This window comes from bacterium SCSIO 12643 (assembly GCA_024398135.1).
In the GTDB taxonomy this organism is placed as follows: domain Bacteria; phylum Bacteroidota; class Bacteroidia; order Flavobacteriales_G; family Salibacteraceae; genus CAJXZP01.
Map to the genome: position 1 here is coordinate 3,287,273 of CP073750.1, position 57,671 is coordinate 3,344,943.

Sequence of the window (57,671 nt, forward strand, 5' to 3'; positions counted from 1 at the left end):
GCAAAGTGATTTAATCCTACAAATGCTTCTCGTTTTTCAGTGGGAATTGGAGATTTAGGATTGGTCTTAAGCTCTTTATTCCAAATTTTTCTCGCTTGAATCAGGCTATCTACATAAGATAACCGGTCTTTAGTATTTGAACCGATAGAGGTCGAATCTGAGCAAGAAAAGCCCCAGATCAAAGCACTTAGAAAAACAATTGAACGTAAAATATTCATTCTGTATAGATGCATTTAAAGAATTGCAAAAATAGTGGATTTGCAAAGCCCCGTTTGCTTTGAATTCAAAACTAATTTGGTTACGTTTGGTGCGCATTCTTTGTAAAGAAATCAAGAGGTGATTGAAATAACAGAAAATCTGTGTAGAATGATTTCGAAATAAGAATTTAATATTGATTATGAAGGAATTAGTTTTAAAAGAGAGTCATATAGCAATGGGTGGAAAAATGATTGAATTCGCAGGATTCAATATGCCCGTTACATTTTCAGGATTAATTGAAGAACATAACACCGTACGAAATGGTGTTGGTGTTTTTGATGTTTCGCACATGGGGGAGTTTTTTGTACGTGGTCCAAAAGCTTTTGAGTTAGTACAAAAAATCACATCAAACAATGTGGCGACTCTTTTTGATGGAAAGGTTTTATATTCTACTATGCCAAATGGTAAAGGAGGAATCGTTGACGATCTTTTGGTTTACCGTGTAAACGAAGAAGAGTATTTGTTAGTGGTTAATGGCGCTAATGTGGATAAAGACTGGAGCTGGGTTAATGAGCAAAATACAATGGGTGCTGAACTATCTAACGAGAGTGATGACTATTGTTTATTTGCAGTTCAGGGACCTAAGGCTTCAGAAGCTATGCAAAGCTTAACAGAGATCAATTTGAAAGATATGGTTTACTATACTTTCGAAATTGGAACGTTTGCGGGAGTAGAAAATGTGATTGTTTCTGCTACAGGTTATACCGGTTCAGGAGGTTTTGAAATTTACGTGAAGAATGCAGACGCTAAAACCGTATTCGATGCGATTTTCAAAGCAGGAGAGCCGCAAGGAATTCAGCCAATCGGTTTAGGTGCAAGAGATACTTTAAGATTAGAAAAAGGTTTTTGTTTATATGGAAACGATATAGATGATACAACATCTCCTCTTGAAGCTGGTTTAGGATGGGTAACCAAATTTGTTGAAGGAAACGATTTTATAGATCGTGAGTTTTTGGCAAATCAAAAAGAAGAAGGGTTAACCAGAAGATTGGTAGGTTTTGAAATGGAAGAGAAGGGAATTCCTAGACATGGTTATGATATTTTAGATATGGATGGAAATAAGATTGGTCAGGTAACTTCAGGCACGCAATCACCATCATTAAATAAAGCAATTGGCATGGGGTATGTGAATGTACCACATCATAAAAAAGGAAGCGAGATTAGAATTCAAATTAGAAAGAAGTCTCCCAAAGCAGTTGTTGTAGGAATACCATTTTTGAAATAGTCTTATTCCAAATAAGAATAGATTTGAAAGTGCGTGTTTAAGTATTGTTGAAATTGTTGATATATGCCGTTAATAGAAGTTAGTTATACCCCTGAAAATTTTGAAGTTTACGATAGTAATGATAGTATCGTAGTGGTGAATGATATATTCAGAGCTACTTCGGCTATTTGTACTGCTTTCCATCATGGTGCGAAGTCTATCATTCCGGTAGATACCATTGAAAAAGCCAGAGAGCTCCAGAAACAAGGCTATTTAGCCGGAGCTGAAAGGAATGCGGAGAAGGTAGAAGGGTTTGACTTTGGTAATTCTCCATATGATTACATGGGTGACCAGATTAAGGGTAAAACGTTAGTATTAACAACAACCAACGGAACCCGTGCTATTGAAATGGCGAAAGGAGATTCTAAACTGATTGTAATAGGGTCGTTTTTGAATTTATCGGCATTGTCAAAATGGTTAGTAAAACAAAAGAAAAATGTAATGATTCTTTGTTCGGGATGGAAGGGAAGAATCAATCTGGAAGACTCTTTGTATGCTGGAGCACTGACTAACGAATTGATTAAGGATGGAATATATTCTTTGGAACATGATGTCGAAGATTCAGCTTTGATTGCAAAGCATATTTTTGAAATGGCACAAATGGACCCTGAGCGATTACTTAAAATTTCATCGCATAGAAGACGTTTGGCAAAGCTGAATCTAAAGGAAGATATTCGTTATTGTTTAACGTTAAATACCACAGATAAAATTCCGGTATTGGTTGGTGATGAATTGGTGGACCTGGAAACTACCGAGTTTTATTAAGTCCATTTGTAGTATAGGTAAACTACCGAGAATAGGATTAATAACCCTAACCCGATATAGCTAATATATTGGGTAAACCTGTTAGGTTTGAATGATTCGGGAATATGTTCGGATTGCATCACACGAATGTTTAAGTAACCAAGAATTGGTGCGGTAAGAAAAGATACACTTGTTGCAAAATCAACCAGGCTTTTCATGTTTTTTCCGAAATAGGAAATGGTAACGAATGAACCGATTATTAGAACACCCAACCAAATTCTATATGATTTCTTTTCTGATTGTTCCTGGGTTGAGATATTTCGTAGGTAATTAAAAGTCGGTGTTAGAACTCTGGAGATTCCATCTAAAACAGAAATGGTAGTGCTCAGCATAGTGGTAAAAGCAGCAATGGAAATAATAGGAGTAGACCACTCTCCAAGAGTTTGTGTGTAGGCATTGATAATTTGACTCGAAAAAACAACTGCACTAGATGACAATTCAATACCTGAATTGTGGAGCATAAATGTACCGAGTATCACGAAACAAAGAGCTAAAAATGCAGTCCCCCAATACCCAACTGAAAAGTCAAATAATCCGGTTTTTAAATCAGTAGGTTGACCGGATAATTTAGCGTTAGCTTCAGACCATACAGAGTACCATACGGAAATGTCAATGGGAGCTGGCATCCACCCAATAAATGCAATAAGGAAAAACACATGTTCCGTATTCATAAAATTGAATGAAGAAGTCAGGGAATTATGATTTCCAGAGGTAAATATGGAAGATATCGCAGCAGCAATAGTGGTCAATGCCAATATGACCATTACGATTTTCATAAATTTATTAAGAAGCTCTAAACGACCACTCATTAAAAGAGTAGAACAAAGAATGAGAACTCCAATAGACCAATATAAAATAGAACCATCACTACTTACTATATAAGCAGCCAGTCCAGCTGTTACCAGTGTTATGGCCGCTTGTATAATGAACATGGTTCCCAGGGTGATTAAAAAGAAAGCCCAAACCGCCCAATTTCCTAATTTTTTATAGCCATGTAAAAGACTTTTTCCGGTGGCTGATACATAACGAGGACCATATTGAAAAAAAGGGTATTTAAAGAAGTTGGCCAAAATCACAACAGAAATCATACTTAAACCAAAAGTTGCTCCAGCCCGGGTAGATTGTACCAGATGAGATACACCTATTGCAGCTCCGGCATATAATAATCCAGGTCCTAACTTTTGTATAAAGGAAGTATGTTTCGACATGTGATGAATGAAATACGATTATAATAAAAAAGCACTTCTCACGAAGTGCTTTTTGCAATGTTTATTTATCTTTTTCAGTATCACTCTTTTTAGGGTGGACGACTGAAATCTTGACATCATCATTTTTCTTATCAATTCCGACTTTGATCGTATCACCTTCTGTAAGATTGTTTTGAATAATCTCTTCAGCGATTGGATCTTCCAGAAACTTCTGTAACGCACGTTTCAATGGACGGGCACCGAACTGGGAATCATAACCTTTAGTCGCAATAAATTCTTTAGCTGCTTTGGTCAATTCAATCTTATATCCTAACTCGTGAATTCTATGGAACAATGATTTCAATTCAATATCAATGATCTTAAAGATATCTTCCTGATCTAATGTGTTGAATAATACGATGTCATCAATTCTATTTAAAAACTCCGGAGCAAATGCTTTCTTTAAAGCACGTTCGATGACTCCTTTTGATTCGGAATTGGCATTACTAACTTTTGCAGAAGTAGCGAATCCTACACCTTGTCCAAATTCTTTAAGTTCACGTGAACCAATATTTGAAGTCATGATGATGATCGTATTCTTAAAGTCTACCTTACGTCCTAAGCTGTCTGTAACTTGTCCGTCATCTAAGATTTGAAGTAGAATGTTATATACATCAGGGTGTGCTTTTTCGATCTCATCCAGGAGCACCACAGAGTAAGGTTTTCTACGTACCTTTTCAGTAAGTTGTCCACCTTCTTCATAACCCACATATCCTGGAGGCGCACCAACCAATCTGGAAACCGCAAATTTCTCCATGTATTCACTCATGTCAATTCGAATGAGATTGTCATGATTATCGAATAGATATCTGGATAATACTTTTGCTAATTGAGTTTTACCAACACCAGTAGGCCCAAGGAAAATAAAAGAGCCAATGGGTTTATTTGGATCTTTTAATCCAGCGCGATTACGTTGGATGGCTTTAACAACCTTCTCAATAGCTTCGTCTTGTCCTATCACACTTCCCTTAAGGTCATCTTTCATATGGACAAGTTTCTCGCCTTCTTTTTGCGCAATCCTTTGTGTAGGAATCCCGGAAATCATAGCGATGACTTCAGCGACACTATCTTCGGTAACCAGTTCACGGTGTTGACGCGTACGTTCTTCCCATTTTTTCTGCTCTACTTCCAACTGGTTGGTAAGATTTTTTTCTTCATCTCTTAAGCGCGCAGCTTCCTCATATTTTTGACGTTTAACAACGGTCAGTTTCTTTTCTTTAATTCCTTCAATTTGCTTTTCAATATTCAGAATTTCATCAGGAACCACAATATGAGTTATATGAACACGCGACCCAGCCTCATCCAATGCGTCAATAGCCTTATCCGGTAAGTGACGATCTGAGATATATCTGTCAGTTAACTTCACACAAGCTTCAATGGCCTCCGGTGAATATGTCACATTGTGATGATCCTCATACTTGGATTTCACATTCTCTAGAATCGTAATAGTTTCTTCTACAGAAGTAGGTTCAACAACTACTTTCTGGAATCTTCTTTCTAAAGCACCGTCTTTTTCAATATACTGTCTGTACTCATCCAAAGTTGTAGCTCCAATACATTGAATTTCTCCACGGGCTAGTGCAGGCTTAAACATGTTAGAAGCATCTAACGATCCGGAAGCACCTCCAGCACCTACAATGGTGTGAATTTCATCAATGAATAGGATAACATCATCAGATTTTTCCAATTCATTCATAACTGCTTTCATTCTTTCCTCGAACTGACCTCTGTATTTGGTTCCTGCTACGAGTGAAGCCAAATCCAAAGTAACAACACGTTTTCCAAAAAGAACTCTCGAAACTTTTTTCTGAATAATGCGTAAAGCCAATCCTTCAGCGATGGCAGATTTACCCACACCAGGCTCTCCAATTAAGATTGGATTATTTTTCTTTCTACGACTTAAGATTTGAGAAACACGTTCTATTTCTTTTTGTCGTCCAATGATAGGATCCAATTTATTCTCTTCGGCCATTTTGGTTAAATCTCTACCGAAGTTGTCTAGTACCGGAGTTTTAGACTTTGAATCACCTTTCGATTTTGATGATGAACTACCATATGAACCTCCAAATCCAGAAGGCTTTTCTCTTTCATCATCAGGGGTGCTGTCCGAAATGTCTGCTCTGGGAGCAGTTGGCTCATTATCAGCACCAGATAAAATATTTTCTAATTCGTTTTTCACAGTATCATAATTTATGTTAAACTGAGATAAGATACGACTCGCAACGTTGGTATGCTCTTTAAGAATAGAAAGTAGAAAATGTTCGGTTCCGATCATTCTACTCTTAAATAATTTGGCTTCCAAAAAGGTCAGTTTCAATGTTTTTTCTGCTTGTTTTACCAATGGGATATTGGCTTGAGCAGATTGCGAAATGGACTTGCTATTTGGTTTAATAGCATGTTCGATTAATTTTCTGAGCTCTTGAACGTCAACATTTAAGTTTTCTAAAACTTTAATTGCTACCCCTTGTCCTTCGCGAATAATACCCAGCATGAAATGTTCATTACCAATATAGTCATGGCCCAGCCTTAAAGCCTCTTCCCGGCTATAGGTTAAAACATCTTTGGCGCGTGGTGACAAGTTATTCTCCATATATCTTAAAAAGTCTTGAAATCTAATATAAAATCAAAAGTATGAATATACAACTAAAAATGTAATGTCATTCTTTTATGATAAAACATCAAAAATATCGGTTCATTGTAGCGATACAAGGAATTTTTGGGTCGTATTTATTAACAGATTTTTGTTAGTAATTCGGGGAGTTTTCAACAACGTTTTTTTGGGTCGGAATTGTATTTTCGGAAGTTGGCCATTTAAAATAGATGAGCCTTTTTAAGTGTTTGAAAAATAATAAATTATAATATGTCGGACGGAGAAAAGATTTTGAAAGTCAATATTGAAGAGGAAATGAAATCGGCTTACATTGATTACTCGATGTCGGTAATCGTTTCCAGAGCATTACCTGATGTACGGGATGGTATGAAGCCAGTGCATCGAAGAGTGCTTTATGGAATGCTCGATTTGGGAGTTTACTCTAACAAAGCTTATAAAAAATCTGCAAGGATTGTAGGGGAAGTACTTGGTAAATATCACCCACATGGTGATTCATCTGTTTATGATACAATGGTACGTATGGCACAACCCTGGTCACTTCGTTACCCGTTGGTAGATGGACAAGGTAACTTTGGTTCTGTAGATGGTGATAGTCCAGCAGCAATGAGGTATACGGAAGCAAGATTACGTAAGTTGTCTGAGGAAATGTTGGCAGATATTGAGAAGGATACTGTTGATTTTACATTAAACTTTGATGATTCGTTGCAAGAACCAACAGTATTGCCAGCATTGTTACCTAATTTGTTATTGAATGGAGCAAGTGGTATTGCAGTAGGTATGGCGACCAATATGCCTCCTCATAACCTGACAGAAATCGTTAATGGTACGTTGGCATATATCGATAATAAAGATATAACGTTTGATGAGTTATTGACGCATGTGAAAGCTCCTGATTTCCCAACAGGAGGAATTATTTATGGTTATGATGGTGTACGTCAGGCTTTCGAAACCGGCAAAGGAAGAATTGTTATTCGTGCAAAAGCGGAAATTGAAGAAACTTCAACAGGTAGAGAACGAATCGTAGTTACTGAAATTCCATTCCTGGTAAACAAAGCCGATATGATCTCCAAGACGGCTGAATTGGTAAACGATAAAAAGATTGAAGGGATTTCTGATATCCGTGATGAATCGGATAGATCAGGTATGCGTATCGTTTACGAATTGAAGCGTGAGGCCATTACCAATGTGGTATTAAATAATTTATATAAGCATACTGCATTGCAAACTTCTTTTTCAGTAAATAATGTGGCGTTGGTTCAAGGACGTCCATATTTATTGAATTTGAAAGAAATGATTGGTCATTATGTGGACCATAGAATGGATGTAGTAACGAGAAGAACGCAGTTTGAATTAAAGAAAGCTGAAGATCGTGCGCATATCCTGGAAGGTTTAATTATTGCTTCTGACAATATTGACGAGGTGATTAAAATCATCAGAGGTTCTAGTAATACGGAAGAGGCTAGAAATAAATTGATCGAGAGGTTCAAGTTAACGGAGATTCAGGCACGTGCGATTGTAGAAATGCGTCTACGTCAGTTAACCGGACTGGAGCAAGAGAAGTTAAGAGCGGAGTACGATGAATTGATGAAAACGATTGAGCGTTTGAAAGAGATTTTGGCAAACGAGTCTTTAAGATATGATATTATCAAAGAAGAGTTGACCAGAATCCGTGATAAGTATGGTGATGATCGTATGACGACCATTGAGTATAACTCAGCGGATTTCAGAATTGAGGATATGATTCCAAATGAAAAAGTGGTAATCACTATTTCTCATCTGGGATATATCAAAAGAACACCTTTGGCAGAATTCAAAACACAGGCAAGAGGAGGTAGAGGATCCAGAGGGTCAACGACTCGTAATGAGGACTTCCTTGAAGAAATGTTTGTAGCGAATACCCATAACTATCTATTGGTATTCACGCAAAAAGGAAAATGTTACTGGATGCGTGTATTCGAAATACCTGAGGGCGGAAAGACTTCGAAAGGTAGAGCGATCCAAAACATGATCAATATTGAAAATGATGATAAGATTTTAGCATATATTAATGTAGAAGATCTTAAAGATCAAGAATACATCAACAGTATGAATATTGTGATGTGTACCAAAAATGGGGTGATCAAGAAAACAAGCTTAGAAGCTTATTCAAGACCAAGAACCAACGGTATTATCGCGATTAACGTAAGAGAAGGTGATGAGTTACTTGAAGCAAAATTAACGACAGGTAATTCTCAAATTATTATGGCGCTTCATTCAGGTAGAGCAATTCGATTTGAAGAAAGCAAAGTAAGAACCATGGGAAGAGGTGCTTCTGGTGTGAGAGGTATCACGCTTACAGGTCCGGAGGACAGAGTGGTAGGAATGGTTTGCGTAGACGATGTGGAAACCAGTGTACTTGTGGTTTCTGAAAATGGCTATGGAAAGCGAACTGCAGTCGATGATTATAGAATCACAAACCGTGGTGGTAAGGGTGTTAAAACCATGCAGATTACGGATAAAACAGGTAAGCTGATTGCCATTAAGAATGTGACGGATGAGGATGATTTAATGATTATTAACAAAAAGGGAATCACTATTCGTATGGCCTTGAAAGCAATAAGAGTTATGGGACGTGCGACACAAGGGGTTCGTTTGATTAATCTAGGTAGTGGAGATTCCATTGCTGCAGTGGCTAAAGTTCCTCATGATGAAAGTGAGGATGAATTAGATGAAGCAGTAGAAGGAGATAATGTAACAAATGAAAATGCCAATGGCACGGATAATGCTAGTGAGGCAGAGAATAATGATTAATATTGCATCCCAATTTAATAGGATTAAATAAAAACAAGAAAAATGAAGAAGATAGTTTTAGCGTTGATGATGGTTTCTGTTTCTGGAATGTTATTGGCGCAAAATGCTAAGGTGACTACTGCGAGTAATCATTGGAAGTATAAGCAATTGAGAAAAGCTAAAATAGCTATTGATGAGGCTTCTGTACACCCAAAAACACAAGGTAAAGCGAAAACTTTAGTGTATAAAGGGAAAATCTATTATGATATTGCTATAGATACTACGGGACAGTTTGATGATTTAAAGAAAGATGCAATCTTTATTGCAGCTGAATCGTTTGAGGAAGCAAAAAAGAACGCGGATGCGAGAACTGATATGCAAGAGTTGAACAAGTATTTAAACTTTTTTGTTTACAATGCGATTTATGATCAGGCGGTAGGGTATTATAACAATAAGGAGTATGTAAGTGCTTCTAAGTATTTTGGAAAGTGTGCTGAAATTCGTGCACAAGGTGAGATTCTAGATACGATCGCTTATTATTATGCGGCTAACGCTGCGGCTGCAGGAGAAGATCATGATGCTTCTATTGCTTATTATGATAAGATTAAAGATTCTGGTTACGAAGAAGGTGGTGTTTACGGAAAAATTGCAAATCAATACAAAGCAAAAGGTGACACTGCTAAAGCAATCGAAGTAATAGGTCAGGGTAGAGCTAAATATCCGGATAATCAATCGTTATTAATTACTGAGTTTAACCTTTATGTTGAAAAAGGAGAGACAGAAAAAGCGATTGGTAATATTGATAAGGCGATTGAAGCAAATCCAACAAAGGCCCCTTATTATTACGTTAGAGGTAAGTTGAAAGAGAGTTTAGGAGATGTGAAAGGTGCTGAAGAAGATTACAAAAAGACTTTGGAAATAGAGCCGGAGCATTTGGATGCAAATCACGATTTAGGCGCGTTGTATGTAAACGAATCAATTTCAGTTGTAGACGAAATGAATGCTTTACCATACAATGAAACTGATAAATATGAGGCTAAAAAGAAAGAGTTAGATGCTATTTATGCAAAAGCGCTACCTTACTTAAAGAAAGCTTATGAATTAGATCCATCTGATACAGAAGTTCAGGGTATTTTAAAGAAGTTATATTTACGTTCAAAAGACATGGACAGTTACAATAAACTTCAAAAAGAAATTGAAGCTGCTGGTGGAGCACAATAAAAAGAGAAAAGAATAAAATAAAAAAGGCCGCTCATCGAGCGGCCTTTTTTATTTTATATCACTTGATTATTTAGAATCTACCAATTTTAATTCAACTCGTCTGTTTGCTCTTCTTCCTAATCCTGTTTCATTATCTGCAATAGGTTCGTTTTCTCCTTTACCCATATAGCTAATTCTAGATTTGTCGATATAATTAGAGATGAAATAATCGTAAACTGATTTAGCACGTTTTTCCGAAAGCTTTTGGTTGGCTGCTGAGGTTCCTACATTATCCGTATGTCCAACAATTTCAATATTCTTAGTTGGATTTTCGTTTAGATATTCCAAAATAAGTTCCAGGTCTTTATATGACTTTGGTAATAAACGGTCGCTTGCAGATGCGAATTGAATATTTTCAATGACCAAAGTAGAATCCTTTTCGATTTTATAGATGTAGTTTTCCTGCTCATTGGTGATCGTTGTATCAATATAATTTTCAGCAAGAATAGAATCTTGCTCCACAGAATATTCTTCTAGCCGTACTAAAGAAACCTTATCAACAAAGTAATAAGCTTCATGATGCCAAAAATTGAGACTCCACCAATTCTTTTTCTTTAATCGATCCTTAAAATGAGTGGTGGAGAAATTACCAATAGATAGATACTTTTCGCCTCCTTTGGCACGATATACACCACTTACTTTAATCCATTGAACAGAATCCGGCTGAACAATGCCTTTATAGTCTTTTAATTCAATTTGCGGTGGGTTAGTGAAAATATAAAAGTCTGAGGTATAAGAAGGTTTTTTAGGATAAATAGAGGCTCCAAATTGCTTGGCATAATAATTAGAATGGTCACTCCAGCTGATCCACATTTCGAAATAGTACTTTTGGCCGTAAACCAGTTTTTCAGAAAGTTTTATCTGAACAAATTCTCTATAATCGGAGTAGATTCGTAATCCAATATACGAAGAGCCGTCTTTAGGCTTGGGAAGATTCCAATCGTCACTTCCTCTGGGACGTTTTGTTGAAGGTCCATTTATAACATAGAAATCCACCGTATTGACAAAGCGCCAAGGTTTATGGGTGTGTCTTCTTCCTTTTTTATAATCGAAATTTCCGTTAGGAACTAAGTTCTGGGCAAAAACATTTGTGCTGGAAATAGCTGATATTAAACATACTGTAAATACGATTGAAGAGTATTTCATTTGTATCAAAATCTATTAGATAAGAACACCCAATGATACCAAAAATTGTTACCTAATAAAAAAAATTATGGTAAGGATTGTAACGACTAAATGTTGAAATAATTTAGTGGTAAATTAAGTTCACGATTTAATCAGTATTTTCAGGTTCCGCTTGATAAATAGCCCCAACTGCAATAAAATATTGAGAAATGAAATAAGTAAGTACCGGGAAGCTTTCAAAGTTAAAAACCGATTGTGTAAAGTTTTGAAGTGTAAGTAACATTGTGGTAATGGAATAGAGAACAATTCCCGTTAAAACCAAATAATAGCTTTTTTCATTCACATGATCCTGTCTTTTTAAGCCCTGAGAAACCAAAATCCATAGTAAGATCTGATACAAGATGGCAGGATATTGCCAGGTTTGAAGGTCTTCAATTACGAATATTGAGATCGGAAATACGATGATCAACAGACTTAAAAACAGATTGATCATTGTAATAGATTTAAAATCAAAAATGGAAAGGAATGACCTGCTGGTATGCTGAAATCCCTGAGCATAACTATAGATGGCTAATAACGAGAATGTAAATGTTCCAATGATAAACCATTGACTTGTGTGAACTCTTAGCAAGAATGAAATATCGCTGAGAATGGAAAATATAAGTCCCAGAATAATCCCTTTTTTCAAGCCTTTTGGTAGTTTTTTGCTATTGACACCAAAGTAGTAAATCAAAATAGACAGAGCGATTGGTTTAGAGATAAATTCGGTCCAATCGTATGCTGTAAAATGAAAGATGTATATGAATAACACTAAAAGAAAATATAGGCTACTGGTTAGTGTCAATCGTTTATTCAGCGACATATTTACTTGATTTGGTGTGCAATTTATATTGATGAAAGAATGTGGTTATAATTGGCATAAAGCCATATACCCTACGAATTGTAAATGTGAATTGTTTCGTACAAACATTTTATTCTGTGATTTCCGTTTTCTTATTGAGCATGGCATTGATCATCCAGCCGGGTAGGGGTTGCTTTGGCTCTCTTTTGAGGAGGTTTATATTTAAATTTAACCATTTTATTATTGGAACTTTGTGTGTTTCTACAAATTCTATGAGTGTCCCATCCGGATCTTCGATATAACCCCAATAGCCAGCTGCTTTTCCCATGTCAAATGATCCATTACTAAGCACTCTAAATGGATAACCTTTATCCTTACACTCTTGTACCAGAAGGTCAAGGTTCCGTACATCAAAAGCGAGATGGATGAATCCAATATCACCCCAATATCTATTTTCGAAGATCTTTTTTCTTGGGGTATCCGCTTCTAAACATTGAATTAACTCAATTTGACTTTTACCGAGGAGATTACTGAAACCACCTTGTCTTTTATTGTAATACGATAATAGAACCCGTCTATAGTTTCCAATACCATCCTTAAGATCATACAGATCAGGGAACACCCCGCTTTTATCGTAAATGATTTGATCATATTCCAGGATATCAGTATAAAATGCTAAAGCTTTATCCATGTCAGAAACTCCAATAACACAACCGAATGGACCTCCAGTATCGAATCCGGTTTTAGAATACCATGAATTGTATTCTTTGATTTTTAGCATATTGCTATTTTGATCTTCGATATAGAAACTTTTCATGCCATCAGGCTCCTCATGAATGGCGGATAGTAGCGTAATCCCTTTTTTATTTAGCTTCTCATAACTCTTCTCAATGTTGTTGGATTTGACCAGGGCTGCATTAATACCAATGTCTCCAATAATAACAGGTGATTTTGGAGCCATTGGAGTTCTATCGGTGTATTGCCATAGTTCATAGCCACTGCCTCCAAGCGGATTCATGGCCAATATGGCTCTTTTTTTATGTGGCGAACCACCCATATATGGAGCCATAAATGTGGCTTCATTTTGATCTTCAAATACGATCACATTGGACCCTAAAGTTGAAGCATACCATTCATATGCATTGTATGCATCGTCAGTGCCAACTCCAATTTGTTGAATACCGTAAATGAGTTTTTTTTTCATTCTACTCGATTTAGGAAATACCATTTCCTGTGCTGAAAATCATAATTGGGCAGCGTTATATTTTACTGGAAATGAAACGAATTGGGGAGGATTGGCCTCATCTTTAGGTAAATGTCACTCAACTATAATATTTCAATAATTTTCATTTAACCGAAGCTAATTTATTGAATAATGATGTGGGATGTTATAGAAAAGTTAAATGGTTTTGAACAACGGATGACTCATAAACTTTTTAAATAATTCCGACTAAATTATTGCTTCTTTATATCAAATAACATCAAAATACAGCGGTTTTAAATAGCAATATAATTAGGGTCAATGACTATCTTTGGAAGTCTAATTTTTTAATTGAAGAATTTGGCCAGTCAAAAGAAATTCGGTTTTTTCGGAGGGGTATTTACACCATCTATTCTTACGATCCTAGGGGTAATCATGTACATGAGGTTAGGCTGGGTGGTAGGACATGCTGGCTTAACCGGTTCCATCGTTATTATTCTAATTGCCCATGTGATATCCATAGCTACCGGATTGAGTATTTCATCTATTGCAACGAATAAGAAAGTCGGTGCAGGTGGTGTATATTATGTGTTGTCCAGAAGTTTAGGCCTTCCAATGGGTGGTGCCATAGGGTATACCTTATTTGTCGCTACATCATTTAGTATTGCGCTTTATCTTATCGGTTTTGCCGAGAACTTTAATCCTGTTTTAGGGATGGGATCAACAATCAATGATTTTAGGGTTTCCGGAACATTGGCGTTGTTGTTACTTACTATTCTGGTTTATATCAGTACTTCTGTAGCCATTAAATCACAATACTTAATTCTTGGGGCGATTACTTTATCACTGGTCAGTGTTTTCTTAGGAGATTTAAGTGGGGTTGAAGTAGCTGGCAATATTACAGGGCCAGAACAAGAAGTTTCGTTTGCATTGTTGTTTGGAATATTCTTCCCGGCAGTTACGGGTTTTACCGCTGGAATTGCAATGAGTGGAGATTTGGAAAACCCAAAAAGAGATATTCCAATTGGTACCATGTTGGCCATTGGTGTAGGGCTTATTATTTACATTGGACTGGCAGTATTCTTGAGTTTGGGAGTAGATGAAAATCTATTGCAATCCAATTATAATATATTAATGGATATTGCATTGTTTGCTCCATTGGTAATTGCAGGGATTTGGGGAGCGACATTGTCTTCTGCTTTGGGAGGATTACTTGGGGGGCCAAGGATTTTCCAGGCAATGAGTATCGATAATATTACGCCTTATTCTAAGATGTTTGCGCATGGTTCTGGGAAATCAAATGAACCACGAAATGCATTGATCTTAACCATTATTATCGCGGAAATAGGTGTGCTTATTGGGGAGCTAGATGCCATAGCCAGATTGGTGTCCATGTTTTACCTGATGGGGTATAACTTTATTAATCTTTCTTTTTTCCTTGAGAGTTGGGCCAATAGCGACTTCTCTCCTAAATTCAAGGTAAGTAGATGGGTAGGTGCTATAGGTTTTATTGCCACTTTTACGGTAATGTTTCAAATTGATCCATTAGCTATGGTGTTGGCGTATATGGTATTGTTTGGAACCTATTTTTTCCTGAAGCGAAAAGAAATGAGTTTAAATTCCGGAGATATTTGGGGGAGTGTTTGGTCCTCCGTGGTAAAAGCCGGACTTAAACGAATGGACGGTATTGAAGAGAATCAAAATTATTGGAGACCTAATATCTTGTTATTCTCCGGGGGGACGGATAAAAGACCTCATTTGATTGAAATATCCAAAGATCTTGGTGGACGTTCTGGAATGATTTCAAACTTTGATTTGATAGAAAGTCCTGATGCAAAAGTATTGTTTCCTAAAAAGGATAAAGGTGTGAAAAACGCAGATATCCGAGCAGATGGGATTTTTACAAGAAGGCAGGAAGTTAAAGATATTTATACGGGAATTGAAACGATTGCCAGTGTATATGGATTTTCGGGTATCGAGCCGAATACGATATTAATGGGATGGGCAAGGAATACAGAGTTTCCTAGTCAGTTTGCAAGTTTGACGCAGTCCTTAATTGATTTGGATTACAACGTTCTATATTTAGATTATGATGAAAAGAGAGGGTTTGGCAAATATGAAACGATAGATTTATGGTGGAGAGGAATCAGTAATAATGTGATTCTGACCATCCGATTGGTGAAATTTGTTCTCTCTTCTCAAAGATGGGCAAATGCCAATGTTCGGGTTATTTTGGTAAATGATGATAAAACCGAGCGTAGACAAATTCAGGAAAGTATTACTTCAATCTTAGCTGAATTCAGACTGCAAGCGGAGATTAAAATCATTAATAATAGTGTAGAAAAACTATCGATTTTTGATTTGATGAAACACTATTCGCAGTATGCAGACTTAGTGTTTTTAGGCGTTCCTGATCGTATTGATGATGTAGAAACGTATGTGTCTAAAACCAATAACCTGTTGGATAATATCGGAACAACTTTAATGGTACGAGCATCATCTCAGTTTTCTGAGATAAGCCTTGGATTTAAACCAAAGGCTAGAAAACAGGTAGGTGAGATTAAGTTATTTACATTAAAGAAAATTGATCTTCCTTTTGAGGCCAGTGTTAACCGATATTTTCAAAACCTGGAAGAGCGGTTATTTAAAAGCAACCAGATATTTACACAAGGTGGAGTTTCAGTAATTATTGGAGCCTATGTCCATATATTTGAGAAGTATCATTCTATATTCAATACTTTCTTTGAAAGAATAGAAGAGAAGAAAAGCGCTACGGTTTTTAAAGAACAATTTCTGATTTTACATCAGGAAACCATGGGTACTTTGAATGAATTCCTGGAGGGGCAAACCGATCATTTGGCGGCACTATTAGATGATGAAATTGATAAATGGGCCAACAGAAGACAGGGAATTTTTTCTAATAATCCGGAAAATTTTAAGCGAATATTGTCCGAAGAAGAACTTGTTGGCCATAGAAGAGATGGTTCGGAGGCGAAGTGGGTGAAGTTTGAGAAGAGATGGGTACATCGTATTTTCGGAAGAGCATCTTTGACCATTGATTGGAGAGATCTTTTAATGTATTATGAGGCAACAACCAATTTGGTTGATATTAAGAAAATGCTTCATGATCTGGGAATGATTGAAGCATTGAATATCAAAGCGCTTCGCGAACGTACAATGATTGTAATTGAGGAATTATTGGATAATATAATTCTGGAACCCGAGAAAAGAACCGTTCTGGTTAATAATGCAAAAAAACAAGTGAGTACAGGTTTGATGGATCAAATAGAATTTATCAAGCAAAAACCTGAGCAGCTTCTGAGTACAGCGAATTACAGAGATCGGGAAATGATTTTGAAACTGGTGGAGTTAGTGAAACGAATGGATGCTAACGCCATTATTGAAGATTTAGACGAAGATCTTAATGTCGCGCAAATGCGAAAAGCCAGGAATCAAATTCTGGACTTTTCGACATTTTGGAGTCGCAATCAAAAGTTGTTTGGTAATTTATTCCAGACCTGGGTGGTGACCACCAGATTGCATGTTGAGTTGGTGTTTTTAAAAGAGAAGGTAGCCAGAGATGCAAGAATGGAGGTGTTTGGGATTTTTAAAAGAGTATCAAAACATCTGGATCAACTACTGGTAAACTCTGATGAAGCAAAGGAGAATACAAGAATATCCAACTTTGATGAAAATGAACTATTGAGTCATAATCCATCGGAGTTTTTGAGTCGTGTACATGAGGAAATGCGTGATAGTATTGCGAATTTACCCGAATCTATTGATTTAATTAATGAAGATTCCATTCTCAATTTCGAAGATTTTCAGGAAGAGGATGTAGAACAGGTTACGATTGATTTGCAAAAGATTGCAGATTACTATCTGGAACTGGACTTTATTGAACCATTGAACAGACGAGTTACACATTCATATAATGTGGTTACAACCAAGTTTGAAGAAATGGGAAATAGAATTTCCTATATCAATCAATTATCTGAAAGTAGCGCTCAAGAATCGGTAAAGCAAGCTGCTCAATTGAAAGAAAAACTCGCAGCAGATATATTGGAACTCAATCAACTTATTGATAATACCGAAATAGAATTTGTATCCATGTTGGAAAAACAGTTCTCGGAATTATCCTCAAAATTGAGTGTATCAGAGTTATTAACGACTTCGAATAGTTTAAGTCGATTTGTTCATATAAAACATGGATATCAAGGTATTTTTAAACGAATTGAGACGGTTAAAGCGTATACCTCAAAATTGTTATCCAACTCTATTTTTGAAATTAAGAGAAAACAACATCAGTTAAGATTAGCTGAGTTTAATGAGCGAAATAAAACGTTGGTAAATAAGCGAAAAATGTTTAGAAATTTCGTTGAAGCCAATGCGATGAACGAGACTGTTGCGACAAATTTACCGACTTATTATCGTCATTTGTTTTCTGGTAAGCAGGTGTTTAATAAACAATCTGCAATAGATCGTGATTTTGAAATTGATCAGGCTGTTGCTGCTTTAAATAAAGGCGAGACCGGAGGAGTACTGGTGATTAGTGAACCGCTGGCAGGTAAATCGCATTTTGTAGAGACTATGTTGCATCAAATTAACCCGATGCGAATTGTTAGGGTATTGCCTCCTCCACAAGGAATTAATGAGAACTCTGAATTGTTAACTGCATTTCAAAAGTCAACAGGACTTGAAGGCAATTTCTTTAATATCATGAGTTCGTTGCCAGAAGGAACCGTTTTTACCTTTAATAAACTTGAGTTGTGGTGGCTCAGAAAAAATAATGGAGGAAAGTTTATTGATCAGTTGGTTTGGTTGATTGAACGATATGGGGAAAGACACAGATTCATTTTGACTATGAATATCTATGCGTATGATATTATTCGTCAGGTAACCAATTTGGATTCTGTATTGGCTGCGACTATTATATTACCACCAGCAAATAATAGAGCACTGAGTGAATTGATGCTGAACAGACATCAATTAGCTGGAGTTGATATTCTATTTGAAAATAAACCGGATAAGAAACCAACGCATAGAGAATTACTGAAGCATTTTGAAAAGTTTGCAAATGGTGCGAATGGAAATATAGGTGTGGCTATGTTGAGGTGGTTAGCAAGCATTAAACGATATGAGGATGATACGGTGTATGTGTCTGCGTATAAAGAGCAGAAATTACCTTCTTTATTTCCAATAACCTGGGGTGTTTTGCTCACGCATATTGTATTGCATGAAAAGTTGCATTTAAATAATATTCTGGAAATATTTGAACTTCAGGATAAAGCGACTGTACATAGAGTTGTTAAAGAATTATTGTATACGAAATTGATTAAAGAGGATTCGAAGAATACGTATATGATTGAACCATTGGTTTTAAAGTGGGTGATAGAACAGTTGAAAACCCAAAACTATTTGAATAAATACGAATGACAGATTTAGAGCAAATAAAAATAAATGCGTTCCAAATAGAAATTGTATTTGTAGTAGGATTGGCTTTGTTGCTGACTTATTTGGTCATTCGTTTGATCAAAAGGTATCTATTTGTTTTGGTTAAATCTGAGTATTGGATTCAGAAAATTGAGGACTCCTGGCCAAGACTTGAATTGATTATTTGGTTTCTGATTGGGCTTATTTTACTCGTTTATATGCTCAATAATAGTTTTCTCATAACATTGGTGTTACTGGGTGTGATTTTCCTTGTGGGGGGGAGGTATTGGCGTGACGTTTTAAATGGGGTGATTATTAAGTTTGAGAACCGAATAGCTAAAGGTGATTTCCTGTCTAATGACCAATATGCCGGAGTTATTGTTGATTTGGGATATCGAGGGTTACAAATTCGTATGGATAAGGGTGAGATAGGGTATATTCCATATCGAGGTTTAAGCGATTATAAGGTACGTAAACTTGAAAGGGATTTAAAGAGTGAAATGTGTGCTATCGCAGTGAAGTTTAAACCTGAAATATCTGTAGATGCAGCGATTCAGAAATTGAAAGTTGAAATACTTCAAATTCCATATACGATGCTTACAAAACCAGTGAAAATTGAAGTGACAGATTTGGATGACTCCGGAATAAACCTTAGAGCCATTGTGTATACGCAGAATTCAGAAAGTGGTAAACTGGTAGAAGTAGCGTTATTTCAGAATTTAAGAGCGCAGAAGCTTTTGATAGATTAAACCTTACTTAACTTCATTGTTATAGTAGACTTTGTAAAAATTCATTTCTTTTTCGTGGTCATACCCTTGTTCAATAAACTTATGCGTTGAATCCGGATTGTTTACCGCAATTTTAATTTGGATATTGGTGTCTAGTTTGATTTCGTTTTTAATCTTCTTTTTCTGCTTTTCCACGACCGGTAATGAAACAGGGAAGGCATCAGGAATGGCCACACCATGCTGTGATTCATACATAGATTTGTATTGGTCAAATTCCTGCTTTTTTTCGTCATCTACCAGAATTTCATCCTTGAATTCTTCAATGTCAATATTTTCATTTCGCTCCAGATATTTAACAGACTTGTTTAAGAAGTTGATTTCTTCCGTTTTGTTCTCGGTGGATTGGATAACTTCATTGGCAAAGCCTTTACAAAGGTTTACATACTCTTTGGTATGGAATACTTCATCTTCAGTTGGACGAATTCCTAAAAACTCATTAATCCAGTATTCCGTATCATAATTGTTGCTATCTACCGAAAATACACTATAACCATTTTCTTCATGGATATTGAAGACAAAGCACCCTTTATCTAGTTTCTTAATGTCGATTCCTTTTTGTTCTAATAACTCAAGATTAGAATCTTCCTGGCCAATTTGTAAAAAGGAAGTTTTATTCTCAGATTTAAAAATACCCACTGCCGAAACCATTTTATCCTGATATAATATATCATCAAAATAAGCTACAAATAAGTCTCCTGTTTTGATATGCGGATGCTGACTTTGTTCATGAAGATGCTTTAGAATTTTTACAGAATTGATGTATAAAGAATTTGGGTCTTCAAAAATATCCTTACAAATTCCGTTCAATTCATTGTATGACAAATCAATTTCATGGGTAAATTGATTAGACTCCTGCAAATTCATAAAGGGTTTTACGAAATAATCTAAAATCATTAAACTCAATCCATCCGTAAGTTGAAAAGGGCTTTGCGAAATGAAAAAATCTTCTTCGTTGTGTTTGTTTCCAACACGATGAATAACCAGTTCTTTAATATCTACAGTAGAAAAATCTAACATATTTATACTTCCTTGATTTGAGCTGTCAAATGTAATGTTATTGGTTTTGGGTTTCCATGAAATTTGTAACTAAATATACCCAATTTGCCTCTTCACGATTCAAAATAGATTCATGACCTGATTTTCCGAAAGTTGCAAGTTCTTTATAACCATCTAAATGATCAAATATACTTTTGGTTTCTTCCCAGGATACACGATTATCCAATTGACCATGGATTAAAAGAGTAGGGCATTTGATATTTTTTGCATAGTCTTTTGGATTATGGGAAAAAGCATCAAAATCATTGATGTAGCCACCCCAAAATGTAAGTAGATGTGCAGAAGGAAATGAAGGAACCTCCATAAGCTTAAAACGAGATTTAGCGGCTCCTAACATTGAAGCAAATGGACTTTGAAGCATAATAGCATCAGGGGTAGTTTTCAAATCTGAAACGGCTCTCATAATTGCAGCAGCACCCATAGAAGCACCATATAAGAAAACTTTTTGATCAGGATATTGAGTTTCGCACCAGTTGGTAACTCTTTGAACATCCTCAGCTTCGAAATAACCAATACTACAAACATAACCTTCTGAGTTTCCGGCTGCCCTAAAATCAACAAGAATTACCGAATACCCCATACGGTAAAATGCCAGGGCTTCTTTCCATAAAGAAGATTTTGAAGCGCGGTACCCATGAAAAAGAGCCACAATACCTTTTGAGGGTTCCATGTCGAGTTTCCATATTTCAAGATCAAATGTTCCTGGAATCGTATCAATTTCTACAAAATCAAAATCAATTTTTGAGTTTGTAGGTTTAGAAGTAGGAATACCATAGATCAAAGCGTTGGCTTTTACACTAAAGGAAGAATCTTCCAAGTTTAAAATTCGATCATGTCTTTCTGATGTGAAATGAGTGAATTTTTCTGCGTGATTTCTGGCTATGATATTAAGAAATACAAAGGCTACAACCAAAACAACAAAGCATAGAATAAACGGCTTTTTTAGTTTTAACCAGATATTTTGTAAACTGAGTTTCACAAGATCAATACTACATAAAAAATGTAGAAAATAGATGATACAAAATACGAATAAAAAATCTGTGAAAGAATGGCTCAACCCTTTCAAAATAATGTTTCAAAAAATGTCTATTTTAAGTAATTGTTAACAATTATATATGTTAACGTGGGCTAATTCCTTGACAAATGGGGAAGTAAAAATTAAATTTGTCGGTTGAGCAATAAGAATGATTAATTTAAAACCTTTATAAAATCTATGATTATATAAATTATCCAATAACCTAATGTAACAAAATCGGGGCCCCTAGTTGGCAAAATTATCTTACATCTCAAATCTGTTTTGAGATGCGCTGTCGTGTCTGTGATATTCTGACAGCACCACGTTATCTTTTTAAAATAAAATCAAAAATAGAGTGTATGAAAAAATTTAAACTCTTAGGGGTTCTTATGGGACTTCTATTAACCGGTCAGTTTGCTTTTTCGCAAGCAGGATCGACATTTAGCAATCCTCAGGTAGTGAGTGCCTTGCCTTTTGTGGCTGTAGGTGATTCAACTTGTGGCTATGGTGATAATTATGATACGGGTGATATTTCGTGTACAGGAAATTATCTTGACGGTGATGAAAAGATTTACAGTTTCACACCTAGTTCTAATATCTCCAATTTTAACGTTGAGTTAACCAATATTGCAACTTCATGGTCAGGTATATTTATTACTGATGATTCTACAACTTCAGGAAACTGTTTAGGTAATGTAGGATCAAGTGGGACCTCCACCAGAGGAGTGTACGGTGTGTCTTTAACAGCAGGAACTACATATTATATTTTGGTATCTACTTGGGCAACACCACAATGTATTACTTCATATGACATTAATATGTACTCCATTTCATGTCCTGAACCAACAGCTTTAACTGTAACAGGTATTACAACTTCAACGGCTCAATTGGGTTGGACAGAAGCGGGTTCTGCAACATTATGGCAATATGAATATGATACTGCAGGGTTTACTCAAGGAACTGGTACTATTGATACGACTTCTTCAAACCCATATACAGCAACATCTCTTACTTCTGCAACAGATTATGAGTTTTATGTAAGAGCGGTTTGTGGTGCTGGTGATACGTCAGATTGGGCAGGTCCTTTTTCTTTTGTGACTTCTTGTAACCCTACTGTAGCACCAATGACAGAATCATTTGATGGAAATTCAACTCCAACATGTTGGTCTCAGACTGCTGTAACTGGAGGACCTTGGGTTTTCTCTGGTTCACCAGATTATGGTGCATCTTCAGCTACTGATCATACTGGAAATGGAGGGAGTTTTGCATGGATGGATCAATCTAGTTCGGATGAAGCTGTATCATTAATTATGAATGATGTTGATGTGAGTGCATTAACTACTGCTTATTTGAAGTTTTATTATTACGTGAATAATGTAGATAATAATGATACAAATGACTTGATTATTGAAGCATGGAATGGATCTGCTTGGGCGCAAGTTGATTCTCTTCATGTAAATAATGGTGGTTGGACGCCTTATTGGTATGATTTATCTTCATTCACTTATGGTTCTAACCTTGTTAAAATTAGATTTAGAGCTGAATCAGGTGGTGGTACAGGTGATTATTACCAGGATCAACTTTTAGATGATGTTTCTGTAATGGAAATGCCATCATGTTTTGAGCCTTCTGCTTTAACATTAGATAACATGACATATTCATCTGCGACAATGTCATGGACTGAAAATGGTTCTGCCACCTTATGGCAGTTTGAGTATGATACTGCTGGATTTACTCAGGGTACAGGGAACATGGATACAACATCTATGAACCCAGGAACAATTACTGGTTTAACACAATTGACTGATTATAACGTATATGTAAGAGCAATTTGTGGTGCCGGTGATACTTCGATTTGGGCAGGTCCAATTAGTTTCTCAACTCCACCTTCTTGTCCAGCTCCGGATACTTTAGAGGCTACGGATATTACATTAACAACTGCAAATTTAAACTGGTCAGAAATGGGATCAGCAACATTATGGCAGTATGAGTATGATACAACTGGATTTACTCAAGGTACAGGAACAATGGATACAACGTCAATGAATCCTGCATCAATTACAGGTTTAACTCCGGAAAAATTCTATCAATTCTATGTGCGTGCGATTTGTGGCGCAGGTGATACTTCTACCTGGACAGGACCGGTTTCTTTTTATACCGGATATTGTGTTCCAAATCCAAGTAGCGTTGATGGTGATGGGATAACAAATGTTTCTATGGATACAGTAAATAATACCACAGGTGCTGAACCAGGAAATTATGGAAACTATACCAACTTAATTGCAAATGCGCAACAACAAACTAACCTGGCGATTGATATTACGTTAGCTACTGGTTATACTTATAACATGTGGGCGTTTGTAGACTGGAATAATGATTTGGATTTTGATGACGCTGGTGAGCATGTTTATTTAGGTGAATCTACAAATGCAAACCCAACTGTTTACAGTGCAGTACTACCAATTCCAAGTACCGCTACTTTAGGTCAACATAGATTAAGATTAGGTGGTTCTGATAGTGGCCTTGGCTCAACTGCTCCATCTGATCCATGTTATACAGGATCTTATGCTTCGTTTGAGGATTATACATTAAATGTATTACCTCCTCCATCTTGTTTTGCTCCGGATTCTCTTGATGTTACTGCTGTAACTAATTCAACAGCAACATTAACTTGGACACAAATCGGATCTCCTGCATCATGGCAAATTGAATGGGATACAGCTGGTTTTACTCCTGGAACAGGAACTATCACTCCGGCTTCATCAAATCCATTTACATTGACTAACTTAGATGCAAATGAAAACTACGAGTTTTATGTAAGAGCAATTTGTGGCCCTGCAGATTCTTCTGTGTGGTCTGGTATGATGAGTTTCTCAACTGCAATCGATACTATTATGACTTTCCCATACATCAATGATTTAGAATCAGGTTTAGGATTGTATATGGGATTAAGAGACTCTGCACAGTCTTATGCTGGTGTAGATACTGTAGCTGATAATGCGAGTACTTATGGGGTATTATTAACTGGTAAGACATCAACTGGTTGGTCAGGTGGTAGTACATCTACTACTGAAACGCAAGCGTTTGTAAATAACTCTTCACATATCTCTGGTATTGATATGATTGTGGATGCAACTTCATTAACATCATTGGAATTACAGTATGATTTAAAACAAACATATACTTATGGAAATAAGTATTCATGGACTCGTGTTTTAGTAAATGGAACTCAAGTAGGTTTAAGTGTAAACCCAACTACTGATGATAATGATCCATTTGTGACTATGTCTGTTGATTTATCCTCTTATGCTGGAACATCATTTAGTCTTTCCATTGAGCACTCAGGTAAATATGATGTAGCAAATGGAACTGGTGGAAGAGGTGATGATGCTTATGTTGATAATGTAAAACTATTTGTACCTCTAACTGCAACTGCTGTGGTGGATAGTAATGTTACATGTAACGGAATGTCAAATGGTGGTGCCACTGTAACGGCTACTAATGGTGTGATGCCATATATTTACTTATGGAGTAACTCTGCAACTACAGCTTCAATTACTGGTGTAACTGCTGGTACTTATGATGTAACTGTATCTGATGCTGCAGGTGATAGTGTGATGACTTCTGTAACTATTACTGAGCCAGGACAAGTTGTTGTTTCTTTAGGAAACGACACCAGTATTTGTGTGAATGATTTACTGACTCTTGATGCAGGAGCTGGTTTCTCTTCATACTTATGGGATAACGGTGCAACTACGCAAACTAGAATTGTAAACAGTACAATGGCTGCTTCAAATGCTTATTCTGTTATAGTGACAGATGCAAATGGATGTAACGGTTACGATACAGTAAATGTGGATGTGAATGCACCAATGATGCCTAACTTAGGTAATGATACAACCATCTGTTACGATGCTACGTTAGTATTGGATGCAGGAGCTGGTTTCAACTCTTATTTATGGGATGATGCTTCTACATTACAAACTAGAGATGTAGTTGGAGCAACTGTAGGTTCTGCTGTTCATACAATGTATGTAGCAACAACTGATGCAAACATGTGTACAGGTACGGATACTATTATTGTAACTGTTGATGCTGAAATCACTGTAGATTTAGGAAACGATACAACGGTTTGTTCTGGAACTACATTTGACTTAGACGCTGGCGCAGGTTATGCTTCTTACTTATGGGATGATCTTTCTACTTTACAAACCAGAACTGTAGCTACTAATGCTGCTGGAGCAACTAATTATTCTGTAATAGTTACGACAACTGCTGGATGTATTGGAACAAGTACAATCGAAGTAACAGGTAGAGCTCCTGTTGTTGTTGATCTAGGTCCTGACACTACAATTGGCTGGTGGGGAGCTGATACAACTTATACGCTTGATGCTGGTGCTGGATTCGCTTCTTACTTATGGAGTGATAATGTAACTACAACTCAAACTTTTGTTGTGAATAAAGACAACATGGGATTAATTGGAGTTGTTGTAACTGATGCAAATGGATGTATTGGTACGGATACTGTAAGAGTTGACTTCTTATTAAGTGTTCCTTCTTTTGATGTGAGTACTTTGAAAATGTATCCAAACCCAGCTTCTGATCTAATCAATATTGAAATGTCTAACTTTAACAATGTAGACGAAGTAAACGTTAAGTTTATCAGTATTACAGGTGAAGTTGTATTAAGAAGACAAATCAATGTGAATGCTGGAGCATACCAGGAAACATTTGATGTTTCTCATTTAGCTACAGGAACATATTTTGTTCAATTCGAAGCTAAAGGTGAAGTGGTTACACGTAAGTTTGTTATTAAATAAGCTTAGAATAAATTGATAAAAAAAGAGCGGTTTCATTTGAAACCGCTCTTTTTTTATATGATAATTTCTGATTAATGGTGATGACCACCTGGACCATGTACGTGTCCATGTGCCAGTTCATCTTCTTCCGCTAATCTAATATCTATAACCTCGATATCGAAATGTAAATCCATATCAGCTAAAGGATGATTAAGATCTAAAGTCACATCCTCACCTTCAATTTTTGTTAAAGTAGCAATAGCCATACCTTCTTCGCTGGTTTCGATTTGAACCTGCATACCAATGGTCATTTCTTCATCACCCTGAAAACCTGACTTGGGAACTACCCTAATTAAAGATTCATCTCTTTTACCGTAAGCATGCTCTGGTGGAACTACAGCCTTGAATTTATCCCCTTTTTGCTTGCCTTCAAGTTCTTGTTCTAATCCGGGAATTAAATTTCCTATACCCTGAATGTATGCTAAAGGATCTCTACCTTCTGAACTATCGATAAGATTTCCATCTTTATCTGTTAAAGTGTAATGAATCATTACCACTTTGTTTTGTTCTATTCTCATGATTTAAAATTTGGGCTGCAAATGTAGTGATTTGAATCACAGGAAATGTGAACAAATTATTGATTCACATGAACATATTCTAAAATATTCATGAATTCATTAGGAAACATAGGATGAAGTGTCTTGTAATTTTCCTGATCATATATATAGGCCCATGCAAACTTTACAATTTCGATTTGATCGTTTTTTTTAGGAAGTGTAAGAAGAATCTGTTTAAGCTGGAATACAGAGATACAATGGTTTTTTATCAGTTGTTGGATCAAAGTAGTTTTAGCCTGTGTATGATGCTCTTTACGTATTTGATTAAGGTATTTTTCAAACTCAACGTCAGAGAGTAAATGAACACACCCATATCGACCTTGATAAGTATCATTCTGAGGTATAACCGGTCCAACATAGCCCGGTTTGTATTTCCCAATTTTCACTTTATGAAAATTGTAGATGAGAACCTGTTCATTTTTATAATAAATAACTTGAATATGGGTTTTATCATTTTTGATATATAACTCACCCTTGAGCGGCATGAGTTCACGATTTTGAAAAACTATTTTGTAATGGATACTGGATTTTGGCTGCCCGGGATATTGAACCTGAGACATGGGAATACGGTTAACCAAATGATCATCAATGTACAAGTAAAAGTTACCCAATTTATGGGTGAAAAAAACGACTTTGGATTCTTGAGAATGTCCGATATAACTGACAAAAATCATAAACCAAATTGTTAATAAAAGATGCTTGTTTCGTTGCAATATCATGTGAGAAGTTACTTTAGTTTGTAGGTCAAATTAGAAAAATACATCCATTTGGATGATAAAAATATAAGATGAGAAAAATAGCATTATTAGGCGCAGGAAGATCTTCAAGTTCATTGATTAAATATTTAGTGGATAACGCAGAAAGTCAAGATTTATTTATAACGATTGCGGATAGAGAGATTGGTCATATTTCAGATATAGTTGGTGATAGTGAAAGAGTGGAAGAAATAGTTTTTGATGTTTTTGATGATGCATCGAGAACCAAAATGGTGCAGGATTCTGATTTGATTATTTCTATGTTGCCAGCACGCTTTCATATTGTGGTTGCAAAAGACTGTGTGAAATATAAAAAGAACATGGTAACCGCTTCATATATTACAGAGGAAATGAAGGCATTGGATCAGGAGGCAAAAGATGCAGGAATCATTTTATTGAATGAAATGGGAGTTGATCCAGGAATTGATCATATGTCGGCTATGCGTGTAATAGATCAATTAAGAGATGCTGGTGCAAATTTTTTACAATTTGAGTCGTTCACAGGGGGGCTGGTTGCACCTGAGAGTGATAATAACCCGTGGGGATATAAGTTTACCTGGAACCCTAGAAACGTGGTCGTAGCCGGACAAGGTGGAGCTGTTAAGTTTATTCAGGAAGGTCGATATAAGTTCATTCCATACCATATGTTATTTAGACGAACTGAAATGATGGATGTGGAAGGTTATGGTTCATTTGAGGGTTATGCAAATAGAGATTCATTATCTTACAGAGGGTTATATGGGTTAGAAGATATTCCAACGATGTATCGTGGTACTTTAAGAAGACCCGGGTTTTGTAGAGCCTGGGACGTATTTGTGAAATTGGGACTGACAGATGATACATATGTTTTGGAAGATAGTGAGAACCTTACGCATAGATCTTTCGTAAATAAATATCTGGCATACAACCACAGTGATTCGGTTGAGTTGAAGTTGATGCATTATTTAAAAATCGATCAGGATTCTGATATTATGGATAAACTAAAATGGTTAGGTCTGTTTACTGAAGAAAAAGTCGGATTAAAAAATGCGACTCCAGCTCAGGTATTGCAACATATTTTGATGAAAAAATGGACTTTGGATCCGGACGATAAAGATATGATTGTGATGGTGCATAAGTTTGGTTATGAATTGGATGGCAAAAGAGAATTAATCACCTCATCGATGGTCTCTATAGGAGAAGATCAAACATATACTTCAATGGCTAAAACGGTAGGTCTCCCAGTTGGAATCGGGGCATTGATGGTATTGAATGGAACAATTAATAAAACAGGAGTTCAACTCCCTGTAACACCAGATATTTATAATCCTGTATTGGATGAATTAGAAAAATATGATATTACTTTTTCAGAATCAAAAGGAGCGTATATCGGGTATGTAAATTGATGGTTGACAGGCATGTTGAATTATAGTATCATTGCTCAATGCATTTGACTCGATATATAAAATATAAATTTATACTCTTAGGGGTTGGATTACTATCTATAGCTTCATGTACACATGATCCAGTGATAAAACCGGCTCCACCAAAAGAGGCTACACCATATAATTTAGAATTACCTCCGGGATTTCCACCAATGGAAATTCCGGCAGATAACCCGATGACCGTTGAAGGTGTTGAGTTGGGAAGAAAGCTATTTTATGATATTAGATTATCAGGAAATAATACACAATCATGTGCCGATTGCCATATTACGGAGTTCGGTTATTCTGACTCAGCCAGATTTAGTTTAGGTATAGATGGATTAAAAGGCAAAAGGAATGCAATGGCTGTGATTAATGTAGGTTACAACATTGCATCTTTCTGGGATGGACGTGCAAAAACTTTGGAAGAACAGGCACTGATGCCTGTAACAGATCCGCTGGAGATGCATGCGAATTGGCCTGATGTATTGGTAAAACTGAATGCGGATCAGGAATATCGTGACATGTTTAAAGTGGCGTTTAAAGTAGACGTTATTGACTCTTTAGATGTAGCTAAAGCAATTGCTCAATTTGAGCGTACCATGATCTCGGGAAATTCCAGATTCGATAAATACGTAAATGGAGCATTGTTACTAGAGCCAAATGAATTAAGAGGCTTTCAGGTTTTTGCAACTGAACGTGGAGATTGTTTCCATTGTCATGGAACCAGTTTACTTATGGGGTTTGCGTTTGAAAATAATGGATTACAGCAAACAATGGAAGATATTGGATATGGAAAAGTGACTGGTCTATCTACTGATGAAGGGAAGTTTAGACCACCAACTTTAAGAAACATTGCCTTGACCGCGCCATATATGCATGATAGTAGGTTTACTACGCTGGAAGAAGTAGTTGAATTTTACAATTCAGGAGTAAATCAAAGCTCTCCAAATATTTCGCCTTTAATGTTAAAGGCAAATCGACCAAATGGCAGTTTGAATTTGACCGCACAGGAAAAAGCAGATTTGGTGGCATTCTTAAAAACACTCACGGATGAAGACTTTATAAATAATAAAAGTTTTCAGGATCCGAATAAATAGAAATACGCATATTTCTGACATGATACTACCTTGAACTTTGTTATTTTATTATGACCTGGTATACGATGTACGTAATTAAACGTAAGATTAATCTGATCCTATTCTATATGATAGTGTTTTCATTTATGATATCATGTAAGCATGATCCGGTAATAACTGTAACACCAAAAGAGATTAAGAATCCAACGCCATATAATTTGGAATTACCCAAAGGATTTCCTCCAATGGATATCCCTGAAGACAATCCTTTGACCGTTGAAGGAGTAGAACTGGGAAGAAAACTATTTTATGATGAACGTTTATCCGGTAATAATACGCAATCATGTTCTAGTTGTCATATGCCGGAATATAGTTATGCAGACTCCAATGACTTTAGTTTGGGCATTGATGGATTAAAAGGGAAAAGAAGTGCAATGGCTATTGTGAATGTAGGATATAACATAGCTTCATTTTGGGACGGTAGAGCAAAAACACTCGAAGATCAGGCTTTGTTACCTGTGGTTGACCCATTAGAGATGAATGCAACGTGGCCAGATGTCCTGGAAAAATTGAATGCAGATCAGGAGTATCGAGATTTGTTTAAAATAGCTTTTAACGTAGATGTCATTGATTCTTTGGATGTGGCTAAAGCCATCGCACAGTTTGAACGTACTATGGTTTCTGGAAACTCCAAATTCGATAAATATGTAAACGGAGAATTGTTATTAGATCCTGATGAATCAAGAGGGTTTCAATTATTTAATTCAGAAGCGGGGGACTGTCGTCATTGCCACGGCACAGTTTTATTTATGGGGTTTGAGATGGTCAATAATGGATTGGATGAAGTTATATTGGATAATGGATATGGAAATGTGACAGGAGATCCATTAGATATTGGAAAGTTTAGACCTCCAACATTACGTAATATTGCTCTTACTGCACCATATATGCGCGATGGAAGATTTGAAACACTGGAAGAAGTCATTGAGTTCTATAATTCTGGAGTTCATCAAAACTCTCCCAATTTATCTATAGACATGAAAAAGAAAAATAGAACAGATAACGGAGGGAGTTTAATCTTGACCGCACAGCAAAAGGCAGATTTATTGGCTTTTCTAAAAACACTGACGGACGAGGAATTCCTAATGAATAAGAAGTTTCAGGACCCGGATAAATAATATTCCAAATGAAATTTCGCTAACAACTCTAAAATGACTGATATATTGTCAAATATGCTCTAATTGCCTCATTATTTAAAATGTTTGACAATTAGCTATAAATAAACCTCAAGCATAATTTTTAACATTGAACCTCATTACATTTTGAATTTAAGACCATTAGGTATGAATTCGAAATAATGAATAATTTCATAAGTGAGGAAAATGAATTTATTTAAAAAACAAATACACTGGTTTACTATTGTCTTTGTTTTCATATATGGATTTATTTTCCAGACATCTTCTGCCTTATCCCAATGCCATCAGGTCTATGATGGGTTTGGAATTTTACAAACAACCCCATATTTCATTGGTTGTAGTGGTTCAGATTACACCATTTTTGTTCAAACGGATATTCCACTAGGAAATTATACCATTAACTGGGGAGATGGAAGCCCAAATTCCACGGGCGCATCGTTAACTCCTCCGGCATTTGTTCAGCACACCTATACTGCTACTGTAGATACATTTAATATTTCTATTACGGATAATTCTACCGGATGTACCATCAATGGAGTAGTGGTACTAGAAGAGCCGGTGAATTCATCCATTCAAATTCCACTTGGAGGGGTTACTGTTGTTTGTGCACCTTCACCCATAGATTTTATTAATTCGTCTACAAACGTTTCTCCGACAACAACTTTTACATGGGATTTTGGAGATGGAACGCCACCATTGATTTTTGATCATACTAATGCTGGGCAAACGGTGACACATACGTATCAAAGAAATACGGTAAGTTGTGAGACTGTGGTTACCTTGACTGCGGAGAACTATTGCAGTTTTGGAAATCCAACTATTGCAAATTTTTCACCATTAATGGTGTACGATTTGGATACGGCTGTGATTAATGCATCTGCCACCTTACTTTGTTATCCGGATACGGTAGTGCATTTTACAAATGCAACCTTGAAAAACTGTTTACCTGAAGGTAATGTGCAACAGCGCTATGAATATTGGAACTTGGGAGACTATTGGGGCTTAGGGTATGACTCTATTATTCCATGGACTCCATTTGATCCACCAGCACAACCAGGTCACACCATTGCATTTCCTGGAATCGGTTCTTATTCCATTATGATGATTGATAGTAATATGTGTGGTCAGGATACCGCATATATTACGGTTACGATTATTCCACCTCCAGCAGCAGGATTGAGTATTACAAATGATTCTGCATGTGTAGGAGAAACAGTAACATTTACAAATAATTCTGGTTCAGGTTCCAACATATTCTTTTGGGATTTTGGTGATGGCAACGGGTTTAATCAATATAACGGGAATCCGACTTTTAATTTTAGTAATACCGGTAATACAACTGTTACAATGATTGCGGGAATTACAGGAACATCAGGTGTGTGTCAGGATACCACACAAACCAATATTTATATCAAGCCATCTCCTGTGGCGTCTTTTGGCTTAGATGCGAATCAAGCATGTGATTCCTTAACCGTAAATATTACAGATTCTACCTCGGGTGCCGTGGCATGGCAGTGGAATTTAGGTAATGGAAATTCCTCGACTTTAGCCAATCCACCAACACAATATTATAACGCTCCAGGTACGTATAATATTAATCTATTTGTAACTCATGCGAATGGATGTACAGATACTGAAACAAATTCAGTAAATGTATACGAATCTCCGGTAGCCAATTTTGTGGCGAATAGTGTATGCCAAAATGCAGTAGCTTCATTTACAGATTTGTCAACTCATGGAACTTCTGATCCGATTACTTCATGGTCTTGGGATTTTGGTGATGGAAATTCATCAATGAATCAAAACAGCACGAATATTTATAATACAACAGGTGGTTATCAAGTGACTTTGATAGTGGCTACGCCACATTGTGCGGATACTATTTCAGATTCTGTAACCGTAGAAACTACTCCCACTGCTGCATTTTTACTTTCGGATACGATAGGTTGTAGTCCATTGGTTACTAATACGACAAACAATTCCGTTGGAGCTACAATATATAACTGGGATTTTGGCAATGGGTATGGATCTAATGCTTTTCAGCCACTCATTACCTATTTAAACTCAGATACGGTGGATACGAATTATACATTAACCTTAATCGCTGAAACTAATTTTGGTTGTAAGGATACTGCACAAATGCAGGTAACTGTATATGGTGGGCCAGAAGCTGGTTTTACAAGTAACTCTATTCCGGAATGTGGGCCGGTTGAAGTGAATTTTACCAATACATCGAATGCTGCTGTGAGTTATTTATGGGATTTTGGAGATTCTACGGTAACCAGTAATTTGGAAAACCCGTCTCATATATTTGGTAATACGACTTTGTTTATTTCGAATTATAATGTGAATCTGGTTGCCACAAACGCACAGGGATGTACAGATACAGCGACACAGGTGGTTACTATTTATCCTGAACCTGATTTTCCATTTTCCACAATTCCTGATTCGGGATGTTCACCTCTGACTGTTACATTTCCTGCAATTATTGGTGCAGTAAGTTATCAATGGGATTTTGGTGATGGTACCACAGCTACGGGGCAGACACCTTCGCATACATTCTATAATAGCACAACAAATGATCAATTGTTTACCGTTCAATTAGTGGCTACATCACCGTTCGGATGCGTGGATACAACTACAGAAATTGTTACGGTATTTCCTGAACCAACGGCAATTTTTACGTTATCTGATACAATCGGTTGCGGTCCTTTAGATGTCATGTTTACCAATGGTTCTTTAAATGCTACAAGTTATTATTGGGATTTTGGAGATGGGGATACGTCTACTGCAAATACTGGGGTTTTGAATCATATATATTCAAATGTGACTTCTGGACAAGCCGTATATTCAGCAAGTCTAATTGCTTCAACCACGCATGGATGTCACGATACGACCCAACAAGATGTTACTGTACACCCTCCGGTTTTTGCAGGTTTTACAGCAGATACCGCAGGTTGTACACCATTAAGTACATCCTATTCAAATACGACTCAGGGAGCGGCAACCTATTTGTGGGATTTTGGAGATGGGGGAGTTTCCACAGCGATGAACCCGAATCATGTGTTTTATTCAGGAACAGTTACGGATACGACCTATAGTGTAACATTGGTGGCAACATCCTCATTTGGTTGCGTGGATACCATTCAAAATCCAATTACAGTATATCATAATGCTACTGCCGCTATTTCCTCAAGTGTATTATCTGGTTGTACACCTTTAGATGTGAATTTTAGCAATAATAGTTACGGGTTTGATAATATCTTTTTGGATTATGGCGATGGAAATATACTGAACTCAAATTTCACGAATCAACTTCATACTTATATCAACGCTACACCTAATCCAGTTGTTAATGTGGTTGAGATTATTGCAAGTACCATCCATGGTTGTAACGATACTGCTCAAACCAACATTACGGTTTATCCTTCCGTACAGGCAGACTTTTCCGGAGACTCGGTAGGATGTAGCCCATTAGTCATTAACTTCCAAAATAACAGTGTCGGAAGCTCAAGCTATCAGTGGGATTTTGGAAATGGTAATATGTCAAATAGTATTAGTCCAACGGAAACTTTTACTGCTACCGGACAAACACAATATTATACAACATCGTTATTGGCGACTTCTTCTTACGGATGTACCGATTCTATCGATTTAAACATTACTGTTCATCCTACAGCGGTGGCTTCATTTAGTTCCAATATGACGGCTGGTTGTACCCCATTAAATGTAGGGTTTACTAATTCTAGTTTGGATTATGATAACTTATTATGGGACTTTGGAGACGGAACCTCTTCAAACTCCATCCAGGGAACTGTGCCACATCTCTACGTAAATTCAACTTCTATATCCACCATATACAATGTGACTTTGGTCGCTTCTACATTACAAGGGTGTAATGATACGAGTACGGCTCAAGTTGAAGTTTATCCACCAGTCATAGCAGATGCGCAAATTGATTCAATAGGATGTAGTCCATTTTATGTTCAGTTTAATAACAATAGTATTGGAGCAAGTAATTATTTATGGGATTTAGGTAATGGAATTATTTCCACAAACCAAAATCCGGATGAAACCTACACGAATACGGGAAATACTCCGATTACAATTCCAATCACTTTAACAAGTACTTCGCCATATGGATGTACCGATGTGTATAACAATATGATTACGGTTTACCCGCAGCCAATTGCGAGTTTCTTAGCGACTCCTGCAGTTCAGGCATTCCCGTCTACTATGGTAAATATTACAAATACATCTGCGGGAAGCTGGACATATAACTGGGATTTGGGAAATGGTACACAAACTTCAAATATGAATCCTGGGACCATAGATTATCTGAATATTGGGGATTATACCATCACTTTGATTATCTCAAACCCATATTGTGCAGATACTGCGGAGCAATTGATTCAAATCTTACCACCACCACCAACTGCTGATTTTACTGGAGGACAGGATGGATGTGCACCGGTAACGGTTTCTTTTACAAATAACTCTATTTATGGAACAGATTATTTGTGGGACTTTGGGGATGGAAATACTTCTATTCAGGAGAATCCGGTGTATACCTATTTCTTTCCTGGAATTTATACGGTGAGTTTAAAAGTGACCGGAGTAAATGGAACAGATACACAAACTAAAGTGGATATTGTAGAAGTATTTCCAAATGCAATTGCCAATTTCGATTACCAGCCGATTAAAGTTTCTACAACTGGGGATAAAACTTTCTTTTACAACCAATCTGCAAATGCAACCATTTACAATTGGGATTTTGGTGATGGAAGTACATCTACTGAGGAAAATCCAATCTACCAGTATCAGGAAGTAGGGTCTTTCCCGATCACTTTAATAGCCAATAATCAATACAATTGTCCGGATACATTGGTACATGCAACATACATTTCGGTAGAAGCTACGGGAGATGTGACATTCCCGAATGCCTTTGTGCCGGACCCGTCCGGTCCGAATGGAGGTATGTATGATCCAGGGGTAATAGACAACAGTGTATTCTATCCAATTAGTCAAGGTGTGGATCAATATCATTTGGTGATTTACAACAGATGGGGAGAATTGGTCTTTGAAACTTTTGATATTAATCAAGGTTGGGATGGCTATTACCGTGGAGAGATGTCTGCACAGGATGTGTATGTATGGAAAGCAGATGTGATTTTGGTAAATGGAGAACAAAAGGTCTATTCAGGAGATGTAACATTATTACAATAAATGAAGTCGTTAAATAAAATATGGATTTTAATTGGAGTGCTGAGTGCTTTGAACACTATAGCTCAGGATGTCCAATATTCTCAATTTTATGCGTCTCCCTTATATTTAAATCCGGCATTAGCAGGAACATCTGATCAGCATAGAGTCGTGGGGAATTTTAGAGATCAATGGCCTGCGATACCGGGATCCTATATTTCATATTCAATTTCATATGATGTAAATATTGCTGAGGCGCATAGTGGATTGGGATTAACTGTACAAAGAGATCAGGCAGGCTCGGGAGCATTAAGTACAACAACTATTGGAGGGGTTTATGCCTATGAAATGAAGTTGAACCGTAAATTGGCATTTAGACCCGCAATAGGATTAGCTTATGGAAACAGAGCAGTGGACATGACCCGTTTGAAATTTGGCGATCAATTGTTGACCGGAAACGATATTTCTGTACAATCTAACCTGATTAATGACCGCGTAGGTTACATGGATATTTCAGCAGGAGGGCTTTTGTATGGAAATGAATTCTGGTTTGGATATTCAGTGTATCATATTAATCGTCCAAACAACTCTTTACTTGGAGATGAAAATTTCATTGATGCCCGCCATAATATTCATACCGGTTATAGATTACCGATGAGAAGAACCGTAAAGCGAGAAATCGTTCGTAGTATGACCATAGCGGCAAATTATAAAGCACAGGGTAAATGGGATCAGTTTGACGTGGGAATGTATTATTACATGAAACCATTTGTAATGGGGGTATGGTATAGAGGAATTCCGGGATTGAAGTCATATAAGAAGGGATATCAAAACAATGATGCCATCATCTTATTGGCAGGAATTCATTATAAGAATTTTAAGATGGCTTATTCATATGATATCACCATTAGCAAAATATGGAGTACTACCGGTGGATCGCATGAAATTAGTTTGATATATGAGTATATCAATCCTCGCAAAAAAAGAAAAGCCAGAAGAAGAAAACTGGCTTGTCCTAAATTCTAATTATTTTTTCTCTTCAGCTCTTTTGGATCTTTGCATCGGATTTTCTCCAACTGATTCGTATTTGTACTGTTTCTTGGCTTTATACAAATCAAATCTTGAAGGTTGAATTCTTGGCGGCCAATAATTATTGGAGCGATCCACATCTGCAGTTTCTAAATAAGGGTCTAATGTTATTCTTACCACTTCTTGATTGAACCAAAATAACTTAGTGGTCGTGGTCCCTTTTTTCCTCCAGATTTCAGCAGGAATTTTCACCACTTCCTTGCTTCCGTCAATAAACTCAAATTCTAAAATGATAGGCATCACTAAACCACCTACTAATTCGAAACTCAGACTATAGTAGTTTGTATTGGTATCTAATAAAGCAATCTCCTCATCAGATAATCTTTGCTTAAACTTTTCATAGTTTTCCAAATCAAAAATGTCATAGCTATAGATGTTGCGCTTATCGTAAAAATCTTTCATAGTAGAGTCTTGTTCCACGATAGAAGGTGCTAATTCAGCATTTCTAATCTGTCCAATACCTTTTTCTTTGGAAGCATCTTCCTGACGTTGATTCTCTTTGTCGATTTTTGGATCTTGTGTATTTACCTTATACCATTTTACATCAGATAAAGCGATATCCACATTGTCTATCGTATAATACCATCCTCTCCAGAACCAATCTAAATCAACTGCTGAAGCATCTTCCATTGTTCTAAAGAAATCGGCAGGAGTAGGGTGTTTAAAAGCCCATCTTTCCGCATAGGTCTTGAATGCATAATCAAATAATTCACGGCCCATGATAGTTTCTCTCAGAATATTTAAAGAAGTGGCAGTCTTGGCATATGCATTATTTCCGAATTGAATCAACGATTCGGAATTAGTCATAATCGGAACCATTTGACTTTGATCACTTCTCATGTAAGGAACAATATTTTGAGCAGGACCTCTTCTTGAAGGATAGTTTTTATCCCACTCTTGTTCGGTTAAGTATTGAACAAAAGTATTGAGACCTTCATCCATCCAGGTCCATTGACGCTCATCAGAATTGATAATCATTGGAAAGAAATTGTGACCTACTTCATGAATAATCACAGACTGCATACCGTGTTTTGTGCTTTCTGAATAGGTGCCATCCGGTTGAGGTCTACCACCATTGAAGCAGATCATTGGATATTCCATACCGATCCATTTTGAATGCACTGAGATAGCCACCGGATAGATATAATCTACGGTATATTTTGAATAGGTTTCGATAGTATGCGCAACAATTCGTGTAGAATATTGTTCCCATAACGGGTTTCCTTCTTTAGGGTAATAACTCATAGCCATTACCGTTTTACCACCGACTTTTACACCCATAGCATCCCAAATAAACTTTTTGGAGGAAGCGAATGCAAAATCTCGAACATTCTCAGCGTAGAATGTCCAGGTTTTGGTATCAGAAACATGTTCTTTTTCAGCTTTTTCAGCTTCTTCTTGCGTTACAATTAGAACTGGAGTATCTGATGTTTTAGCTTTTTCCAACCTTTTTCTCTGCGTACCGGTAAGAACTGAGGAGGCATTTTGCAATGATCCTGTGGCTGCTACCACGTGATCTTTTGGTGCCGTAATACTCACTTTATAATTTCCAAAAGTTAATGCAAATTCACCACCGCCAATGAATTGTTTATTTTGCCAACCTTCAACTTCATTATATACAGCCATTCTTGGATAGAACTGTGCAATCGTATACAGATAATTATCATTTTCTTTAAAATACTCATAACCACTTCTACCACCAATTTCCATACGGTTATTGATGTTGTACCACCATTTGATAGAAAAACTCATTTTGCTTCCTGGTTTTAAAGGTGTAGGAAGATCAATGCGCATCATAGTTTTATTGATGGTATATTTTAACTCTTTTCCATTGCTTGATTTGATTTCAGTTAAATTAAAACCACCATCAAAGTTATTTTGGAGTTTCTTCATGTCTTTAAAGCTCATGCCGTTTTCTCCTATTGTCTTTTGATTGATAAGTTTTGTATCCGAATCCTGAGCACGCATATTTTGATCCAATTGGATCCACAAATAGGTCAATTCATCTTTTGAATTATTATGATAGGTGATAACCTCTTCACCCGTGATTTTTTGATTTTTATCATCCAAAACCACTTTGATTACATAATCGGCTTGTTGCTGGAAATATTCTGACCCTGGGGCACCGGAAGCTGTTCTATACATATTGGGCCCGGGAAGTTCTTCCTTTAACTGTTTGAATTTATCAGAGCTATAAGGAGTAGAATTTTTAATTGCATTTTGGCCATGTACAGAGGTGTAAGCGACACAAAATAAAGTGATTACATAAATGATTTTTTTCATAAGCTGAATTTATCAGCTGACAAAGAAAAAATTATTAATGAAATACAATCATAAATAGATGTAATTTATGATTATAGTATGATAAAAGGTTCGAGGGCTTTGGTTTTAATCCTTGAGTATCCAGGTCGCATTATTTTTTTCGATACTTAATAGTTCTTTCCCAGTGATTTGAGGGGATTTGAATTCAATAATGTTTTGCTGTCCTTTAATGAGGTGATTTAGTAATTGAAAATGAACAGAAAAACTTGAAAACTCAGGTAAATCGGTAAATTCAAAAAATATAATGGTTCGATCCGGATTACTTTGTGTTGGAAGATATTGAGGAGATTTTATAACTATCCCATCAATAATTACTGATAATTTCTGACTTACGTATTCTTGAATCAATGCTTCGTTTTCTTTTGGTAAATTTTCCTGTCCTAAAAAGAATTTTTCAGGTTTAAGTTCAAGATTAATAGCTTTTTCTAAATCATCGGTAAAAACTTCAATTGAAAAAGTCACACGGTGTTCCTGAGGTTTATATTCGATTTCAGTATATGACACATGGTAAGGATGTGGTGCAAAGCCAGAAAACGCAAGGAAGATTAGTAATAAAAGTCCTCCAAATGTCATTTTTTGAGTATTTACACCATGGAATACCCGTTTATCAAGTTTTTGGTTGAAATCCCACATAATCGCTTTATTTTGTGGCCAAATTTATACGAATAAAACAAAATGTCCATGTTTAAAAAAATTGCTTTAATTGGTGCAGCTGCATTTTCAATGTTAGGAAATGTAGAAGCGCAAAATGCAGATACCGTTCGAAATGTTGAAGACGGTGGTTATTTATTTACAATTCAAAACAGTATAGAAGCTACTGATGTAAAAAATCAATATAGATCAGGAACTTGTTGGAGTTTTTCTGCGTTATCATTTTTTGAATCGGAGATAGAAAGAATGGGAAATGGTAGATATAATCTATCTGAAATGTTTGTGGTTTGGCATACGTATTCTGACAAAGCGAAAAAGACTGTTAGAATGTATGGGGAATTGAATTTTGGTCCAGGAGGAGCATTCCACGATGTGATTTATGTGATGAAACATTATGGGATGGTTCCGGATACAATCTACACTGGATTGAATTATGGTACTGAAAAACATATTCACGCTGAGATGGACCATGTGCTGAAAGCAATGGTTGATGCTGTTGTAGAAAATCCAAATAAGAAATTATCTACCGCATGGCATCCTGCAATCGAAGGAACGTTAGATGCATATTTGGGAGAGTTGCCTACAGAGTTTACCTATGAGGGAAAATCTTATACGCCACAAAGTTTTCTGGAAAAAACAGGCTTAAATCCTGATGATTATGTAGCTATTACCTCTTTTAATCACCATCCATATTATACAGAATTTCCAATTGCGGTAGCTGATAACTGGCTGTGGAAAGAGTTTTATAATTTACCATTAGATGAAATGATGGAGGTTATGGATAATGCTTTGAAAAATGATTATTCTATTGCCTGGGCTGCAGATGTAAGTGAGAAAGGATTCTCATTTAGAGATAGATTAGCTATTGTTCCGGAGGATATCAATAATATCGAAGTAAAGGGAAAGGATAACAAAAACTTTAGTGATGCAGGTGCGGAGAAAAAAGGATCTGCATTTGATGCTCCAGTAAAAGAATTGGTGATAACTCAAGAGAACAGACAAGAAGCTTACGACAATCAATCAACTACGGATGATCATGGTATGCATATTACTGGATTGGCAACAGATCAGTTTGGTACCAAGTATTACATCGTGAAAAACTCCTGGGGAACAAAGTACAGCGATGGTTACTTCTTTGCTTCTGATGCGTATGTAAGATATAAGACGATGAACATTTTGGTTCATAAAGATGCTATTCCTAAAGCGATTAAAAAGAAGCTGGGAATCAAATAAGATAGGCCTATCTTATTTAGGATCAAATATTGAAATAGATTGAAGAATAGTCGTGGGTAAGTCATTTTGATTTACCCACATTAATTTACTTAGCCTTAAAATTTAGAAAGATGAAAAAACTGGTTTTCATAGCGTTTGTAGGTGTTTTGGCTTTGATTCAAAATAATGCATTCGCGCAAAAGATTACATCTCCTCCTAGTGGTGATAATCAAAAAGCTTCGGTGACTCAGTATATGGGGTTTGTGGAAGTGACGATTACATATAATAGTCCTGATGTTCATGGTCCAAAAGGTGAAGATAGAACAGGAAAGATTTGGGGAGAGTTAGTTCCTTACGGAACAAAGAATTTACATTTTGGTTATAGCTCAGAAGAAAACCCTTCTCCTTGGAGAGCAGGAGCTAATGAAAATACCACAATCTCATTTTCTGAGGATGTATTGATTAATGGAAATAGATTAGAGGCAGGCACGTATGGTCTGTTTATGGAACCTGGAGAGAAAGAGTGGGTGATCATATTTTCGAAAAATTCTACTTCCTGGGGCGCATATTTTTACAAAAAGAGCGAAGATGCACTACGTATTACGGTTACTCCGAAGAAAACAGATTTTCATGAGTTTCTGACATATGAATTTACCGAAAGAAAGCTAGAATCTTGTAAAGCCTGGATGAAATGGGAGCATTTGGGTGTTAATTTCAAAGTTGAAATTCCAGACGTAACGGAGTTATACTTAAATAAAATGCGTCAGGAATTAAGGTCCGATGCTGGATTTCAATGGCAAAATTGGGTGACTGCCGCAAATTTCTGTGTTCAAAACAAAACAAACCTGGATGAAGCTTTGACCTGGGCAACGGTTGCTATTGAAGGTAAGTATGTCGGGGAAGTAAACTTTACAACACTTCAGACCAAAGGATTGGTGCTTTTGGCAATGGGAGATTATGAAAAAGCCAGTGCATATATTTTAAAGGCTGTAAAGCATCCAACTGCAAGTTCTGGTAAAGTACATCAGTTTGGAAGAGGATTGATCAAAAAAGGTTATAACGAATTAGCGATGGAGGTTTTTAAAGCGAACTATAAGAAGAACAATGGAGCCTGGCCAACTAATGTGGGTATGGCTAGAGGTTATTCAGCGTTAGGACAGTATTCGACTGCTGCTAAATATGTTAAGAAGGCTTTGAAGATAGTTCCGGATGAGGGTAATAAGCAGAATTTACAAAAAGCTTTGATATTGCTTAAAGAAGGAAAAGACATCAATTAATAGTTTATTAATGAATTGAAAAAGGCGCCTTAGGGCGCCTTTTTTGTTTTTGATAAAGAATATTTACCCTAAGATAGCGAGTTGAAAAAGTGATTTTAAATATTGGATCGTTGTTTTTAAATATTTGGTAATGATGGTTATTTTGAGCTTTTTGTTTTGTTGAAAATGATTTTTATGCTCAATCTATTTAATTAAATGGTCAATTTTAATTTGATTGACAAATTATTGATTTGTAATCTAAAATCTTGATCTACATTTGTTTTGATAAAAACACTACACCATGAAAATAAAGTATTTATTAACAGCAGTTATTCTCCCACTAACTATTACGTTATATGCTGGAGAAAAAGGGGAGGGTTCTTCTAATTCATATTCAGAAGAACGTGCTACAACATCTACGTTTGATGAGAGTGTTGGAGAGATGATTTCATTCTCAATACCACAAGAACATCCAGGAAGTGCTTATCTAATCAGAGCAGAAAAGCCTACAAATAATTGGTTATTTATCTACCATGATCGCTGGGGGTTAAGTCTTGAAGTAAAAGAAGAGGCGTATACCTTATGGAAAGATTTAGGTAATGTAAATGTGATGGCTATTGACTTATATGATGGAAAGGTTGCCAAAAGCAGTAGCCAGGCTATGCGTTTTTTAATGTCTAGTCAATACAATAGAAATGTATCTATTATAAAAGGAGCGATTGCTTATGTTGGAGAAGACGCAAAAATAGGTTCTTTGGGTTGGAGTGCTGGTGGCGCATGGTCTCTACAAACAGCAATTTATGCCGGAGATAAAGATGTTGCCTGTGTGGTATATTATGGTATGCCTGAGTATGATGTAGATAAATTGAAAAAAATTAAGACGGATGTCTTAGCTATTTTTGCTGACATGGATACTTGGATTACGCCAAATTTAGCGTCTCGTTTCCAAAGTCAAATGGAAGAAGCCGGTAAAGAATTGAGAGAGATTGAGTATAAAGGAACCGGAGGTTTTGCCAATAAAAACTCTGACAAATACAACTATGAGAATGCTAAAGATGCATATGCTCAGGTATTGACATACTTAAATTCAAGATATCAATAGAATACAAAAAGTTTAATTAGGTAATGCTCAATGTCGTTATGATGTTGGGCATTTTTTTTGAAATCTTAACCTTGTGTGATAACTTTACGTTTATTAGATAAAAGAAAGTTATGCGTTCTGCTTTATTGATAATCATTTTTGTGGGTATTCACTTTAGTTTTATGGATGTAAATCCAGAACAGAAAGCCTATAACCATATTCGAAATATTAAGAAAGGTGTCGTTCTGGTCAGATTGCATACGGATGATGCTGTCGTGGAACAAATGAGGAAGTTAAGTCAGCAGAAAACTTTAAAACGCAAGCTGGCTGAAATAGAGAAAAAGAATACGGAGATTTATAAGGCATTGAATACCGCTTATACGTTTGGAGAGATACGATTCTTCTATGCAAGAAATAGTAAAGATGTAAGAGAAGGAAATTTTGAGGGTATATTTTTAGGCGCAGATCTTACTATAGATTCGAGCATTACAATTCCTCAAAATGTTCCAATCTACATCTTAGATGTTGGAGACATCTATTTTGACGCAATCAGTGGACATATGGAAGGGGTAGTGGTGATGAATAATGAGTTCAAACCGTTGGAAAAACCTTTCCCTTTTTATGTGCGAAAAAGAAGTGGAATGGCGATCATCAAAAGAACAGATCTGGATATTGCTATGCTCCTGAATAAAAACTTTGAGGAGTTCTATTCGAGAGCAACATCACAACCTTCGCATTAAACCAGAGATTTATTTATTCCAAATCTTCCAGCTTTCTTCTGCCTGTTGATGTAACATTTCCAAACCATTTTGAACATTACATCCTTTATTTTCAGCTAAAGAAAGAAACTTCGTTTTTTCCGGATTATAAATCAAATCGTATACAAAGTGGTTCTCTGTTAAGAACTCATATGGAATGTCCGGAGCCTCATCTTCGTTAGGATACATACCTACAGGAGTGGTATTGATGATCAAATTGTATTGTTCAAAAATTCGTTTGGTCAACCCTTTGTAGGTTAAATCACCAACACGTGTATTTCTGGAGACTACCAGATAGGGAATACCCATAACTTCTAAAGCTCCTTTAATAGCAGAGGCACCACCACCTGTACCTAGTACGATAGCTGCTGCTCTTTTATACCCAATTTGGTCACGAAGAGACTTTCTAAAACCTAATAAATCAGTATTATAACCAATCAATTTGCCGCCTTCAACTTTAATGGTATTTACGGCTTTAGCTCTGGAAACCAATGGATCCATTTCATCCATAAATCGCATGACTCTTTTCTTGTACGGAATAGTGATATTTACACCAGCAAGATTGTGATCCTGAATGAGCTTTCTCAGGTCATTAATATCATCTAATTCGAAAGCTTTGTATGTTGCTTCAATGCCCTCTTTTTCAAATTTATCTGTAAAATACTTTGGAGAAAAAGTATGAGATAGTGATTGTCCTATTAAACCGTAATTTTTCATGATTTTGAAGATGAAATTCTTTCAAGTAAAAAAATGATCAGGAAGCCAAAAACAAAGAGCCCAATTGAAGCTCCAATTTGTGTTGGTTTTTCTGTAAGTCCTAGTAAAATATCGTTTTCAGTAAGAATTGAGAAGTCTGCATTAGGAAGTACGTTTTCTTGTACTAAAGGAACCACTTTTTCATTTGGCTCGCCTTCGTGTTTCACAAACACTTCAATTGTTTTTTTCCACGGCCAAACCTTATTTAAAGAACCAATTAAAAATCCGGTTAGCAGTGCTAAAGTTCGGTTTTGGTATTTTTCAAACATCCATTTTAGGATTCTGGAAAAACTAAGAAGCCCAACAACTCCCCCGATAGCAAAAATTCCTAAATCAATACCATTGGTTAAAATGATGGTGAAGTCCATGGCTTTTAGCGCGTCAAGAATTGTACTTACTTTACCAAGAATTAAATGGTAAGCACCCAAAAGGAGTAAAATAAAACTTCCGGAAATTCCCGGTAGTATCATGGCTACAAATGCCAGAACACCAGAAAGGAATAAATACCACATAGTATCTGGTCCCTGCGCTGGGGAGATCACTGTAATTAAAAATGAAATGACCGCACCAATGATTAATGCTAAACTTTTGCCTAAATCCCAATCCGAAACGCGACTACCAATAAGCCAAACGGAAGCTAAGATAAGTCCAAAGAAAAATGCCCAAACCAGTACTGGTTCGTGTTGAATCAGGTAATTAAAAATCTTAGCCAGTGATAAAATACTGATTGCAATACCCAAGACCAAAGACATTAGAAATTTTCCATTGATGGCGTTAAAGGCCGCAGCAAAACCTTCTTTACGAAGAGTTTGAATGACTCCAACGTTTAATGAAGTTAAGGTATTAATAAGTTCTTCATAAATACCCGCAATAAGTGCAATTGTTCCACCAGAAACTCCAGGCACAACATCAGCAGCTCCCATGGCTAATCCCTTTAAAGAAATTATAGCATAATCTTTAAGACTTCTCATAGACTAATTAAAATTGAATCACAAATTATCTGAAAATCACAAAACTAAATGAAATTAGCGTGAGCTACTATCTCATTTTTTCTGCAATTTCTTCAGGTAAAAAGTTGAAAAATGTATCGCCACGAAGTCCTAAGCGAAGTGTCTCTAAAGGTATAACTTCTTGAGGGGCAATATTCCCTAGATTAACATTGGCACCAAATTGATTGATAAACCAAACTTGTTGTGATTTTTGAGGTGCTTCCCAAAGTACATTGTCATTACCAATTTGCTCAGAGATATGGTTAATCATAGATTGTTTGGCTTTTCCTTTTTCATCGAAAATTCCAATCGTTCCACTTTCTCTTGCTTCAGCAATTACTTTCCATGCACCAGCTTCTAATTCGGTTTTCATTTTTCTAATCCAATCTTCTTCACTTAAAAGATCGGCATCAGTTTTTGAACCTACCTCGGATAGTACTGTATAATCCTTAGATAGTTCAGAAATGTAATTTAACTTTTGCTCTTCAGGGATATGAATACAACCATCAGATACCTCCGCACAATCCAGTTGCAGTTTATCTAATAATCTTCTGTAATCGTCAAACATATTACGTACAGCAAACGCTTCAAAAAGAGTTCCGCCCAGGTAACATTTGATGTTTGCCTCACGGTACATGGCCAATTTGATCGGTAAGTTTTTTGTAATATAAGATGTTCCGAATCCAAACTTCACTACATCAATTAAATCTCCACAAGATTCTATAAAATATTCGGTTTGTCTATTACTCAAACCCTTATCCATCATCATTGTGAGACCTTTCTCTCTCGGTTTTTCTGTCCTGTTTGGCAGAAAAGGTAATTCAAAATTCATTTTATTTATAATTTTCAATTAAATCCATAATACCATCAAAATTTCCCGCTTCTGGGAAGAAGTTGAATAGCTGACTTGATTGATCGGGGTTGATTTCTAGTGCGAGCATAAGAATAGATTCAGCATCCATTTCATGCCCCATTTGTAGCATTAATGCAGAGTATCTATAATAAAGAATAGATTCCTCAGGGTGTTTTGAGATTCCATTAACAAGTACCTGTAATGCATCTTGAAATTTATCATTTAATACTAAAGATTCTGTATAGTCCAAGTAGATACCTGTACTTTCAATTTCAGATTCATATACATTTTTGTACAGTCTTTCAGCTTCTTCATAATTTTCCAGATTAAACATCATATCCGCATGAAAGTATCTGTAATACATATTTTTCGGATTGAGTTTAACCGCCTTTTCAATATACATTAAGCCTTCTTCAGTACGATCCAAATTGGATAGTGCTACCGCAAATCCTAACCACCCATCTGCATATTCAGGACTTTGATCTACAGCTTTTTGGAAATAATCCATAGCCGTTTCATTTTGATCCAAAATAATATAGCAATGACCAATAAAATTATAAGTCACCGGATCTGTATAATTCTGTGTTATGGAATTCTTATATGCTTCAATGGCTTCTTTAAAACGCTCGATTTTCATTAGCGCATTTCCTAAATTGAAATGTGCCTCAGAAAAACCTTCGTTGATTAATGTGGCATACTCATAAGAGTTAATGGCCTCCTTAAAGTTTTCCAACGTCAAGTGTAAGTTCCCTAAAGAAAACCATGCAAAGTGCGAATATGGATGCGCATCAATAAAATCCTCAATGATTTTAATACCATCACTAATTTTCCCTCCCAATTCACAACTCAAGCTAAGTTCCATCAATGCGTCTTCATTATTATCAGAGACGGAAAGAACTTCTCTATAAGTTTTTATGGATTCCTGATAGTCACCAATCTCCTGAAATTCCTTTGCCAAAGCCATTTTAGCCTCAATCAAATCCTCATGATCTGAAATCTCAATCAATCGCGTAAGAATTTCAATTGCTTTATCTCTTTTATCTGACATGCTGTAGATAGATGCTTTGCTGAAATAGTGTTCCGGATTAGAATCCGAATACAATCTCACATTTTCAACAAGGTCTAATGCTTCTGCATGTCTTTCCGCATATACCAAAGCCTCGGCTTCTTTCAAAATAAGTGTGGTAGAGTCCGGGTGTTGACTTTTTGCTATTTCTATGATTTCATGAACAATACGCTGATCAGAGTCAAAAAGATAATGGTCGATTAGTTCCTCAAATTCTTCAACATCAAAATAAAAATGAGCTCCAATAGAACGCATTTCTTTAAATTTTTCGATGAGATGATTTGCGTTTTCATCTTCAAATGGCAGAAAATCAGGATGGTCTTCCATAAGCGTGCAAATGTACTGTACATATCAAAAATACGAAAACATTTAGGGGGTAAATGACCGATAAAATAGAATTGTTAACAAGACTATCAACATGTTAAAATATCTTCATTTTTTACGTATTTGTCACTTGTTTTTGTCATTATCTTTGCGCTCTAAAAATTTTGAAAAAATGCCCCTGATAAAATCAATTTCTGGTATAAGAGGAACAATTGGAGGTCGTCCCGATGAAGGTTTGACCCCCATTGATGTAGTGAAGTTTACATCCGCTTTTGGATACTGGTTAAAAAACAATCAAGAAGAATCTGACAACAAGCCAAAAGTAGTTATTGGTAGAGATGCAAGAATTTCCGGAGAAATGGTGTCTAACTTAGTGTGTGCCACACTTCAAGGTTTAGGTATTGATGTGATAGATTTAGGTCTGTCTACAACTCCAACTGTAGAAGTTGCAGTACCATATTTTAAAGCTATTGGTGGTATCATTTTAACTGCGAGCCACAATCCAAGAGAATGGAATGCGCTTAAACTTTTGAATGAAAAAGGAGAGTTTATTAGTGCTGAAAATGGAGCGGATGTCTTAGAATTAGCGAATAACAATGAGGCTACTTTTGCTTCAATTGACGAATTAGGTTCGGTTGAAAAAATAGATGATTTTGGAGCAATCCATATTCAACAAATATTGGATTTACCATTGGTAGATGTTGAAGCCATCAAAGCGCGTAAATTTAAGGTCGTTGTAGACGCTGTGAATTCAACTGGTGGAATATATGTCCCACAATTGTTGGATGCTTTAGGTGTAGAGGTAAAGAAATTGTACTGTGAACCTAACGGAAAATTCCCTCATAATCCTGAGCCATTACCGGAGAATTTGACAGAGTTGATCTCTATTATGAAAGACGAGGTTTATGATCTCGGAATTGTGGTAGATCCGGATGTGGATAGATTGGCTCTAGTAAGTGAAACTGGAGAAGTATTTGGTGAAGAATATACACTGGTATCTGTTTCTGACTACGTATTGAGTAAAACCAATGGAGACACTGTTTCGAATATGTCATCTACCAGAGCATTGAGAGATGTAACTGAAAAGTATGGATCAACACATCACGCCTCTGCTGTAGGAGAAGTGAATGTGGTGAACAAAATGAAAGCAGTGAATGCGGTGATTGGCGGTGAAGGAAACGGTGGTGTGATTTATCCGGAGCTACATTATGGAAGAGATTCTTTAGTAGGAATTGCTTTATTCCTTTCACATTTGGCACAAAAAGAATGTAAAGCTTCTGCTTTAAGAGCTTCATATCCGAATTATCATATTTCGAAAAATAAGATTAGTCTCACTCCTGAGATTAATGTCGATGAGATTTTAAATTCGGTGGAAAAGAAATATAAAAATCAACCGATGAATACTGAGGATGGACTTAAAATAGAATTCGAGAAAGAATGGGTTCATTTAAGAAGATCAAATACAGAGCCTATTATTCGTATTTATTCGGAAAGTGAGCATCAAACTACAGCGGATGTTTTAGCTGAAAAATTGATCTCTGATATGAAAGAGATCATTCGCGAAAATCTTTAAAAATTAATCATGTCTCAGATTTATTTTGATAATGCTGCAACTACTGCTTTGGATGAAGAGGTAAAAGCTTCTATGATTCAGGCAATGGATGTTTTTGGAAATCCTTCTTCGGTACATGCTCTAGGTCGAAAGACAAAAGGGTTATTAGAAGGAGAACGTAGAAAAATTGCAGACTTGTTTAAGTGTGAGCCGAAAGAAATCGTATTTACTTCTGGCGGAACTGAGGCGGATAATTTGGCTATTTTAGGTGTTGCGGGATCAGGAAAGATTAAAACCATTATATCTTCTAAGATTGAGCATCCTGCCGTTATTTCGAGTATCGAAAAAGCGAAAAAACTGTATGGAATCGATGTTAAATGGGTGAATTTATTAGCACATGGAGAGATCGATTTTGATGACTTGAAAAACAAACTGGAAGAGTCGGAAGATGCTTTAGTGAGTTTGATGCATGTCAATAATGAGCTAGGGAATATTTTGGATCTGGAACGCACAGTTGATCTATGTATGGAACATCATGCTTTGTTACATACAGACACTGTTCAAAGCGTAGGGCATCTTGATTTGGATTTATCGCAACTAAGGGTGGATCTAATGACTTGTTCGGGGCACAAAATTCATGGACCAAAAGGGACAGGATTCTTATTTGTTCGTTCAGGAACTTCAATTCAAGCAATGATGAATGGAGGAAAACAAGAGCGAGAAGTAAGAGGTGGAACAGAGAATTTCATTGGAATCATGGGGTTTGCCAAGGCTTTGGAATTGACTTTTCAGGATTTTAAGGAACGAAATGCTTACGTATTAGAATTAAAACATTATTTCAAAGAGCAGTTAGAGCAAAGAATTCCCGGAGTAAAGTTTAATGGCCTTTCTGGTGATTTGGATCGATCAGTGAATTCAGTTCTAAATGTAAATTTTCCAGACCAGAAACAGAATGAAATGCTTTTGTTTCAGCTAGATTTAAAGGGTATAATGGTATCTGGAGGAAGTGCGTGTGGTTCGGGAAGTGTTGGGGGATCTCCGGTACTAAATCAAATTGGTGTGACTGGAGCTTCAGCAAGATTTTCATTTAGTAAACACAATACCAAAGAGGAAATCGATACTGCGATTCGAGCCATTTTAGGAGAATAGCACATTGTGATTTTGAAACAATGTTTTCATAAATCCGTTTATAAAGTAGTAAGTAAATAATATAAAAATGATGCAAAGAGGAATTATAGGAGGCATTGTGGTAAGCTTAAGTATTTTGATGCTTACAGCATGCACCAGTACATTTACCATAATATCAGATTATGATAAAACAGCAGATTTTTCTCAATATAAAACTTACAATTATTTACCTGGTGCAGATTCCCTGATGGGGCCTGGAGCAAGTCGTTTAAAATCGTATATGGAAGAGTATATGAGGTTACTTGGATATCAAAAATCTGATCAACCGGATTTATATATTTCCGTTAACGGTAAGGTGCAACAAAGAATGGGCGCGACTACTAATAACTACGGTGGTGGATATTGGGGGTATTACGGATGGGACTCTTATACGACTACCTATGTGTATAATCAAACCACGATCATGATCGATTTGGTAGATGTGAAGAAACATCAATTGGTATGGCAAGGCGGAGCTACCGGTGAATACGATCAATATTCATTAAGTGATCGAAAGATGCAAAAGATGATTGATGAGATTTTTGGTCAATATCCGTATTCTGCAGGAACCAACGAAAAACGACCGCTTTTATACGGAAAATACTATAAGAAACCGGAAAGTAAAGAATAATGAAAAAGGGGATGTGAATGCATTCCCTTTTTTAATGGAAGAAAATATACCCAACAAAAATTGCCGCAATAATCCCTGCTAAATCCGCAAGTAATCCAGCTTGGACAGTATACCTTGTTTTTTTGATACTAATTGCACCATAATATACTGCGATCGTATAAAAAGTTGTTTCGGTAGAGCCCTGAAAAATAGAAGCCATTTTAGATACAAAATGATCTGCTCCGCCCATATTTTTATAGTGCTCAAAAGTTTCCAGCATCATTCCTCTTGCCCCAGATCCGCTTAAGGGCTTCATCATCGCAGTTGGCAAGGCAGGAACAAAATCGGTATTGATTCCCAAACTACCAATAATCCAACCCATTCCATCAACTAAATAATCCATTGTTCCAGAAGCTCTAAATACGCCAATTGCTACCAACATCCCCACTAGATAAGGAATAATGGTAATGGTTGTTTTAAAACCATCTTTAGCACCTTCAATGAACGATTCATACACGTTTACTTTTTTGCGAAAGGCCATCCAGAAAAATGTGATGATCACAGTTAGTAGAATGAAATTTCCACCAACTTCTGTTACCATTTCGAGGTTTTCTTTAGGGAGTTGCATCAAACCATAAACCCCTAAAACAATCACAGACGTAACCATCAATAAAGATAGCGCTAAACCATTTTTTAATAGGTTGATTTTTTGATAGAAGGAAACGACCAGAATTCCTGCCAAAGAAGCAAAATAGGTAGCGATCAAAATAGGTAAAAATACGTCTGTAGGATGCGCTGCACCTGCTTCGGCTCGATAGGCCATGACACTGATAGGGATGATTGTGAGCCCGGAAGTATTTAAGACTAAAAACATAATCATCGAATTGGATGCTTGTTCTTTTTGGGTGTTTAAGGTCTGCAATTCATTCATAGCTTTTAATCCCATTGGCGTTGCGGAATTATCCAAACCCAACATATTGGCTGCAAAATTCATCATAATACTACCATTTACCGGATGATTTTTGGGAATCTCGGGGAACAACTTCCCGAAAAAAGGACTCACAAATCGACTTAATGCAGTTACGGCTCCGCCATCTTCGCCAACTTTCATAAAGCCTAACCAAAGCGTCATAACACCAACTAAATAAAGCACGATGTTGATAGAAGCTTCAGCCATTGTAAAAGTACTGGCAACCATATCCGAAAAGACATTCAGATCTGCAGCAGTAAATATTAATCTGAAAGTCTGCTCAAAGAAATCTCTAAACAAATAGCCAATTACCCTAAAAATAGCTACTAGAAATCCTACTATAAAAAAGCCGATGAAAATATAATTGAGAACCAAGCGAAATAATTTTTACCGAAAGTAGTAGAAGTGCACGGATTTTGTAAGCCCGAATAGAGCATACTATTAACATAAATATCTTAGAAACTCAGGTTTAGAAAAAGACAATTGCAAAAGATATTTTTTCTGAATTGTAGAGATAAACGATATTTGCAATTACTAACAAATTAAAATTTATGAAAGTGAAATTTACTAAGGCAATAACTTTAGCTGTTGCTTTTGCAGGTGTTTTGACATACAGTAGCTGTAAAAAAACAACAGAAGAAATAATTAATGATGTAACTCCAAGTGCTTCTGCAACAGTTGGAGGTGCTAGTTGGACTACTGGTGTAGCAGCTGGTGTAACCAGCACAGTATTTGTTGTTACTGCTAAAAAAGATAAAGAAGCTATTGTATTGACTTTGCCTTCAAAAGATAAGGGTGTTTATCCAATTGATATTGTAAGTACAAATGCATCCTATTTACCGGTTTTTGATAGTGTATCAAATGCATATGTAGCGTATTCTGGTAAGATTGAAATCACAGACATTAATGTTGCCAAGACGCAAATACAAGGGACTTTTGAGTTCGAAGCGGCAAACTCAAGTTTAGATACAATTAAAGTGAAAAACGGAATATTAAAGAATATCCCGGTAAAATAGTTTTTAAGAGAAATAGAGAAGGCCATTCCTAACTTTTGAGGGATGGCTTTTTTTTATTCCATAAACTCACCCATGCCTTCACGAACGACTTCAAAGTCCTCATTATCCACTAAAACCACAGTAGAAGGAATATTATTCCCATAACCTCCATCAATGACAATATCCACCTGATCTTTAAAACGCTCGTAAATCATTTGTGGGTCCATTGTGTATTCAATTAGTTCATCTAAATCCACTACAGATGTTGTAACAATTGGGTTTCCTAATTCTTCAACGATTTGTCTCGGTATTAAATGGTCCGGAACACGAATACCTACTTCTTTTTTTTTAGTATTGAATACTTTGGGTACATTGGTGTTTGCTGGTAGAATAAACGTAAACGCACCAGGTAGGTATTTTTTTAATACTCTGAAAACTGTATTGGAAATGGGTTTAACATAGTTTGCCAGGTGACTTAAGTTGTGGCAAACAATCGCGAGATTTGCTTGTTTGGCTTTGGTACCTTTGATTTTGGCAATTTTTTCAATGGCTTTTGGTTGAGAAATATCACAACCAATTCCGTATACCGTGTCTGTAGGATAAATAATAACTGCACCATTTTGCAAGGCTTTGACAATTTGTCCAATGACTTTAGAATCCGGTTGATCTGGATTTAATCTGATATATTCTGCTGTTTTTCCCATAAACTGGATTCAAAAGTATATGAATACTTTCAGTTTTAGTCAGAATTGGATGATCTGAAGGGATTATTTTTTCTTATTTGAGATAAACTTGCCGTTAGAATATTGAAGAATCTCATTTAAGTCTGACAGTTCTTGTGGAGAGAGATAATCTGAAGAAACATTATCATAATTGATAATAAGTTGTTTCAATTTGGGGTTATAAGTTATGACATCAGCATTGAAATAAGAATATCTGTATTCTTCAGATTCAAAATGTTTTAAATCATCATGTAAGTTCAATGCCCAGGCAAAATCCTGAAAACAAGTAGAGCAACCTTGTACATATCCAATTAACAAATAGACCTGAGCCTCAGCATCCAATGTATATATGTGATTCACCCAAAAATTATTGGTTCCAAGTGTAATAGTATCCTGGTCTTTAAATAAAATATAGCATTCAAATTCTTCCATCGAACCACCATTAATATACTCCCATTGGAAGATTTTAAGATTTGAATCCAGGCTGGTAATGGTATGTATGTAAGATGAATCTGTTTTTAAACTGAGGTGGAACATGGAATCAGCAGAAATAGATTTCATCTGAAATGAAAATAGATTATAAATGGAGTCGTAAGATTCACGATCAAAGTCGTCCCACGGATCCATCATGAATCCACTACGATGCTGATGATCACCGGCTATGGAATCTAGTTTTTTATTGAAATCAAGCAATAAGTTTTGACCAAAACTGAAAAAGGATAATCCTGCAAATAGTATGGTCCACAAATATTTCATTTTGATTAGAATTCGTAAGCGCCTAAATCAGGAAGATTATCTCGCATATCTCCTTTGAGATCCATTAGTAGTGTATCCGTTAAGTTCAAATCTCCTTTGTCAATGGCTCTGGAAGAATCTGATAGTAAAAAGTCATCTTTATATGGATCAACAAATAGCGGATTGTTGTAGGCGAAAGAATTCGGAGTCGATGGGTTTAAAACGATATTCTTAAATTTCCCTGTTAACCCAGTATCCAATGTATCCTTCTCTGTTTTTAAAACGCAATTTTGGAATAGGTAGTTAAACTGAGCGGAAGCGACAGAATCTGTGGCTAATTCTTCATCATTGGTTCCATAAATAATACAGTTATCCATTCGTACATCCAGATCACCGGCAATTTCCACCTGACCTCCACCTGATGCAGGAATTCCAAAGTAGTTACTTAATAAAAGAGTCTCGTCACTTCGAGTCCCAAATCTCCAGAAATTAGCTATAGTTGTATGTCTGAATCTATGTGTGCCTGCACCTTGTATAGCTACAAGGATATTACCTGAATTCGCAACCAATACATTGTCTGCGATAATGTTGTGATTTCGGATTAGCATTCCCAAACCTCTACTGTTTTGAATAGTGGTATTGTAAAGTTTTACTTTATTATTAGCCAATGCAGGAACTCCATCTAAATAAAATTCTTCTGCTTGAATACCTATAAATGAATTTTTAATAATTACGTTGTTGAATGTATGATCTTGAGGACCTTCATTTAATATAATACGGTCCCATTGTCCGGGTTGATCATCGTAAAAGTCTTCAAGTCGTGTACCCTGAAAAATGACTTCATTTCCGGGTGAACCATTGACATTCAATGTGGAACCTCTATAGGCCCACATACCTGATTTATCGTAAAAGTGAAGTTTGGTACCAGAAGGTATGTTTAATGTTATGGCAGAGTCGATCATTAAAAAACCAAAAATGACATGGGGTTTGTCGTTGGGTAGATTAACTGTATTACCAATTGGAAAATAATCAGGATAATCACTGATATGTGAAATGGGAGGGAGCCCATTGATAAATAAATTCGGTCTATAGTAGTAGGCATTTTGTCCCCAGGCAGAAAGAACCACTTGCTGTTCATTTCCATTGGTAGTGAACTCAACCGCATCAAAAATGACAAAAGGATTATTGGCATTGGTCGGATCAATAGTGACTTCCGCAAAAACGAATATGCTGTCGTTGCCTTTTATTTCAATGTCATTGAAGGTAATACCCGGTTGACCATTTACATTTAATCTGAAGTTTGAAGTGCTTCCTCCTTTAAGCTTAATATTTGAGATGATTACTGTTTCAGAATTCCTATTATAAATCATGAAACGATGCGTAGCTGACCCCATTTGGGTGAATACGGTATCGAAGGCAAGTGTGTCTGTACTAAAAGCTAGTTTGGCATTTGGATCAGTAGATACGAGATCCTTTTTACAGGAGTATGTAAAAAGCAGTAATGAAATGCTTAAAATAGCGTAAAAGTATTTTGTCATGGCCGCAAAAATAACAACGCTTACCATACGAAGTGATTTTATTTTTATTGTATTTCCAGTGAACCTTATTTATTGAGTTAGAAAAAGAATGAAATACGTAATTCACATTTGCTTGTAAATAATTAAAGGAAAGATTTTTGTAAAGGGTGGTAAATCCAATTGATTTGAGTATATTTGCAGCCTTAAAATTGAGAAGGCCTTACCAACCGGCTCGAATGAGTAAGAAAAGAAAGAATTGATTTAAAAATAATTAAAGATGAAAAAAGACATTCATCCAGAAGAGTATAGATTAGTTGTATTTA

41 protein-coding genes (2 of these 41 running past the window's edge) are annotated in these 57,671 nt (G+C 36.3%); 21 read left to right on the plus strand and 20 right to left on the minus strand.

All coding sequences use genetic code 11. The features are described 5' to 3' along the window. Positions 1 to 218 carry the start of a DUF1684 domain-containing protein gene (locus tag KFE94_14495; protein ID UTW65850.1) on the minus strand. The gene continues 406 nt to the left of window position 1, outside the view, so only the first 218 of its 624 coding nucleotides appear in the window; it begins with the start codon at positions 216 to 218; its stop codon lies off the left edge, out of view. 179 nt (positions 219 to 397) lie between these two features. On the opposite strand from KFE94_14495, the gene gcvT reads away from it, so the two are divergent. Together gcvT and KFE94_14505 are read left to right on the plus strand one after the other, a co-directional pair. Further along, positions 398 to 1,483, plus strand: coding sequence for a glycine cleavage system aminomethyltransferase GcvT (gcvT, locus tag KFE94_14500; protein UTW65851.1), 1,086 nt, complete (start codon positions 398 to 400; stop codon positions 1,481 to 1,483). A 63-nt stretch (positions 1,484 to 1,546) separates the two neighbouring features. Beyond that, positions 1,547 to 2,287: a 2-phosphosulfolactate phosphatase gene (locus KFE94_14505; protein UTW65852.1), complete on the plus strand. Its 741-nt coding sequence runs from the start codon at positions 1,547 to 1,549 to the stop codon at positions 2,285 to 2,287. Here KFE94_14505 and KFE94_14510 read toward each other — a convergent pair. Continuing rightward, positions 2,284 to 3,534, minus strand: a complete 1,251-nt coding sequence (locus KFE94_14510) for a divalent metal cation transporter (protein UTW65853.1) — start codon at positions 3,532 to 3,534, stop codon at positions 2,284 to 2,286. The genes KFE94_14505 and KFE94_14510 overlap by 4 nt on opposite strands. A 61-nt stretch (positions 3,535 to 3,595) precedes the next feature. Next, a complete protein-coding gene (locus KFE94_14515; protein ID UTW65854.1) occupies positions 3,596 to 6,163 on the minus strand; it encodes an ATP-dependent Clp protease ATP-binding subunit in 2,568 nt (855 codons plus the stop codon). 270 nt (positions 6,164 to 6,433) lie between these two features. Here KFE94_14515 and gyrA point away from each other — a divergent pair, with 270 nt between their 5' ends. After that, positions 6,434 to 8,974 (plus strand): DNA gyrase subunit A, encoded by a 2,541-nt coding sequence (gene gyrA / locus KFE94_14520; protein ID UTW65855.1) that lies wholly within the window; start codon positions 6,434 to 6,436, stop codon positions 8,972 to 8,974. Between the two features lie 42 nt (positions 8,975 to 9,016). Next, the gene (locus KFE94_14525; GenBank protein UTW65856.1) at positions 9,017 to 10,174 is read left to right on the plus strand and encodes a hypothetical protein; all 1,158 of its coding nucleotides are present in this window, start codon (positions 9,017 to 9,019) and stop codon (positions 10,172 to 10,174) included. 66 nt (positions 10,175 to 10,240) lie between these two features. On the opposite strand, the gene KFE94_14530 is transcribed toward KFE94_14525, so the two are convergent. From KFE94_14530 to KFE94_14540, 3 genes are all read right to left on the minus strand, one after another. Next, entirely contained in the window at positions 10,241 to 11,359 is a 1,119-nt protein-coding gene (locus KFE94_14530; GenBank protein ID UTW65857.1) for an OmpA family protein, read from the minus strand. A gap of 127 nt (positions 11,360 to 11,486) precedes the next feature. Next, the gene (locus KFE94_14535; GenBank protein ID UTW65858.1) at positions 11,487 to 12,200 is read right to left on the minus strand and encodes a hypothetical protein; all 714 of its coding nucleotides are present in this window, start codon (positions 12,198 to 12,200) and stop codon (positions 11,487 to 11,489) included. A 109-nt stretch (positions 12,201 to 12,309) separates the two neighbouring features. Further along, positions 12,310 to 13,383: a VOC family protein gene (locus KFE94_14540; GenBank protein UTW65859.1), complete on the minus strand. Its 1,074-nt coding sequence runs from the start codon at positions 13,381 to 13,383 to the stop codon at positions 12,310 to 12,312. 357 nt (positions 13,384 to 13,740) lie between these two features. Here KFE94_14540 and KFE94_14545 point away from each other — a divergent pair, with 357 nt between their 5' ends. Together KFE94_14545 and KFE94_14550 are read left to right on the plus strand one after the other, a co-directional pair. Then, positions 13,741 to 18,816, plus strand: a complete 5,076-nt coding sequence (locus KFE94_14545) for a hypothetical protein (GenBank protein UTW68288.1) — start codon at positions 13,741 to 13,743, stop codon at positions 18,814 to 18,816. After that, positions 18,813 to 19,562 (plus strand): mechanosensitive ion channel family protein, encoded by a 750-nt coding sequence (locus KFE94_14550; GenBank protein UTW65860.1) that lies wholly within the window; start codon positions 18,813 to 18,815, stop codon positions 19,560 to 19,562. Before KFE94_14545 ends, KFE94_14550 begins: the two co-directional genes overlap by 4 nt. Positions 19,563 to 19,565: 3 nt before the next feature. On the opposite strand, the gene KFE94_14555 is transcribed toward KFE94_14550, so the two are convergent. Together KFE94_14555 and KFE94_14560 are read right to left on the minus strand one after the other, a co-directional pair. After that, the gene (locus tag KFE94_14555) at positions 19,566 to 20,618 is read right to left on the minus strand and encodes a nucleoid-associated protein (GenBank protein ID UTW65861.1); all 1,053 of its coding nucleotides are present in this window, start codon (positions 20,616 to 20,618) and stop codon (positions 19,566 to 19,568) included. 37 nt (positions 20,619 to 20,655) lie between these two features. Next, complete coding sequence (locus tag KFE94_14560; protein UTW65862.1) at positions 20,656 to 21,636, minus strand: alpha/beta fold hydrolase; 981 nt, start codon at positions 21,634 to 21,636, stop codon at positions 20,656 to 20,658. A gap of 395 nt (positions 21,637 to 22,031) precedes the next feature. Here KFE94_14560 and KFE94_14565 point away from each other — a divergent pair, with 395 nt between their 5' ends. Continuing rightward, entirely contained in the window at positions 22,032 to 26,492 is a 4,461-nt protein-coding gene (locus KFE94_14565) for a fibronectin type III domain-containing protein (GenBank protein UTW65863.1), read from the plus strand. A 71-nt stretch (positions 26,493 to 26,563) separates the two neighbouring features. Here KFE94_14565 and KFE94_14570 read toward each other — a convergent pair whose 3' ends face one another. Then, complete coding sequence (locus KFE94_14570; protein UTW65864.1) at positions 26,564 to 27,049, minus strand: peptidylprolyl isomerase; 486 nt, start codon at positions 27,047 to 27,049, stop codon at positions 26,564 to 26,566. 56 nt (positions 27,050 to 27,105) lie between these two features. Continuing rightward, the gene (locus tag KFE94_14575; protein ID UTW65865.1) at positions 27,106 to 27,762 is read right to left on the minus strand and encodes a DUF4476 domain-containing protein; all 657 of its coding nucleotides are present in this window, start codon (positions 27,760 to 27,762) and stop codon (positions 27,106 to 27,108) included. A 113-nt stretch (positions 27,763 to 27,875) separates the two neighbouring features. Between KFE94_14575 and KFE94_14580 the strand changes: the two genes are divergently transcribed. The 5 genes from KFE94_14580 to KFE94_14600 all read left to right on the plus strand — a co-directional run bounded on the left by KFE94_14580 (position 27,876) and on the right by KFE94_14600 (position 37,749). Then, positions 27,876 to 29,228 carry a saccharopine dehydrogenase NADP-binding domain-containing protein gene (locus tag KFE94_14580; GenBank protein UTW65866.1) on the plus strand — a complete coding sequence of 451 codons (1,353 nt, stop codon included), beginning with the start codon at positions 27,876 to 27,878 and terminating at the stop codon, positions 29,226 to 29,228. Between the two features lie 38 nt (positions 29,229 to 29,266). After that, positions 29,267 to 30,346: a c-type cytochrome gene (locus tag KFE94_14585; GenBank protein UTW65867.1), complete on the plus strand. Its 1,080-nt coding sequence runs from the start codon at positions 29,267 to 29,269 to the stop codon at positions 30,344 to 30,346. 125 nt (positions 30,347 to 30,471) lie between these two features. After that, positions 30,472 to 31,503 (plus strand): cytochrome-c peroxidase, encoded by a 1,032-nt coding sequence (locus KFE94_14590; protein UTW68289.1) that lies wholly within the window; start codon positions 30,472 to 30,474, stop codon positions 31,501 to 31,503. Between the two features lie 204 nt (positions 31,504 to 31,707). Beyond that, positions 31,708 to 36,747: a PKD domain-containing protein gene (locus tag KFE94_14595; protein UTW65868.1), complete on the plus strand. Its 5,040-nt coding sequence runs from the start codon at positions 31,708 to 31,710 to the stop codon at positions 36,745 to 36,747. Further along, entirely contained in the window at positions 36,748 to 37,749 is a 1,002-nt protein-coding gene (locus KFE94_14600) for a type IX secretion system membrane protein PorP/SprF (GenBank protein ID UTW65869.1), read from the plus strand. It abuts the gene before it with no gap. Here the strand turns inward: KFE94_14600 and KFE94_14605 are convergent, their stop codons facing one another. Together KFE94_14605 and KFE94_14610 are read right to left on the minus strand one after the other, a co-directional pair. Further along, the gene (locus KFE94_14605) at positions 37,750 to 40,095 is read right to left on the minus strand and encodes a M1 family metallopeptidase (GenBank protein UTW65870.1); all 2,346 of its coding nucleotides are present in this window, start codon (positions 40,093 to 40,095) and stop codon (positions 37,750 to 37,752) included. 105 nt (positions 40,096 to 40,200) lie between these two features. After that, a complete protein-coding gene (locus KFE94_14610; GenBank protein ID UTW65871.1) occupies positions 40,201 to 40,767 on the minus strand; it encodes a hypothetical protein in 567 nt (188 codons plus the stop codon). 48 nt (positions 40,768 to 40,815) lie between these two features. Here KFE94_14610 and KFE94_14615 point away from each other — a divergent pair, with 48 nt between their 5' ends. The 4 genes from KFE94_14615 (at position 40,816) to KFE94_14630 (ending at position 45,074) form a co-directional block, all read left to right on the plus strand. Next, positions 40,816 to 42,018, plus strand: a complete 1,203-nt coding sequence (locus tag KFE94_14615) for an aminopeptidase (GenBank protein UTW65872.1) — start codon at positions 40,816 to 40,818, stop codon at positions 42,016 to 42,018. 110 nt (positions 42,019 to 42,128) lie between these two features. After that, a complete protein-coding gene (locus KFE94_14620; protein ID UTW65873.1) occupies positions 42,129 to 43,274 on the plus strand; it encodes a DUF2911 domain-containing protein in 1,146 nt (381 codons plus the stop codon). Positions 43,275 to 43,554: 280 nt separating this feature from the next. After that, positions 43,555 to 44,355, plus strand: a complete 801-nt coding sequence (locus KFE94_14625) for a dienelactone hydrolase family protein (protein ID UTW65874.1) — start codon at positions 43,555 to 43,557, stop codon at positions 44,353 to 44,355. A 110-nt stretch (positions 44,356 to 44,465) separates the two neighbouring features. Then, a complete protein-coding gene (locus KFE94_14630) occupies positions 44,466 to 45,074 on the plus strand; it encodes a hypothetical protein (GenBank protein UTW65875.1) in 609 nt (202 codons plus the stop codon). Between the two features lie 9 nt (positions 45,075 to 45,083). On the opposite strand, the gene KFE94_14635 is transcribed toward KFE94_14630, so the two are convergent. From KFE94_14635 to KFE94_14650, 4 genes are all read right to left on the minus strand, one after another. After that, a complete protein-coding gene (locus tag KFE94_14635) occupies positions 45,084 to 45,809 on the minus strand; it encodes a shikimate dehydrogenase (protein UTW65876.1) in 726 nt (241 codons plus the stop codon). After that, on the minus strand, positions 45,806 to 46,819 hold the full coding sequence (locus KFE94_14640; protein UTW65877.1) for a DUF368 domain-containing protein: 1,014 nt from the start codon (positions 46,817 to 46,819) through the stop codon (positions 45,806 to 45,808). The genes KFE94_14635 and KFE94_14640 overlap by 4 nt, the downstream gene beginning before the upstream one ends. A 67-nt stretch (positions 46,820 to 46,886) precedes the next feature. Further along, a complete protein-coding gene (locus KFE94_14645) occupies positions 46,887 to 47,669 on the minus strand; it encodes a phosphosulfolactate synthase (protein UTW65878.1) in 783 nt (260 codons plus the stop codon). A gap of 1 nt (position 47,670) precedes the next feature. Further along, a complete protein-coding gene (locus KFE94_14650) occupies positions 47,671 to 49,083 on the minus strand; it encodes a tetratricopeptide repeat protein (protein ID UTW65879.1) in 1,413 nt (470 codons plus the stop codon). Between the two features lie 169 nt (positions 49,084 to 49,252). Between KFE94_14650 and glmM the strand changes: the two genes are divergently transcribed. From glmM to KFE94_14665, 3 genes are all read left to right on the plus strand, one after another. Then, entirely contained in the window at positions 49,253 to 50,653 is a 1,401-nt protein-coding gene (gene glmM / locus KFE94_14655) for a phosphoglucosamine mutase (GenBank protein ID UTW65880.1), read from the plus strand. A 9-nt stretch (positions 50,654 to 50,662) separates the two neighbouring features. Further along, the gene (locus KFE94_14660; GenBank protein ID UTW65881.1) at positions 50,663 to 51,781 is read left to right on the plus strand and encodes a cysteine desulfurase; all 1,119 of its coding nucleotides are present in this window, start codon (positions 50,663 to 50,665) and stop codon (positions 51,779 to 51,781) included. A gap of 67 nt (positions 51,782 to 51,848) precedes the next feature. Continuing rightward, on the plus strand, positions 51,849 to 52,430 hold the full coding sequence (locus tag KFE94_14665; protein ID UTW65882.1) for a DUF4136 domain-containing protein: 582 nt from the start codon (positions 51,849 to 51,851) through the stop codon (positions 52,428 to 52,430). A 31-nt stretch (positions 52,431 to 52,461) separates the two neighbouring features. On the opposite strand, the gene KFE94_14670 is transcribed toward KFE94_14665, so the two are convergent. Further along, positions 52,462 to 53,754, minus strand: a complete 1,293-nt coding sequence (locus tag KFE94_14670; GenBank protein UTW65883.1) for a hypothetical protein — start codon at positions 53,752 to 53,754, stop codon at positions 52,462 to 52,464. Positions 53,755 to 53,936: 182 nt separating this feature from the next. Between KFE94_14670 and KFE94_14675 the strand changes: the two genes are divergently transcribed. Beyond that, entirely contained in the window at positions 53,937 to 54,395 is a 459-nt protein-coding gene (locus KFE94_14675; protein UTW65884.1) for a hypothetical protein, read from the plus strand. A gap of 53 nt (positions 54,396 to 54,448) precedes the next feature. Here the strand turns inward: KFE94_14675 and KFE94_14680 are convergent, their stop codons facing one another. From KFE94_14680 to KFE94_14690, 3 genes are all read right to left on the minus strand, one after another. After that, the gene (locus KFE94_14680) at positions 54,449 to 55,078 is read right to left on the minus strand and encodes a threonylcarbamoyl-AMP synthase (GenBank protein ID UTW65885.1); all 630 of its coding nucleotides are present in this window, start codon (positions 55,076 to 55,078) and stop codon (positions 54,449 to 54,451) included. 63 nt (positions 55,079 to 55,141) lie between these two features. Next, positions 55,142 to 55,852 (minus strand): hypothetical protein, encoded by a 711-nt coding sequence (locus tag KFE94_14685; GenBank protein UTW65886.1) that lies wholly within the window; start codon positions 55,850 to 55,852, stop codon positions 55,142 to 55,144. A gap of 5 nt (positions 55,853 to 55,857) precedes the next feature. Further along, on the minus strand, positions 55,858 to 57,396 hold the full coding sequence (locus KFE94_14690; GenBank protein UTW65887.1) for a hypothetical protein: 1,539 nt from the start codon (positions 57,394 to 57,396) through the stop codon (positions 55,858 to 55,860). Positions 57,397 to 57,625: 229 nt separating this feature from the next. Between KFE94_14690 and KFE94_14695 the strand changes: the two genes are divergently transcribed. Then, on the plus strand, positions 57,626 to 57,671 hold the 5' end (the start) of the coding sequence (locus KFE94_14695; GenBank protein ID UTW65888.1) for a type B 50S ribosomal protein L31. 215 nt of this gene lie beyond the right edge of the window; the window shows 46 of its 261 coding nt (coding positions 1–46); it begins with the start codon at positions 57,626 to 57,628; its stop codon lies beyond the right edge, outside the window.

Coding starts and splice junctions, on each gene's coding strand:
- gcvT (UTW65851.1), top strand. CDS start 398: ATGAAGGAATTAGTTTTAAAAGAGAGTCATATAGCAATGGGTGGAAAA.
- KFE94_14505 (UTW65852.1), top strand. CDS start 1,547: ATGCCGTTAATAGAAGTTAGTTATACCCCTGAAAATTTTGAAGTTTAC.
- KFE94_14510 (UTW65853.1), bottom strand. CDS start 3,534: ATGTCGAAACATACTTCCTTTATACAAAAGTTAGGACCTGGATTATTA.
- KFE94_14515 (UTW65854.1), bottom strand. CDS start 6,163: ATGGAGAATAACTTGTCACCACGCGCCAAAGATGTTTTAACCTATAGC.
- gyrA (UTW65855.1), top strand. CDS start 6,434: ATGTCGGACGGAGAAAAGATTTTGAAAGTCAATATTGAAGAGGAAATG.
- KFE94_14525 (UTW65856.1), top strand. CDS start 9,017: ATGAAGAAGATAGTTTTAGCGTTGATGATGGTTTCTGTTTCTGGAATG.
- KFE94_14530 (UTW65857.1), bottom strand. CDS start 11,359: ATGAAATACTCTTCAATCGTATTTACAGTATGTTTAATATCAGCTATT.
- KFE94_14535 (UTW65858.1), bottom strand. CDS start 12,200: ATGTCGCTGAATAAACGATTGACACTAACCAGTAGCCTATATTTTCTT.
- KFE94_14540 (UTW65859.1), bottom strand. CDS start 13,383: ATGAAAAAAAAACTCATTTACGGTATTCAACAAATTGGAGTTGGCACT.
- KFE94_14550 (UTW65860.1), top strand. CDS start 18,813: ATGACAGATTTAGAGCAAATAAAAATAAATGCGTTCCAAATAGAAATT.
- KFE94_14555 (UTW65861.1), bottom strand. CDS start 20,618: ATGTTAGATTTTTCTACTGTAGATATTAAAGAACTGGTTATTCATCGT.
- KFE94_14565 (UTW65863.1), top strand. CDS start 22,032: ATGAAAAAATTTAAACTCTTAGGGGTTCTTATGGGACTTCTATTAACC.
- KFE94_14570 (UTW65864.1), bottom strand. CDS start 27,049: ATGAGAATAGAACAAAACAAAGTGGTAATGATTCATTACACTTTAACA.
- KFE94_14575 (UTW65865.1), bottom strand. CDS start 27,762: ATGATTTTTGTCAGTTATATCGGACATTCTCAAGAATCCAAAGTCGTT.
- KFE94_14580 (UTW65866.1), top strand. CDS start 27,876: ATGAGAAAAATAGCATTATTAGGCGCAGGAAGATCTTCAAGTTCATTG.
- KFE94_14585 (UTW65867.1), top strand. CDS start 29,267: ATGCATTTGACTCGATATATAAAATATAAATTTATACTCTTAGGGGTT.
- KFE94_14590 (UTW68289.1), top strand. CDS start 30,472: ATGATATCATGTAAGCATGATCCGGTAATAACTGTAACACCAAAAGAG.
- KFE94_14595 (UTW65868.1), top strand. CDS start 31,708: ATGAATTTATTTAAAAAACAAATACACTGGTTTACTATTGTCTTTGTT.
- KFE94_14600 (UTW65869.1), top strand. CDS start 36,748: ATGAAGTCGTTAAATAAAATATGGATTTTAATTGGAGTGCTGAGTGCT.
- KFE94_14605 (UTW65870.1), bottom strand. CDS start 40,095: ATGAAAAAAATCATTTATGTAATCACTTTATTTTGTGTCGCTTACACC.
- KFE94_14610 (UTW65871.1), bottom strand. CDS start 40,767: ATGTGGGATTTCAACCAAAAACTTGATAAACGGGTATTCCATGGTGTA.
- KFE94_14615 (UTW65872.1), top strand. CDS start 40,816: ATGTTTAAAAAAATTGCTTTAATTGGTGCAGCTGCATTTTCAATGTTA.
- KFE94_14620 (UTW65873.1), top strand. CDS start 42,129: ATGAAAAAACTGGTTTTCATAGCGTTTGTAGGTGTTTTGGCTTTGATT.
- KFE94_14625 (UTW65874.1), top strand. CDS start 43,555: ATGAAAATAAAGTATTTATTAACAGCAGTTATTCTCCCACTAACTATT.
- KFE94_14630 (UTW65875.1), top strand. CDS start 44,466: ATGCGTTCTGCTTTATTGATAATCATTTTTGTGGGTATTCACTTTAGT.
- KFE94_14635 (UTW65876.1), bottom strand. CDS start 45,809: ATGAAAAATTACGGTTTAATAGGACAATCACTATCTCATACTTTTTCT.
- KFE94_14640 (UTW65877.1), bottom strand. CDS start 46,819: ATGAGAAGTCTTAAAGATTATGCTATAATTTCTTTAAAGGGATTAGCC.
- KFE94_14645 (UTW65878.1), bottom strand. CDS start 47,669: ATGAATTTTGAATTACCTTTTCTGCCAAACAGGACAGAAAAACCGAGA.
- KFE94_14650 (UTW65879.1), bottom strand. CDS start 49,083: ATGGAAGACCATCCTGATTTTCTGCCATTTGAAGATGAAAACGCAAAT.
- glmM (UTW65880.1), top strand. CDS start 49,253: ATGCCCCTGATAAAATCAATTTCTGGTATAAGAGGAACAATTGGAGGT.
- KFE94_14660 (UTW65881.1), top strand. CDS start 50,663: ATGTCTCAGATTTATTTTGATAATGCTGCAACTACTGCTTTGGATGAA.
- KFE94_14665 (UTW65882.1), top strand. CDS start 51,849: ATGATGCAAAGAGGAATTATAGGAGGCATTGTGGTAAGCTTAAGTATT.
- KFE94_14680 (UTW65885.1), bottom strand. CDS start 55,078: ATGGGAAAAACAGCAGAATATATCAGATTAAATCCAGATCAACCGGAT.
- KFE94_14685 (UTW65886.1), bottom strand. CDS start 55,852: ATGAAATATTTGTGGACCATACTATTTGCAGGATTATCCTTTTTCAGT.
- KFE94_14690 (UTW65887.1), bottom strand. CDS start 57,396: ATGGTAAGCGTTGTTATTTTTGCGGCCATGACAAAATACTTTTACGCT.